This is a genomic window from Nostoc sphaeroides, from assembly GCF_003443655.1.
In the GTDB taxonomy this organism is placed as follows: Bacteria; Cyanobacteriota; Cyanobacteriia; order Cyanobacteriales; family Nostocaceae; genus Nostoc; species Nostoc sphaeroides.
The window spans coordinates 980,243-1,037,913 of the sequence record NZ_CP031941.1 but is presented as its reverse complement, the minus strand read 5'-3'; the positions used below and the strand labels follow the sequence as shown (position 1 = coordinate 1,037,913).

The window sequence follows — 57,671 nt, the reverse complement described above, 5'->3', positions numbered from 1 at the left end:
TGCATAAATTCCTGATATTCAGCTTCGGTACAAAAACCCATCACCCGTTCAACTCCGGCTCGATTGTACCAACTGCGATCGAAAAGAACAATTTCGCCTGCTGTCGGCAGATGTTGCACGTAACGCTGAAAATACCACTGAGTTTTCTCGCGATCTGAGGGGGTTCCCAGAGCAACTACACGACAGCCACGAGGATTGAGTGGATCGGCAATGCGTTTAATTACTCCTCCTTTGCCGGCTGCATCGCGTCCTTCAAAGATAACGACAACCCGATAACCAGTGTGCTTAATCCAGTATTGCATTTTGACTAGCTCAATCTGGAGTTGCTCTAGTTCAGTTTCAAAAGTCTTTTTGGGAATTTTCTTGGCAAAAGCTTCTGTGCTACCATCAAAAATCCGTTTTGATTTTTTAGATTTTTTCTTGTCTTTTGCCTTTACTAAGTTTTCTACTAAGTCTGTAGGGGGTCGAACTAGACCATTATTTTGTTGGTTTTCAACTTCATCAATTGACATTGCAGTGACTCCATGCCATTGAATCGGCATAATTAAAGTTTATGTATAAAGTATATATTTTAACGCCGACTGAGTGTAAATATACACCTTTGGAAGTATGGCAATACCAAAGATGTAAAATTTTTATTTTTTAGTTTAATCGCAGAACGCAGCAAGACCTATCGAAAAGCGATGGCAGACAAACCTTTTAGCTATTTATTTTGTTGTAGTTGTTTAATTTTTTCTATCAACAGACGAACTTGAACAGGTTTGTTACGAAACCAATCTGTTGACCAAATGCGGTGAATTCTCCAGCCTAGCCTTTCAAGCACCTGTTGTCTGAGGCGATCGCGATCTCTGGCAGTAGGTGAACTATGGTAAGATGCACCATCACATTCAATCCCTAATAAAAACTCACCAGGGCGATCGCTATTGACTACACCAAGGTCAATTCGGTATCCTGAGCATCCAACTTGGGTGCGGATAGTGTATCCCTGCTGGACTAAAGTATGGTAAACATCTTCTTCAAATGGCGAGTCAAAGTGAAGCTTATCTGTGTAAGAGTTGCCTTGCAGTCTTTCTCCACCACTCGCTGCGTATTCCAGATAATCATGCAGTAATTTTACACCTTTGCTTTGGGCGCGTGTTTTGTCGATGTCACCAGCCACAATGGAAGAAACAAGCGTAATTTTACTTTTTGCCCGCGTGACAGCTACATTGAGCCGTCGTTCTCCACCTTGCCGATTTAGGGGGCCAAAGTTGAGAGAAAGCTTACCTTGATCATCACGAGCATACCCAACGCTGAGTATGATTGCATCTCGCTCATCACCTTGAACGTTTTCTAGTGCTTTGAGAAAAAACTGCGGTGAGTTATCACTGCAAAATGTCTCCAGATTGGGGTGATCTTTCCCCAAAATCTCAATTTGCTCCCGAATCGCCTCGCCTTGGGCTTCGCTAAAGGCAATAATGCCAAGGGATTGTTCGGGAAATCGTTGAAAATGCTCTAACGCCAACTGAGCAACCACTTCAGCCTCACGTCGATTATCTCTGCGTTTACCGCGATCGTAAACGCCATCAGGAACGTGCTTAAACCACACTCCTAAATCTGGGTTTTGAACTGGGTTTGGAAATGTAACTAATTCGTCACCATAAAAATGATGGTTGGAGAAAGCAATCAAACGCTCATCCTGACTGCGGTAGTGCCATTTCAGCATGTGTTCAAACATAAATGAACATTCTTTCAAAACGCTTTCATAGCTTGCATCCTCCTTATCATCCTCATCTTCTTCACTGTCTCCAGTTGAAAAGAATGATGTGGGAGGAAGCTGTTGTTCGTCGCCAATCACAATAACTTGATTAGAACGGATAATTGAAGGAACAACATCCTCAGTCCGAAGCTGAGATGCTTCATCAAAGATGAGAACATCAAAATGAATTACATCTGGATTTATATATTGACTAACAGAAAGTGGACTCATCATCCAGCAAGGCTTTAAGGCTTTGACAAGATTGGGCATCCCCTTTTGTGTGTCGTTGAGTAGTTTACGAATAGGCAAATGTCGGTTTTTCTTATTCGCTTCTCTTTTCAAGTTTGGCAATTCAGCTAGAGCAAGTGAAGTCTTTTCCCAGTTTTGCCAGCGTTGCACATGAAGCTGTTTTACACGTTTTCTAGCAGTATCTAATTGGTTATAATCTAGTTTGGAAAACTCTTTTATTTGCCGCTCGTGTACTTCCAGATTAAAATTCTTCAGTTCAGGCTTTCTAGCAAGAATAGCATCAAGACAGATTTGATAAATTCGCTTTTCTAAAACTGGAAACCATTGCTCTGGTTGAACTTTATTTTCACGTAAAGCATCTAAAAACTTATTATTACCCAGATTTTCGAGTTTCTGGTAAGTTTCTTTATAAGTCAGCCATTCTTGAAAATAAGACAGTTCCGATTGAGCCAAGTTTAAGAACCTTTCTAGTTCAACAAAAGTAATTTGATTGCGAGGTAAGTAAGAATCTGTGATGTCACTTTCATCAAAGTGTGATATTAGAAAATCTAATCCTTGCCTAATACGGTGATGGACTGATTCATATTTCTTAACTAATTCAGCAAGTTCGCGCCGTTTAGAAGGGGAATTTAGAATGCACTGGACGGAATTAGCAGAAAGCGAATACTTTTGTAAGCCAGTCAACCAACTTAAAGCTTGTTCGATTTCTTTTAACTCTGCTTCACTAGAAACTTCCGGCTTAAATAAAGATCCAAAAACCTGACGAGGCTGGTAGTCAATATGACGTAGCCTATTTTGTACAGACTCAATAGGATTAGGTTTGTTATCGCGCAAAGCATCTAAGAAATCTTGAACTCCTAACCTTTCTAGTTGCCCATAGATTTCTTTATAAGTCAACCATTTGCGGAAGTCGGGTAAGTCGGATTGAGCTATGTTTAAAAAAGTTGCCAGTTCGGTAAATAAAATTTGATTATGAGGCCGATATTGACCAATAATATCATTCTCATTAAAGTATAAAAATAAGAAATCTATACCCTGGCTAATATCTTCAGGAAGGGATTCAATTTTCTTAACTAATGTAAGCAGTTCGTGCCGTCCAGAGGGAGAATTCAGAAGTTGTTGAACTGAATCAACAGGAAGAGAGTACTTCTGTAAGTCAATCAACCAATTTAAGGCTTGTTCAATTTCTTTTAGCTCTACTTCACTAGAGATTTCTGGATTAAATAAAGCTCCAAAAACCTGACGAGGCTGGTACTCAATTTGACGTAATTTATTTCTTACAGACTCAATAGGATTAGGTTTGTTATCGCGCAATGCATCTAAGAAATTTTGGACTCCTAAACTTTCTAGTTGCCTATAGATTTCTTTATAAGTCAACCATTGGTGGAAATTGGGTAAGTCGGATTGAGCTAGGTTTAAAAAAGTTGCTAGTTCGGTAAATGAAATTTGGTTATGAGGCTGATATTGCCCAATAACATCATTCTCATTAAAGTATGAAAATAAGAAATCCATACCCTGGCTAATATCTTCAGGAAGGGATTCAAGCCTCTTAACTAATTCAGCTAATTCGCGTCGTGCAGAGGGAGAATTTAGAAGCTGCTGGACTGAATCTGTAGGAAGCGAATATTTCTGTAAGCCAGTCAACCAATTTAAAGCTTGTTCGATTTCTTTTAACTCTGCTTCACTAGAAACCTCCGGGTTAAATAAAGAGCCAAAAACTTGACGTGCTGGGTAATTGCTTTGATATAGTTCGTTCCGTGCAGCTTGTATTTGAACCGCTTGCGCCAAATCACGTTTTAATTCGTTGTGAGAAACTTGCCCTTTTTTAGTACTTAGTTTCTTCAAAAGCTTGACATCACGCCTGTATCTGGAGTTAAAAATTCTAATCAGCCAAAAGCGACTATATTTCTGATATCTATTAGCTAAAGCAGGTAATTCTGAAGAGAATAATTCAGGATGATATTTTTGTTTTAAAAGTGGCTCCTTGTCTCCCAGAATTTTAATATCTGCTTTCATTTTGTTGAAGGCACTTTGAGCCATAGAAATATCTAATTCAGTCCAATTATTGGGTAAATTAGATGGAGCTTGCAATATATGTTTAAGAGCAGGAATGCAAACTTCGATATCTCCCAGATTCAATAAAGGCTTAATATTAAGAATTCTTTGAAGCTGCTGGCTAGCTGTCTGAATCCAAGAAATTGCTTGTTTAAATTTATTAATTTTATTATTTATTTCTAATTCCAGCGTATCAGAGCAGGAACTTAAAGTACTTTGTGCCCAAATAGTTGTTTTTTCTCCTCTTAAAAATGGAAGAAATGAAGAAAGCCGAGCCAGCAAATTTTGTGCTTCTTGCGAAAGCTTATTTTTTTCAATCTCTTGAATGTCTGTTTTTAGAATACTGAAAGCATACTGAGCAATTGCTATATCTACTCCAGCCCAGTTATCAGGTAAATTAGGTGGAGCTTTCAATATATGCTGAATAGTAGGAAAGTAAGTTTCTACATTTTCCAAATTCAATAAAGGTTTAATCTTTAAAATAATTGAAATCTGTTGGCTAGCTGTCTGAATCCAAGAAATTGCTTGTTTAAATTTATTAATTTTATTATTTAATTCTAACTCCAGCATTTCAGAGCAAGAATTTAAAGTACTTTGTGCCCAAATTGGTGTTTTTTCTCCTCTTAAAAATGGAAGAAATGAAGAAAGACGACTCAGCAAATTTTCGGCTTCTTGCGAAAGCTTATTTTTTTCAATCTCTTGAACGTCTGTTTGCAGAATAGTGAAAGCATTCTGAGCAACTGATATATCTACTCCAGTCCAGTTTTCTGGAAGATTGGATGGGGCTTTTCGTATGTAGTCTATGGCTGGATAGCACTTATCTAAAGACTCTAAATTCAATAAAGGTTGAACTTGGAGAGTCTCTTGTAATTCTTGATTAATGTTTTGGACTGAAAAAATTGCTTGCTGAAATTCCTCTAGTTTCTGTATAATTTGCAATTCCATTTCATAGGAGTAAGAATTTAGAGAACTTTTTTCCCAAATAGTTGTTTTTTCCCTTTTAAAGAAAGGAAGAAATTTTGCTAATTGATTTAATAAGTCTTCCGCCTGGTGTAATCTACTCTCATTCCATTGGCTAAAGTTGGAAAATATGACATTAATATTGGGAACTGCTTCGCGTTCTTTTTTCAAAAGCTCACCAAATATCTCAAAAGGTGATTTATCTAAAGGCTGTTCTTTAACGTGTAAACTTGTCAGATATAATTTTAGCGATTGACGATTAGAAACAAGCTGCTCAAACAAACCGTGATAATTTTCTGCACCGTCAATTTGTTTGATATCTTCAATAGTTTGTGATAAATTCTTTACAAGCTCCCGCTTATCTGTTGTTCCACTATGGTGGAGATTAAGACATATATGGTCTAAACCACATTCAGCCATACGCTTATAAACCACACTTAGCGCTGTTTCTTTTTCTGCAACTAATAAAACTGATTTGCCATTGCCAACTAGTTCAGCAATTATATTTACAATAGTTTGACTTTTACCTGTTCCTGGTGGCCCTTGGACAACAAAGCTAGAACCAGATTTTGCTGCTTCAATCACGACTTGCTGGCTAGAGTCAGCATCAAGAATTTGAAATATTAGTTCAGGTTTAACTTGTGAATCTAGAGCAGATGCAGGTAGAGGTTCTCTATAGTTAGACTGATAATTAGTTAAATCACCACTAATTGCTTGTAAGATTGGGTGTTCAAAAATTAGAGCTTCATTTTCGATTATATCCCGAACCATTGCAGCTTTGGCATAAGAGAACAGCGAGAGAAATACATTCTCTTTAATTTGCCATGTCTTTTGTTTTGCTAATAACTCTTCAATTTCAGCAATAATTTCGTCATAAGTTAGTGTTTGTATAGCTTCTCCCTCTGGAAGCTCAATCCCAAAAGTTTGCTTTAACTTTTGTGTCAGCGTTGGATTTAATACAACATCTTCATCTAATAGAGATATTTTATAAACATCTCGTCTAGGTTCTTTAATTAACTCTACAGGTACTAAAATTAGTGGTGATACCAAAACATCTTCTGGCTTATCCTTATCCTTGTCATACCAAGTCAACGTTCCAAGGGCCAAGAATAGGCTGTTTACCCCTCGTTCTTCAAATGAGCGTCGTGATTCAAGACGCAATTTATTCAGTCGTTTCAGTTGCTCACTGCCTCTTTGACGAGTAATTAATTCAAGAGGATTTCTTTGTGCTGATAATATCTTGGTATTTCTGGACTGAATAATATCTTGATCTTCGCCATCAAGTATTTGAAAATAAAGCGATTTCTTATCTTCTGTCAGATTTTGGAAGAGAAAATCTGGTTCTTCTGTCAGAATTTCTAATATTCGAGGACTATCTTGCCGAAACTTGATGAGAGGATTTCGTCGTCCTAAGTCAGCCAGCCCAGCTTTCCACTTTTCAATTTTTTGAGTAAGGTTTTGTTGAGAGTCTGAAGCTGACTGTCGCATACTCGCTTTTCTCGTAAATAGGCTTACTGTTATTATACTAGCTTTTTCGTGTGTGAGTATTTACCCTGATCGCTACTAATTCATCCGAATCAAGTCTGTAAAAATACTATCCAAGCTGTCGTTAACTTGAATTCGATCAATCTTCTCTGCAATCCGCTCTAAATTTAGCATGAAGGGATTGGGCATGGGGAAAAGGACAAAGAGAAAGACTCGTTGCAAGTTCTCACTCAAGTCCCCTTCTTTCCTCATCCCTCTTTGATTGGAAGGGTAATCACAAACTCAGTACCCCCACCTAAAGTTGAATTGACAGCGATCACTCCACCATGTTTTTCGACTACAATCTGATGAGCGATCGCTAATCCTAATCCTGTTCCCTTACCAACAGCTTTTGTAGTATACAAATGCTCAAAAATCTTCTGTTTGACATCATCTCTCATGCCGATGCCGTTGTCTTGAATGCAGATGCTGACGAATTGGCTATCATTTAACAGTTCAGTTTTCACTGTAATTCGGTTTGGCTTTACTTGAATATCTGTGAAACTTGAGAGTCTTACAATCAAGAGGAATTACTTGTGCGCCAACTGTTTCAACATTAGATGCACTTACCCTGTGCATTAAGTACTTAATAAAATAATAGCAACAAAGGCAAAAAATAGCCCGACCAAATGAGTAGCCGTCAAAATTTCATGAAAATAAAATCTCCCGACTAGAACAGTTCCCATAACAATCAGAAGATTGACTAATAATGAGCCAGCAAGCCCTAGTTCAATTTTTGGATTCAATAATCCAAAAAACAAATAAGTAATTGGCGAAAGTATACAAACAATTACCAAACTTTTCCAATTTCCTGTTTTTCCCCAGTTGGCGCTTAATAAATCGCAATTACTGATAATAAAATCTATCAATGTAGGTTGGATTGTAGCTTGCTTCCCCGTAGGAGTAGGGCAGTGAAACCCAACATTTTATCTTTGTTCATGTTGGGTTTCGTTCCTCAACCCAACCTACAAATATTATAAGTGTTAATAAGCAAAGTCTATGATAACGTACCTCACCAGGTCGGAAATCGCTATATTTGCCAAGGAAGTTTGAGCAATCATTCGTAAGGATTCAGTCTGGGAAAGCCAAACCAGTCATCGGGTCAAGAATATATAATCCTAACGTGAGACTACGGATCGCTTCATCCCAAACGGGTATTAGTTGTTCTGCTTGATCTACCCAATAATCAAATGTAATCAAGCACTGAATATTCGACCCCAAAGCAATGCAAGTCCGCGAAAAAGCTTCCCGTGGTTCTTCCTGAGTGTCAATGAACTTCATCTCTGTCCAGACAATTTTGGCGGTTTGGCGCTTGACGGTAATAATTTCTCCCTTAGCAATGATGTTGCGACTGTCGTTCTCTAGGACTTTCTTCAAGGTAGATTTTAGCGGAAACTTGCTCCAATCATTGGGTGGCAGAGGATTGAAAGATACTTCCAGACAGCAATCATCGTTGGGGGGTTTTTTATCGAGGAACTTGAAAGATTTTTCTTGTGGCTCAAAAACCCAATCCTGGGGAACATTGAAGCGAACAGCCCCACGATTCGCTACAAATATTTTATAGCCTGATGGAGATTCCCAATGATGGTCAGGCTTTAGTTCAAGGGTTTGTTTAATCCACTGGAGATTGCTTTTTTTACGCTTTGCCATAGTGTTTTTGTGATCTCTGCTAAAAAGGGCATCACAGAATAGCCTGTCGTAGACATTGCCCTCTGTGTTAATGTTATCAAATTGCTAGGATTTTGAATAAATATTATATTAAATAAATAAAGTTCTAGGAATTTTATATTAAGGAATCCAAGGTAAAACTCAGCATTGTGATTAAAGTTTCAGCTTTCAGCATTAAAATCTTAGCCGCAGTGTTCATGGTTATGGATCATGTGTGCTATTTGCTAATGCCAAACTTCTTAATATTGCACTTTATTGGGCGATTGAGCTTTCCCCTGTTTGCATGGCTTCTGGCTAAAGGCGAAAGACACACCCAAAATGTGTACCGCTATGGAAGCAGGCTATTAATTACGGCAATTATATCTCAGCCAATCTATACTGTTGTTTTCCAAAGTTTCTCATTTAATATTCTCTTCACACTTCTTCTTGGACTTGTGATGTTGCGCTTAGTAAAGCATTGCCCGCAATTATGGCAGCAATTAATAGTTATTGGATTGTGTGCAGCAGTTTCTGAGGTCTTGGGCTTTGAGTATGGCGGATATGGGATTGGAGTAATTTTATTGATGTCTTTAATAGACAAACTCAATCCCAGAGTATGGTTACTCTACTGGTGCATCTTACATTTGATTTTAGTAATTCTATCTATAAATTATATATTTCAAATTTGGGCAGTTTTTGCAGGATTCATTGTTTTTCAATTCAATGGTAGACAAGGTTCACGGGCTAGATGGTTTTATCTTTTCTACCCGGCTCATTTAATAATTTTAGGTATCATCAATTATTTAATACAGTCTAGGTAGGATTTACGATTTGATAAACGATATTTCCGACGGGCTATGACGCTCGTGACGCTCGTTCGCCCTTAGCATCTCCCCTTGCGGGAGAAGACTTGCGTTAGCAACTCTTGGAGACGATCGCAAAAAATTTGCAAGTCGCATCTTACTAAATAAACGAACCAAGGGCTTGCATTAGTCTGCTGCAACACATACAGTAATTAAAAAAACTAATTTAAGCAATTACAAAATTCTATTTTATTGTCAAAAAAGTTAAAATCTTAGATATATCTACATAGATAGATGCTATATAGTAAAATATCTTCCTTTAGAAAGATATATTTTTTAATAAATTACTTTTATTAAACCATCAATTGAAAATAAATAGTATATATACATTTGATGCAATGATATTCATCAGATAAATCTTATAAATCTTAGTCTTTTGTTAACGTTTACCAGTTATGATGCCAGAGTAGCAAATGATAATAATTCAAATTTGGATATCTAGGGATAATTGTGTCATCCAGGAAAAATGCTCTAGATTTATCCCTAAATCTGCAAAATGTAGCCGAAAGCAACTACTGAATAGGTAAATCTTTAAGGTAATAAGCATGACTTATAGTATCGAATCTGCACGCAATATTTTCTCTAGCACTCAAGTGGCAGATGCTGTTCCAGCAACTACAGCAATGTTTGCTCAACTCAACATTGACGATCAACTGGCATTTCTCTGGTATGCCTACGCTGAACTAGGTCGGACAATTACTCCAGCTGCTCCCGGAAAAGCAAATCTCCAATTAATGGAAGGTATATTCAACGACATTAAGCAGATGTCTCATGAAGAACAAACACAATTAATGAGAGATTTAGCGAGTAATGCTGATACTCCCATCAGCCGTTCTTATGCATACTTTGGTGTCAACGCCAAATTGGGATTCTGGTGGCAGTTAGGAGAGTGGATGAAAGAGGGTATCGTCGCTCCTATGCCATCTGGCTATCAAATGTCAACTCAAGTCAAAGCAGTGCTAGAAGCTGTTCAGAAAATCGATCAGAGTCAGCAAATTACTGTACTACGCAATACTGTAGTAAATATGGGGTTCGATCCCTCTCTGGCTGATAATAAACAGGCAGAAGTCATAAACTTTAAGTTTCCACGTACATCCCTAAGTCCCCAATTTACTATTGAGGGAGTTACAGAGCCAACAGTGCTGAAATACATTGAAGCTATGAATGCAGATAACTTTGAAGCTGCTGTTGCTTTATTTGCTAACAATGGTGCGCTGCAACCACCTTTCCAAAAACCAATTGTTGGCCGAGAAGCAATCACTGCCTACCTAAGAGATGAAGGACAAGGGTTAGTGATGAAGCCAACCAAAGGCGTTTCGGAAACTATAGAAGATGGTTACACACAGCATAAAGTTACTGGTACGGTCGAAACTCCTTGGTTTGGAGGTAATGTTGGGATGAACATTGCTTGGCGATTTTTACTCGATCCTCAAGGTCAAATTTACTTTGTGGCTATTGACTTACTTGCTTCTCCCAAAGAACTGCTTAACTTAACTCGCAAGTAAAATTTATTTGCTTTCTTAAATTGCGCTTCTCTAAGATGATGTTTTAAAAGAGCTTTTTACTCTCATGGTTAGCAAAGCATTGCATTTTAGTACATAGCTTAAATTTAATTTGGCGTTGTACTTAACTTAGTGCAAAACTGCAAAATTATAACTTTTGGGACTTTTAAAACATCCTCTAAGCGCCATGATGAGCGCCAAATAAAATCTCAATCGATGCTCGGTTCACCTAGAACCGAGCTTTAGTTAAATGTAGGTAAACTATCAATAGGGTTTGGTTAAGAATATTTGTAGGTTGGGTTGAACAAACGCGAACAGCGTCCCGTAGGGAAGTGAAATAAATAAAGTCGAATTTAGTAAGCAAAATGGCATTTGACTTACTTAAAATGGCATTTGACTTACTCATTTTGGTGTTTTCCGCAAGCAAAAGCAGCTTTTACTTTCTCAAACCCCAGTTTGCTTTCTCATTTTGGTGTTTTCCGCAAGCAAAAGCAGCTTTTACTTTCTCAAACCCCAGTTTGCTTTCTCATTTTGGTGTTTTCCGCAAGCAAAAGCAGCTTTTACTTTCTCAAACCCCAGTTTGCTTTCTCATTTAAGTAGTTCGCGCAATCTGCTGTAATTATCCCTATGTAGCAAAAGGTATTGCAGATTTGCCAGAATTCTCTCAGGCTGATCTATACGGAATTCCTTTAAGGTAAAGAATATTAACCGTACTAGATTCCAAGGTGTAGATCATGGCTCGGAGAAAAAGAACTTCCGTAGTGTTAGAAAGAGCAGTGCGCCGCGCAGCCAGCATAAACTCAATTGATCCGAAGTTAGATTTAGGCAATGGACTCACCTTACCTGCCTTCTCAACTCTGATTGAGACGATGCGATCTAAAGAAAATGCCTACAACAGTGCCCTTTCCAGCTTAGATAAGTTGTATCGTGAAATGCTGGAAACAGAAGACGAGTTGGGAGATATGACAGAACACATGCTGATGGCTGTTGGGACTCGATATGGCAAAAGCAGTATAGAGTACGGCATGGCGGGAGGAGTTCCTAAAAACCAGCGTCGTAAGGGACTACGAGGCGAACCGCCAACTTCCGATACTGAGCAACCGTCATTTGTTGCCAGTGTGGAAGGCAAGAATGGAAAGAAAACGGTAGCGACAAATTAAGATGTACGCTAGTACTCAAGAATTTGTCAAACCCAAATAATTGCGACGCCGAGCAGCCCATCGTAGACATCGCTGTTTTATCAAAATATTTATCCGTTAGTATTGGCAAAGCGCAATGCGCCCTACAGCTTGACAAAAAAATCTAAATAAAGGTGAGTATGTGGGCATCTTGGGAACTATAGAAGTAAATCAAATTAGCATCAACTTCTAGTTTCCAATGAAAACTCACTATTCTAGCAAAGGAAAAGCGTTTCCATTACAGATTGTTCTTGTTGTTCCCTTCCTGATCCAAATTTTTGCAGCAGTAAGTTTAGTGGGTTATTTGTCTTTTAAAAATGGACAAAGAGCAGTTAACGACCTAGCCGAACATTTGATAGATCGCACTAGCGATGTAGTGGATGAACATTTGAAGTCTTATCTTTCCATTCCGCAAACCCTTAATCAGATCAACGCGGATGCTATTCGCAGGGGAATATTAGATGTGCGCGATCGCCAAACCCTTGGTAAGTATTTTTGGGATCAAATGCAGGCTTATGATCTGACTTATATTGGTATTGGATTAACAACGGGTGAGGGGCTGGGAGCCGCTCGTTATGATGGCAAGACGATTACTATAGATGATTGGACTGCCAAGCTTCGCAATAATACTTCCACTTATGCCACAGATAATCAAGGTAATCGAACTCAAATAAATACTCAATGGACTTGGAACAATTTCAGTCAGCCTTGGTATACCCAACCCATTGCCGCTGGTAAACCCATTTGGGCAAAGATTTTTGCTGTAAATTTTCCAACTGGCCCTTACATTTCCGCTTCTGCCAGTCGTCCGATTTATGATTCGCAAAATCGCTTATTAGGAATGATTGCAACAGATATTCACCTACTAAAACTCAGCGATTTTTTACGCAGTTTAGATATTAGTCAATCTGGGCGAGTGTTCCTTTTGGAGCGGGATGGCACATTAATTGCCAGTTCCGGTACAGAGAAGCCTTTTGTGGTGGTCAATCAAGAGATCCGGCGATTGCAGGCGATCGACAGTTCTGATCGAATCATACAGAACATTGCCAGACACCTCAAAACCTCCAACGCTTTTGAGTCCATTACCCAAGACAAATATTTTCAGCTAAATATACAAGGAAAACGGCATTTTATCAATGTTGTACCTTGGCACGACAAGTATGGCTTGAATTGGCTGATGGTAGTAAGTGTGCCAGAAAACGCATTTATGGCGCAAATTAACGCCAACACGCAAACCACGATCGCCCTTTGTTTTGGCGCATTGGTTATTGCCTCAGTGATGGGTGTGTTCACCTCTCATTGGATTGTACGCCCGATTCTGCGCCTAAATTGGGCAAGTGAGGCAATGGCATCTGGCAATTTAGATCAGACAGTAGAAACTAGCAACATTCAAGAACTTAATACCCTGTTCAACTCTTTCAACCACATGGCAGGGCAACTGCACGAATCGTTTACTGCTTTAGAGAAAAGCAAGGAAGAACTAGAAGAACGGGTAGAAGAACGCACTACTGAACTCAAAAATGCATTAAGGGAATTGCAGCGCACTCAATCTCAGGTGATTCAAAGTGAAAAAATGTCTAGTCTCGGACAACTAGTTGCTGGAGTCGCCCATGAAATTAATAACCCAGTCAACTTTATTCATGGCAACCTTACCCACGTGCAAGAATATAGTCAGGATTTATTAACACTTGTGCAGTTGTATCAGCAGTATAATCCTAACCCTGCTCCTGAAATTAAAATCGCTACGGAAGACATGGATCTAGAGTTTTTGCAGGGAGACTTGCCAAAAATGTTGTCTTCTATGAAAGTGGGCACCGATCGCATTCGCCAAATTGTCTTGTCGCTGCGGAATTTCTCCCGCATGGACGAAGCGGAATTTAAACGCGTCGATATTCATGAGGGCATCGACAGTACCCTAATGATTTTGCAACACCGCCTGAAAACTAAACCAGAGCAACCTGAAATTGAGGTGATCAAAGACTATGGCAATGTACCCCTAATAGAATGCTATGCTGGACAACTTAATCAGGTATTTATGAATATTTTAGTGAATGCAATTGATGCTTTAGAAGAAAGTAATGCCTTGCGTACTTATCAGGAGATTCAAGACAATCCCAGTCGAATTAAAATTCGCACATCGGTAGTTAACTCAATGTGGTTAGAAGTGGCGATCGCTGATAACGGAGTCGGTATTTCTAAAGAATTTCAGCAAAGAATATTCGATCCCTTTTTCACCACTAAGCCCATTGGCAAAGGAACTGGAATGGGTATGTCTATTAGCTACCAAATCGTCACAGAAAAACATGGTGGCAAACTGGAGTGTTTCTCAACTTCAGGAGTTGGAACTGAGTTTATCATTCAAGTTCCTCTTCGGTCAAATGTTCATGGAGTGGTTTAACTTAATACTGGAATTGCCATGTTATCTAGCTATTATTACGGTAGTAAATTTTAAATTAGTTTTATTTTATATATAAAAGCTGATATTTAAAATCAGTAGTTATTTTTGTTAAAAGTTTAAAGGCAACAGTATCGCAGTCTTGTAATGTTGTTTTGTGGTGAGGACTAAAGTCCTCACTACGAGACGCTATACGAACAAAATCAGGACTAAAGTCCCGACTACGAACATTTTTAAAGGAAAATTGATTAGCTTGTAACCATATCACAAATTATTTTTAAACAGTTCTAGAACATGTTGCCAAGCATCAGGAGCCGCTTCTGGGTTGTAACTTGGGTGCTGCTCTAAAAATGGGTACTTATCTTTGAAAAATCCGGCAAAGAATCCATGCCCTGCATCGTATCGGAATATCCGATGATTTATTTGATGTTTCTTTAATTCTGCCTCAATTTGCTCGTTTTCTTCTTGGGAAACTAATTCATCTCTTGTACCAAAAAAGGTATAAATAGTACCTTTAATTTCTGAGGTGCGATTAATGGTTGGAGTGTCTTCACCATAACTAGAAGTGGTAATTCCACCACCGTAAAACGAAGCTGTTGCTTTGATATCGGGTAAAGTTGCAGCTATGTAAGCAACATGACCGCCAAAACAAAAACCAATGACACCGAGCGCATTATCTTTGACATTGGGTAAAGTTTTTAGGTAGGTAATGTTAGCTTGAATATCACTTAAGATATCTTGATACTTTACTTGTTGATAATATTCCAAGCCCAATCGATAAGCTTCTGGACTATAGCCAACATCTTCAGGACTAAAGTCAGCCTCAAAACCGGCAGCAATACGTTGATACATGGCTGGAGCGATCGCTACATAACCTTGTTTAGCGATTAGCTCGGTGATATCTCGAATATTACGATTGATTCCAAAAATTTCTGGAAAAACTATAACTGCGCCAAAGGTTCCATTTTGTGCTGGTTGAGCTAAGTAAGCGTCGATTTCTAAGCCATTGTTAGGAACTTTGATATATGAAGTGTGAATTTCGATGTTTGTTGTTTCTAGCATCGTTGTTTCGGCTACTGTTATACTAACTCATCTATTTTGACTGTTTTTTAATACCAATGGGCGATGTCTACAACGAGCAAAAACACCAAGAGTATTGCTCTACTCAATAGATATGATGTTTCCAGAAATTAAATATGTGTTAGCCAGAACCTTTTTAGAGGGGTAGTTCTATTACCTATATCCATGCAAATCAGATGAATTTCTAACTTTTGAATAAATGGCATCTCAAACTTCTGGATGATACTAAGGGTTTTAAATTTGTGCGACCTTACATAAGGTAAGCATAAAGACTCAAAATTAATAACCAGAAGAAAAAACAATGCCCGATCAAAGTTTTAGAACAAATATTCCAGAAATTGACCCAACAGAGATTGAAGATAATCGAACTGCGATCGCTGATGAACATCACTCATTTCTTGAAAAAGTCATGGTTAGAAGCGGATTTGCAGATTTGTATGACGCAAGAGACTTTACCGAAGTTGTATATCGTGTTATGCGTGACTTAATGACTACAGACACAATCGATCGGGTCGAGTCAGAACTGCATACACAGGCTATACCTACAGATGAAAAAGCACTCCAATTTGAAGTGGCTGAACTCTGGAAAGACACCAATCCGTTTGTGAGATTTTTAAGTCGCATCCGTCAACCTTTAAAAGGCCCGGCTCCTATTGGAATTGATTCCAAGCTATTTCTAACGCGGGTTGCGAATGAAGGAGGCGTTCCAGGATCAGTTGACGCAGAACAGGCAGTTAAAGCGGTATTTTCTGCCACCAAAGACGAACTTTCCGAAGAGCGGATTCAGGAAATTGCTGGCGCACTGCCTGATTATGTACGTCAACTTTGGGAGCAAGCTTAATTAGAAGTATAAAAAAGTCAAGTCTGTTTGTGGGTAGCGATCGCAAACAGACTTTTTAAATCAATACAGTTCAGTTAAGGATAATCGTAGGTTGGGTTGAACTTTAGTGTTACCCAACAAATTCTGATAAATGTTGGGTTTCGTTCCTCAACCCAACCTACGCAGTTTAAGGTTTTTGGCTCTAAACCAATATAAGTAAGTCTGCATTGAGTTCCTGAGCTAGCAGGATAGCCTCAGATTCACCGGGATCGAGCAAATTTGCGTAGGCGTAGCCCGTTGTAGACATCGCATCCGTACTTTGGCTAACGGTTTGAATTTTTAGCCAGTTGGGTGGTGTTGCAATCCAACTTCAATGATACTTTCAGAAACAGGCTTTCCCTCAGCATGAATTAGTCGTCGCTCAGTTAATGGCTCGTAAGCAGAATTCAATCATCACCAATATATGTTCTAATTTTAATGCTTTCCATAACTGACCTCCTAGCTTATTATATTATCAGTATTTGGGCAAGTTTAACTTTGTTTATAAACCATTTCCATCCTTAACTTCTCAATCTCCAATCTTAACTTGTCATTCTCCATCCTCAACTTTGCATTTTCCTCTCTAATCAACTCAACTTCATTTCTTTTACTTAAAGCCTGATTAATCGCCAACTTCCGCATATCTAGTGAAAACCAACGCTGATAAGTTTGGGTGTGAACCTGCACACTATGACCCAAATTATCAGCCGCCGCTTTAATTGGTATCCCCAAAATATGCGCCCGAATTGCCCAAGCGTGACGTAAATCATAAGGTTTAAAATCTAATCCTATCTTGCGAAACCACCAACTAACTCGCTGTGTTAATGCCGTTATTTCAGCATGATTTGTGTTATCTTTTTTAGCGATCGCACCCCTTAACATCTCTACATATTTAGGATTCCTCAAATCAAAATCCTCAATCCATTGTCGATATAATGGTAATGCTTCTCTCTCACCAGTTTTGCAATCTTTATCAACTTTCCATGTCAAATCTGTATTTTCTTGACTCAACCACCAATCAATATCAGGATTAATAAAAAGTTCCCGTGGACGTAAACCAAAAACTGCTAACATTCCATACGTCCAGCGCCAAAGTTGCCAGCTATCTTGAAGGTTTTGATTAACTTGATTACCTCTATTATGTTGGTAATCTTCAAACTTGAGAATTCCATTATATATTTCCGCATCGGTCGGTATATTGCGGGAATTATTCTCCGGCATTTTGGAATATTTCGATAAATCAATTTCGATATTGAATGTCACACAAAATGCTGCGATCGCTCTAGCTGCATTATATTTAGCCCATTCTTGATCAATTTGTTCAATTGAACTTATCAAATTTTCCGCAGTTGCCAAATCTTGAGGATTGGTAAATCTCTTAGTACGGGAAAAGTAATAAAAAAAAGTATGTTCGCTTTTAGTTGTGCGTTTGTGATTTTTAAAATACTCTTCTTCAAATTTTTCAAGTAATTTCCCTATAGTTTGAAAATCTTTTTTAATTGCCTCATTTCCTAAATATTTATCATTCCATTCAAAAGTTTTACGAGCGATTAACTTGCCTAACTCATAAGCTTCTTCCTCAGCCGTCTTGAGTCCATCCAAGTTAGCGGGAATATTCAAGCTGAGATTGTATTGCTTTCTCCCAGTTCCATTACTGTCCTTGTCTCCCGGTTTAATTGGTAACGTCGCCCGTAATTGCAGACTTCCATTCGATTCTCTAATTGTTACCTTTGCCTTTGCAGACTTCAAACGCAGATTAACTTTCTCTAACTCTAGTAGTACTTTCGTTCTCATGTGTTCTTTTTGCTGCTGTGTTTGCAGAGATGAGCAAAAAAACGGGCGATTGTTTAATCGCCTTGGCTCAGGACAACATTTAGATGATGCGTGAGTCCTGAGCCTAGTTATGCTGTGTTTTTAGCCTATATTTAGGCTAAAAATAAATGTGTTATCAGCAAACAATGCTTATCGCTGACACTGTTTACTGCAAACATTAGACAGTTGAAAAGAATTAAACCACAAAAAGGATTACTCCGGCCCTTATCACGGTTATGACGGCTTTGCCATCTTCGCTCGTGATATGGACTTGGCACTCAACAGCCCAACTTGGTCATTAATTGGCGCTCCTTGGAATGAAAAAGCTCAGGCTAAGAAGGCTGAAGCTAAGGCTAAGGCTGCCGTTTAGGGAAATGGGAGAGTGAGATAAGTAAGGATAACCTGGGGTTTTAGCCCCAGGTGGGAGTTGGGAATACAAAATTCAAAATTGAAAGATTAAAAATTTATTTTGATTTTTGCATTTTGAATTTTGAATCATATTCCCACTCCCTTGTAGAGACGCGATTCATCGCGTCTGTACCGGATTAATCGCGTCTCTATCCTACTCCCACCTCGATTAGTAAAGAATTCAGTAACCTTGGAGATCCAGAAATGCCTCAGAATCCAGAAAAAATTCAAGATCACGTCGAGTTATTCCACCAACCTGAGTACCAACAGCTATTTGAAAACAAAAAGCAGTTTGAAAACGGTCACGAACCCGAAGAAGTACAACGGGTTGCAGAGTGGACAAAGGGTTGGGATTATCGTGAAAAGAACTTCGCTCGTGAAGCTTTAACCGTTAACCCTGCTAAAGGTTGTCAACCACTAGGAGCAATTTTTGCTGCTGTTGGTTTTGAAGGTACTCTACCTTTCGTTCAAGGTTCTCAAGGTTGCGTTGCTTACTTCCGCACCCACTTAACCCGTCACTACAAAGAGCCATTCTCTGGTGTATCTTCTTCAATGACTGAAGATGCAGCCGTGTTTGGTGGTCTGCAAAACATGATCGACGGGTTGGCGAACTCTTACCAACTGTACAAGCCCAAGATGATTGCTGTCTGCACCACCTGTATGGCAGAAGTAATTGGTGATGACTTACAAGCCTTCATCAACAACTCTAAGCAAGCTGGTTCAGTCCCTCAAGATTTCCCAGTACCTTACGCTCATACCCCTAGCTTTGTCGGTTCCCACATCACTGGTTACGACAACATGATGAAGGGAATTCTTTCTAACTTGACCGCAGGTCATAAGAAAGAAACCAGCAATGGTAAAATCAACTTCATCCCAGGTTTTGACACCTACGTAGGTAACAACCGCGAAATCAAGCGGATTGCTTCTTTGTTCGGCTTTGACTACACAATTCTAGCTGACAACAGCGACTACTTGGATTCACCCAACACAGGTGAATTCGATATGTACCCAGGTGGAACAAAGTTAGAAGATGCAGCAGATTCAATCAATGCGAAAGCTACGATCGCTCTGCAAGCACACTCTACACCCAAAACCCGCGAGTACATCGAAAAAGAATGGCAGCAACCAACTTCAGTTTCCCGTCCTTGGGGCATTAAGGGTACTGATGAGTTCTTGATGAAACTCAGCGAATTGAGTGGTATCCCCATTCCTGAAGAATTGGAAATCGAACGCGGTCGTGCAGTTGATGCCATGACTGACTCCCACTCATGGATTCACGGCAAGCGCTTCGCTATCTACGGCGAACCAGATTTAGTATATAGCGTAGTTGGCTTTATGCTAGAAATGGGTGCTGAACCTGTGCATATCTTGGTTCACAACAGCAACGAAGTATTTGAAGCAGAAATCAAAGAATTGCTTGCTTCTAGCCCCTTCGGTCAACATGCAACTGTTTGGCCTGGTAAGGACTTGTGGCACATGCGATCGCTGTTGTTCACCGAACCAGTAGACTTCTTAGTTGGTAACACCTACGGTAAGTACCTGTGGCGCGACACCAAGATTCCCCTCGTGAGAATCGGCTACCCCATCATGGATCGCCACCACCTACACCGCTATGCCACCATTGGTTATCAAGGTGTGATCAACCTCCTCAACTGGACTGTAAACACCCTGTTTGAAGAAATCGATCGCAACACCAACATTCCTTCTAAGACAGATATTTCCTACGACTTGATTCGTTAGAAATTGCGTAGAAACACAACGTGTTAATTAAAGGGTAAAGAAGGGGAGTAGGGAATAGGGAATAGGGAATGGGGAAATATTCAAACCCAATGCCCAATGCCCAATTCCCATCCCCAACTCCCCTTTTTCTTGATAGCATTTACCCAAGGAATTGAGAAATGGAAACCATCAATCACACTCACGAACATACTCACACTCATCCTCATCCTAATTACCATCCACCTAACCAGAAAAAACCAGGATGGTTCCATAATCTTCTTAATCCGTTGCGGCGTGTAGTGGATGGAATTCAGGTTAAAAATAATCGCTTCGCTCATCTAATTTGTCAAACAATTCCTTGTTGTTGTCCCTTTGAGCGACAAATTAAATTATTTGGGAAGACTATTGATATTCCACCACTATGTAAACTCAATCCTTTATATGACGAATTTGTAGGATTGCGTTTCCGCGCTCTATCCTACCTCGCCGATGTATGTGGAGAGGATGTCACAAAATACATTTGCTAATTATTGGGCATTGGGCATGGGGCATGGGGCATTGGTCATTAGTCATTGGTAGAGACGCGATTAATCGCGTCTGTACAATAGTCAATTCAAATGACAAATGACAAAGGACAATTAACAATTAAGAGAAGAGAGATGAAAAGCACCCAAGGCAAAATCAACGAGCTGCTGACTGAGACAGGATGCGAACATAATCAGCACAAACAAGCGGAAAAGAAAAACAAATCATGCGCTCAACAGGCACAACCTGGCGCGGCTCAAGGGGGCTGTGCCTTTGATGGTGCAATGATTGCTCTAGTGCCGATCGCAGATGCTGCTCATTTAGTCCACGGGCCGATCGCCTGTGCTGGTAATTCCTGGGGCAGTCGTGGTAGTCTGTCGTCTGGCCCTCAACTCTACAAAATGGGCTTTACCACTGACTTGGGTGAAAATGATGTCATCTTCGGCGGCGAAAAGAAGCTTTACAAAGCGATTCTGGAACTCAAAGAGCGCTACCAACCAGCAGCAGTATTCGTCTACGCCACTTGCGTTACAGCCCTAATTGGCGATGATATGGATGCTGTCTGCAAAGCTGCGGCTGAGAAAATTGGTATTCCTGTTGTTCCCGTCATTGCACCAGGATTCATTGGCAGTAAAAATCTCGGCAACCGTTTTGGTGGTGAAGCTTTATTAGAATATGTTGTCGGAACAGCAGAACCGGAACATACAACGCCCTATGATATTAACTTAATCGGTGAATATAACATTGCCGGTGAAATGTGGGGAGTAACACCACTGTTAGAAAAATTAGGCATCCGTATTTTGTCTAAAATTACGGGCGATGCTCGCTACAATGAAATTCGCTACGCCCACCGCGCCAAGCTCAACGTCATGATCTGCTCACGAGCGCTGCTGAATATGGCGAGAAAGATGGAGGAGCGTTACAACATCCCTTACATTGAAGAGTCTTTCTACGGCATCGATGATATGAATCGCTGTCTGCGAAACATCGCCGCTAAATTAGGCGACGCTGATTTACAAGAGCGGACAGAAAAACTAATTGCAGAAGAAACGGCTGCTTTAGATTTGGCATTAGCTCCTTATCGCGCTCGACTCAAAGGTAAGCGAGTTGTGTTGTATACAGGTGGTGTCAAGAGTTGGTCGATTATTTCGGCTGCTAGAGACTTAGGCATTGAAGTTGTTGCTACCAGTACTCGGAAAAGTACTGAAGAAGATAAAGCCAAAATCAAGAAGTTGATTGGCAACGATGGCATCATGCTGGAGAAAGGCAACGCTCAAGAATTGCTACAACTGGTTAAAGACACTCGCGCAGATATGCTGATTGCTGGTGGACGTAACCAATACACAGCTTTGAAAGCTCGAATTCCTTTCCTTGATATCAACCAAGAACGCCATCATCCTTATGCAGGTTATGTGGGAATGATTGAAATGGCGCGGGAACTGTACGAAGCGCTGTATAGCCCAATTTGGGAACAAATACGCAAACCCGCTCCTTGGGAAGAAGAGGAGGAAGTTTAAATGGCGATCGTTACTGTTTCCAATAAATCACTGACAGTCAATCCCCTCAAGCAAAGTCAAGCTTTGGGCGCAACCTTAGCCTTTCTGGGATTGAAAGGGACAATGCCCTTATTCCACGGTTCTCAAGGTTGTACTGCTTTCGCCAAAGTTGTCTTAGTGCGGCATTTCCGGGAAGCGATTCCTTTAGCTACCACAGCGATGACGGAAGTCACTACTATTTTGGGTGGTGAAGAGAATGTGGAGCAAGCAATTCTGACTCTGGTGGAAAAAGCTAACCCAGAAATTATAGGTTTATGTAGTACTGGGTTAACGGAAACTAGAGGCGATGACATTGAGGGTTTTCTGAAAGAAATCCGCGATCGCCATCCCGAATTGAATGATTTAGCGATCGTTTTTGCACCTACCCCAGATTTTAAAGGTGCGTTGCAAGATGGCTTTGCGGTTGCTGTAGAAAGCATAGTTAAGGAAATTCCTCGCGCAGGTGGACTCAGAACTGAACAAGTCACAATTTTGGCGGGTTCTGCCTTCACACCTGGGGATGTACAGGAAATCAAAGAGATAGTCACATCTTTTGGATTAGTGCCGATCTTTGTACCTGACCTTGGCGCTTCTCTAGATGGTCATTTAGAGGATAATTATAGTGCAGTTACAGTCAGTGGGACTACTTTAAAACAGCTACGAGAAGTAGGTAGTTCTGCCTTTACCCTGGCATTAGGTGAAAGTATGCGGGGGGCTGCAAAGATTCTGGAAGAACGCTTTGGCACACCTTACGAAGTGTTTGGCGAACTGACGGGATTAGAACCAGTAGATGAGTTTATCCAAGCATTGGCGATTCTGAGCGGTAACAGCGTACCGGAAAAATACCGCCGCCAACGTCGTCAGTTGCAAGATGCGATGCTGGACACTCACTTTTATTTTGGTGCAAAACGAGTTTCTTTAGCACTGGAACCAGATTTGTTGTGGTCAACCGTGCATTTCTTGCAATCGATGGGAGCGCAAATTCATGCGGTGGTGACAACCACGCGATCGCACCTCTTAGAAAAACTCCCGGTTAAAAGCATCACCATCGGCGACTTAGAAGACTTTGAGAGTCTAGCAGTTGGTTCAGATTTGCTGATTGGTAACTCGAATGTGGGTGCGATCGCAAAACGCCTCTCAATTCCTCTTTATCGTCTAGGATTGCCCATTTATGATCGCTTAGGTAATGGTCAATTTACCAAAGTTGGCTATCGAGGCACGATGGAACTTTTGTTTGGCATAGGCAACCTGTTTTTAGAGGCAGAAGAAGCAAGAGTTAAACAGTTCCAAGAGTTCGGAATTGTGAGCGCAGAGTTTTGAATTCTTCTTCAAGAATTCAGAAGTCAGAATCCAGAATTCAGAATGCTTTTCAGAAAGAGTAAAACCTGCCATTGATTGTTTCCTCTTGGCATTTCCATAGGGAAAAACACTAAATATGCAGATTTAGTTATTACTCCTGAATTCTGACTCCTGACTCCTGAATTCTTTCTTATCAATTCAAAATTCAAAACTTTAGAGAGGAGAATTACAATGAAAATAGCCTTCACGACGAGCGACCGAGTTCATATTAACGCCCACTTCGGATGGGCAAAAATGATTGATGTTTACGAAATTTCCGATGAGGGATATCACTTCGTAGAAACCCTCACTTTTGAAGGCGAACTCAAAGAAGATGGGAATGAAGACAAAATCACCCCAAAACTTGAAGCAATAGGCGACTGTACGATTGTTTACGTAACAGCAATTGGTGGTAGTGCCGCCGCTCGGTTAATCAAGAAAGGTGTCACCCCAGTGAAGGCGCGATCGGAAGAAGAAGAAATTAGCGAAGTGCTAAATAAGCTAGTGAAAACCCTCAAAGGTAATCCTCCACCTTGGTTGCGTAAAGCTTTGCAGCCAAAAACCACAAACTTTGCTGATGAAATTGAAGACGAAGCAACAGTATGACCGCAAATAATAGTGTGAACGGAACCGCTACAACTGAAGTCTTGAACTCACCTTTTCTTAAGGTATTAATCAAACAAATCCGTGGTCAAGACAGTTATGGAGTTTATCGTACTTGGTCGGATGAGTTGATTCTCAAACCCTTTATTGTTACCAAACAAAAGAAACGGGAAATATCCGTTGAGGGCGAAGTTGATGCGGTAACTCAAGCCCGGATTATGGCATTTTTTCGAGCTGTAGCGGCTGGGATTGAACAAGAAACAGGTTTGATATCCCAGGTTGTAGTTGATTTGAGCCATGAAGGATTTGGCTGGGCGCTAGTTTTTTCTGGTCGTCTTTTGCTAGCTGTAAAAACCTTGCGAGATGCTCATCGCTTTGGCTTTGACTCGCTAGAGAAATTGGCAGAAGAAGGAGAAAACTACGTCAAAAAAGGTCTTGATTTGGCAAAGCGCTTTCCTGAAGTTGGCAAAATTTAAGGAGTGAGGAGTTAGGAGTTAAGAGTGAGCAGTTAAGTTAACTATTAACTGATAATTAATGATTTAAAGTTCTTAATTTATAACTCATAACTCATAACTCCTAACTTTTAGAAAAGGAGTGGTCGATTGTGCAAGCAGAAGAAACGAGCATTGAGGAACTACAAGCAAAAATCAGACGGCTCAACAGCAAAGCAGGTCAAATGAAGATGGATCTGCATGATTTAGCTGAAGGTCTGCCAACAGATTACAAACAACTTATGGATGTTGCCGCCGCAACTTATGAAATCTATCGCCAGTTAGATGAACTTAAGCAACATCTAAAACAATTGGAGAATGCCAAATGACTGGAACTATTGATGAATTCAAGAAGCTCGTAGATGCAGAAGAATTTTTTCACTTCTTTAACCTGTCCTACGATTTAGAAGTTGTAAATGTACATCGTCTACATATTCTGAAAAAGTTTTCTCAATATATGCAGGAAATTGATGATAATTCTCCTGACTTGAGTCAAGAAGAGAAATTAAATCAATATTCTTTGGCTTTGCAAAAAGCTTATCAGGTATTTATCGAATCGACAGCTTATGAACAAAAGCTGTTCAAAGTGTTTAACGACAAGCCGAAAAATGTAGTCACACTGACAGAAATCACTTCTGATTAGGAGGTATAAATTGGTTAACCTAACGCCTACCGAATTAGAACGCTATCGTCGCCAAATGATGCTTCCGAACTTTGGCGAAACAGCACAGAAACGCCTAAAGTCAGCGACGGTTTTGGTTACAGGTGTGGGGGGATTAGGCGGTACGGCGGCGCTTTACTTAGCAGTAGCGGGCGTTGGGCGGCTAATCCTAGTCCGGGGTGGTGACTTGCGGCTAGATGATATGAATCGTCAGGTTCTTATGACTGATGATTGGGTAGGTAAGCCAAGGGTATTCAAAGCTAAAGAAACTCTGGATGCGATTAATCCTGATGTCCAAGTGGAAGCTGTTCATGATTACATCACCCCGGAAAATGTAGACTCGTTAGTGCAATCTGCTGATATGGCTCTTGATTGCGCCCACAACTTTACAGAGCGCAATTTGTTAAATGAAGCCTGTGTGCGATCGCGTAAGCCAATGGTGGAAGCCGCAATGAATGGGATGGAGGCTTACCTGACGACGATTATTCCTGGTGTGACTCCTTGTTTATCTTGTCTGTTTCCAGAAAAGCCTGATTGGGATCAGCGCGGCTTTTCAGTTATAGGCGCTGTTTCTGGAACCCTAGCTTGTTTAACAGCTTTGGAAGCTATCAAGCTGATCACTGGGTTTAGTCAGCCTCTATTGTCGCAATTGCTGACAATCGACCTAAATCGGATGGAATTTGCTAAACGCCGTTCTCACCGCGATCGCTCTTGTCCAGTATGCGGTAATAGTGCGCCTTGGAGACACGCGCAATCTAATTCGATGGAACCTACAGCCACAGGTATTGCACAAAATACTTAATTTAGTCATTTGTCATTAGTCATTGGTCACTTGTACTGAGCGTAGTCGAAGTATTAGTGAATAACAAAAGACAACTGACAAATGACGAAGGACAACTGACAAAGGACAATCCCCACCTGAAATCAGAACAACTAATCGCTACAAATCAGGAGAACTGATGGCCGTTATCTTATCAGAAAAAGCAGAATTCCATCTGCGAGCATTCCTCAAAGGTTCAGCACCCGACGCTGATGGCGCAACTAAAGGTGTCCGCATCTCGGTAAAAGATGGTGGTTGCAGTGGCTATGAATATGCGATCGATATCACCAGCAAACCCCAACCAGATGATTTGGTAAGTCACCAAGGCAAAGTGGTAGTTTACGTTGATGCCAAAAGTGCGCCGTTATTAGACGGAGTTATCGTTGACTTCGTTGAGGGAGTGATGGAAAGCGGTTTTAAATTCATCAACCCCAATGCAACTGATACCTGCGGTTGTGGAAAGTCCTTCAAAACAGACGATGGTACGCCTACTGGTGTACCTTGCAGCTAACATCATTCCGTTAGCGCCAAGTTTGATTGTAGAAGCTTTCCATAGATGCAATCGCTTCAGGTAGCTTCTCGTTCGCATTGCATCCCTTACCTCTATAGAGAAGCCAACTAAACTTTGCATCTCCGTAAGAAAGAGGGGAGCAAAAAGTAGGATAGGTTGCTCAAAAACTTCGGAAATTAAACCAACTGTATAACGTTTGAGGAGAATCGGAAAATGGCTTCCTACCAAGTTAGATTAATCAACAAAAAAGAAGACCTCGACACTACAATTGAAGTTGAAGAAGACACCACCATCTTAGAAGCAGCAGAAGAAAATGGTATTGAATTGCCCTTTTCATGTCATGCAGGCTCTTGCTCTAGCTGTGTTGGTAAAGTTGTCGAAGGTGAAGTTAATCAAGACGATCAAAACTTCCTGGATGACGATCAGGTTTCTAAAGGATACGCTCTACTTTGTGTAACTTATCCTCGTTCTAATTGCACAATCAAAACACATCAAGAAGCGTACCTCGTATAAAGTATTATTTTGGTTGCTGTCTTTGGCAACCAAATAAAGCATGAAGGATGAAGGATGAAAATATACTTCATTCTTCCCTTCACAATTCCTAATTTATAATTCAAATGTTTACCCCCTTTAGTGTGACTGGCTGTTCATTAAAATTATTGAGAACAGGAGAGCGAGGAATCGTCACCTTCTGTAAAAGTCAGGATGAAAGAATCTTAAACGAACTGATATCAATAGGGGTAACACCAGGAACCACGATTACTTTAGAACAAAACTTTCCATTATTCCTTATTAAAATAGAAAATACTTCTTTAGCACTAGATACAGAAAGCATCCAAGCTATTTATGTTCGCATTATTCATCATTGAACTAATTAAAATATATAATAAATAATATTTTCTTGAACAAAAATTTTTGACTCCTAATTAAGATCATACATCAATACGGTTCAGTGAAGGCTAAAAACTAAAACTAGCGTAGGTTGGGTTGAGGAACGAAACCCAACCTTTTCAAGGCTTTGTTGGGTTTTGCTGCCGCTCAACCCGACCTACTATTCTTCTTAAGGGACTTCCAAGTAAAAAAATATTCCATTGCTATTGTTCACCGTTGACCGTTGACGGTTCACGAGTTTTCAGTCAATAGTCAACAGCCAACAGTCAACGACTTTAATGTGGAATAATTTGTTTTTTGGAGTTCCCTAACTGAACCGTATTGAATCATACATAGCAATTAATAATTACGAACTTGTGCCGAGCGTCTTGCCCTGAGCGAAGCCGAAGGGAGCCGAGGTAAGCCGAAGGGAGCCGAGGTATTACGAATTACGAATTAAATTGACCTCACTCCTATATTAATTCAAGGAGTGAGGTCATTAAATTGAGAGATATAAATGCAATTCGATATTAGTGATCAAACCGCTTGCAATAAAAGGCAACTTGCCTATTTTTACTCAACAGCAACTATCACATCTGATGATTTAATCACGGCATAAGCTTCCTTGCCTTCTGCAAGTCTGAGCTTTTCTGCTGATGATTTTGTGATTATTGACACTAACTCTACTCCTGGTGCAATTTCTAAAGTTACTTCAGTGTTAACTGTACCAGCCACAACTTTTTTTACAATACCTTTGAGAGAATTACGAGCGCTAATTTCCATGTTTTGTGTGTGTTTTGCTTATTTATACTTAAATAAGCTAGCAAATTTAGCTTTAAAAAAGAAAATGTTTTAAATTTCTTAATAAGTCTTAGATGTATCAAGTAAATCTCAACATCATAATTCAGTTTTATTAAGTACAAGATTTAATGTAAAAGTGGCATCAAATACTAACAAGATAATGGGCTTAAAATCATTGTTAAAGCTAGGGAAACTTACGCAATAATCTACTGTTTAGGCAAAAATTCTATCTGCTATTAGTCTAGATAATGAAATTAGATTGTAAAAAATACTGCATTTTAATTATTTTTAAATATTTTTTTCTAGATAGATATAGGGATCTTTATAAATGATTCATAATTTAAAATTATCAGAGTGATAATATATAACTAAGCTAAATTGTTGCTAGTTAACTTAGTACAAAAGCAAACCAAAATAAAATTGCTGGGTGAGGCCGGAAAATAGTGAGTGGGGAAAGATTTTTTGGGTTTACCAAACTTTTAAATACCTAGCAAAGTTGCTTGGGCAAACAACTAGACTTTAGCTACTCGTATAAAATTTTAAAATAATGGTGGGTAATGCCCACCATTAAGTTTTCCAAGCATAAAATTGCTTAGAAAATACTTAATTTTGTGACCTTGAAAGAATAATTATGAGTCAATTAAGCAGCCAAGATTTGAGTGAAGCAACAACCCAATGGCTAATAGCAAAAGGCTACAATCCTGGGGATTTAAATCAGCCAGGGGAAAATGGCGATACAGCTTTGATGAAAGCCACAAGAGAGGGAGTGTATGCAGTCGTTAAAGAACTGATTGATGCAGGTGCGGATATCAACGCTCGAAATAGCGATCGCAACAATGCTTTGTGGTTTGCTTGTTTTGGTAATCACTACGATTTAATTAATTTACTCTTGGCTCATAACATTGACATTAATAACCAAAATGATAACGGTGCAACTGTTTTAATGTACGCAGCATCAGCCGGAAAGACAGAAGTAGTCAAGTTACTTTTACAACATCATCCTAATTTATCTTTAAAAAACTTGGACGATTATAAAGCGATAGATTTTGCTAGCAATATAGAAGTTTTAAGGATACTTAAAAATGCCATCAAATCAGATATCGGGCAAAACTTATCATGACGCTACCAAGCATTCTTACTTATCGGTACAACTCGATCCAAATTATGTAGATGCTTCAACACAGCCATCTGCATTTAAAGTTTATCCAAAGTTTTATCGGAGAGTGAAATTAAATCTCAATAATCCTGTTCACTCTTTTATCTCATTAACCAGTGCGATAACACTGGAAAAAGTATATAAAGATGGCCCTTATAAACTGCGGGTGAATCCATCAGCAGGCGCTCTGTATCCTACAGAAGTTTACGTACAGCTTCGTGGGATTGAGGGAATGGTAGATGGTATATACCATCTAGAAGTTGAGAATAATTGTCTAACTCTCATCTATGAATTAATCGATGATGGGTTAGAGAATTATATTATACCGGGTAAAAGTATCAACGGATTCATCTTTTTAATTAGTTGTGTTTATTATAGGTCTAGCTGGAAATATCAAAATAGAAGCATAAGATATTGCTTCTTAGATAGTGGACACCATTTAGGTGCAGTTGCAGCTTCAGCTTTTCTCCACAACCGAGATATACAACTAATTTTTGACTTTGATAAACTTACGCTCAATTCAGATTTGGGATTTGAGAATAAAGAGTTTATTACTGCTTGTGCGGTGTCAGGAGAAATACAAGATAAGAAAATCAGACACTTAAGGCTGAAAGTTCCTTTTGTTTCTGGTACTGATTATTTTGAATCCAATCAATTTATTGAAGATGCTTATCAAGCAACTACTCTACAAAAGAGTCGCCAGCAGAAATTAGAGTATCCTCAATTTGATTTCGATCAGGATAAATTTTATCAAATAGTTTGGGATAGACGTTCTATTAGACGTTTCCGGAAAGAGGCTATTTCTCAAGAAGATTATTTATATGTAGTGCAACAACTTCAGCAGTCAATACCGACAGAAAATTATGAGCAAATAGAAATTTACTCAGTGGTGCATCGAGTAGAGGGAATGACACCTGGGTTATATAAAGGTACGTATTTGATTAAAGCGGGTAACTTTAGTGAAAAGACAGGTTACTTATGTATTAATCAGGCTATTGCTAAAGATAGCGCTGTAACTTTATTTTTTGTGTCAGATTATTTAAACTATCAAACTGCTATGCAAATAGCTGGTTTTCTGGGACATAGGCTTTATTTAACTAGTAATTATTTGGGGATTCAATGTAGTGGAATTGGTGCTTATTATGATGATGAAACCCAAGAATTATTAGAAACAAATAAAGATGTACTTTATGGAATGGTGATTGGAATATAAGTAGGAAGCTAAAGAGAGATGGCTAGAAATATGTATTACTTTAATAGTGATGACTCACATCCTATGCAACCGACATCGGCAGATATTATACTGCGGCAGCAATTAGAGGATTCTATTAGTAGATACTTTTATGAAGCTTGCGATCGCACTATTCAAAATCTTCTATCTGATTGTCGGTGGTATGTTACAACCCATGCTAATGCTTTGACATTGGTAATTGAATGCCCCGATCAAGTTACTAATTGGCGTGTTTTACAAAAAATTGTGCCAATGGGGACATTACTACATGGAATTGTTAGCAGTGCTAAAATTCGTGTTTGTCCGCCGGAAAGTCAAGGTATACCTTTTGAAATGAGGGTAGATGAACTCTCCGTTTATCGGGATTGGGCATAAAGAAGAGAGACGCGATGAATCGCGTCTGTACAAGAGTTAGGAATTTTTACTTATTATTCTGTTTGATAAGTGCAGCTACCTCTTCAAAAACCAAATTGGCAGAATGTTTGACGACAGGACTTAATTCAAGTCCCAAAGCAAGATTTGCCGCCTCAATTAAATAAACTGTGACATCTTCGGGAAAGTCATTTTGAAAGATTTTCCGTCCGGCGGCTAAAGCATTATCCCAACGAAAATCGTGCAAGTTATAACTAGGTTCGGGCATTGCTTCCAGTTCTTTTCCTGGAACTTTAAACACAGCACCCGGTTCAGAACCAGTTGAACTTGCATCAATAATTACTAATTGTTTACTACCTCTAGCTTGAAACATTACTTCCATCCCTGCGGTGCCACAGTCATATACTCGCACATGAGGATGAGGGTTTTCAGCTAGATATTTTTGTAAGCGTTGGGCAATGATTACGCCTACTGCGTCGTCATTGCGATTGAGATTTCCGCAACCGATAATAGTTAGCATTTTTTGTACGCCAATGTCTTCATCTGTCACCAGCGCGATCGCATAAAGTACAATAAGTCAAAGCAATTCTTTCCTTTTGTCAAGCGTATGGATACTTTGACTACAAATAGACAGACATTAATTGAGGCAATTAATGCTCTCCCAGATGAAAAATTAATTGAGCTAGCAAGCTTTGTTGAATATCTTCAATATAAATCAACAAGGCAAAAAGAAGTAAACAATCATGGGTCTTCTTTTCTAATGTCTATTGCAGGATTAGGAGCTTCTGCGGAAACTGATGTCTCAGAACAAGATGAAGATATATTAAAAAACGAGATTGATTCTGTACGTGGTTGGGGTCTTAAAGCAGATGATCGTACATGACAGCAATCCTGGATACAAGTTTCTTATTTGCACTTACTAACAAGAGCGACCGCAATCACTCTCGTGTTTTTAATGTCGCAAAGACTTTGAGTGAACAATTAATTTTACCAACCTCTGTCCTTCCTGAAGTTTGTTACCTAATTTCGTCTAGACTGGGACATCAAGTAATGCGTCATTTTTTGGTTGAACTTGCAGCTAGCGATATTCGACTGGAATCAATTCATTTTGAAGATTTAGAGCGAGTTAATGAAATTCTCGAAGAGTACGCTGATAGTCAGCTTGATTTTACAGATGCAACGATTATTGCACTTGCAGAGAGAGACAACATCATTCGGATCTTGACGCTTGACCGTCGTGACTTTGGTTTTGTCCGTCCTAGACACTGTGATTACTTCGAGTTATTGTCATAATTTGGAAAATACGAGGCTTTGACTTATGAAACAGACAAAGCCTCTGAGAATAATTTATCAGCAGGAAACTATAAAGCTACACCATGTTTCTTGGCAATTTCAGTAAGTTTATCACACTGATCTTGTGACACTTTAGTTAATATCTCTTCAGCCTGTTCTTTTGTACTTCCTTCTTTAGGAATTAAATACTTGACATAAAGAGATACAAAATCAGCAGCGATCGCTAAACCAGATAAAGCGTGTTTGTCCGCTTCCTTACCAGCGATCGCAGCTACCAAACCGGCTTTGATTGGGTCTGGTTTAACTTTCATGAACTGCTCGACAAGTTTAGGAACGTAGTCTTCTGGTGGCAAATTATCTAACTTACTTCTATCAGGAGTAAAGTTACATTCTGCGGCTTTTGCCTGTTCTAAAACACACCATTCTATGTATTCTTGCAATGCTGCATCGGGAACGCGAGGGAGATAATTATGTAGCGCTAAATCAGACACAAGCTTACCGTGTAAATTGCTGTTTTATGCAAGTGCATTAACGCAAGCCTAACGCACTGTTTCTATAAGTTTTAGTGTGGTACGCTACGAGTTTTGAATATCAGACATTGGGAATAGGACATTGGGAATAGGGCATTAAAAAATCTTTGCTTGCTTATCTTGCTCACTCCCGATTCTTCGGTTAAGGCAAGAGACGCGATGAATCGCCGTCTCTACAATCATCAGTTGTTTCGTATTGACGGCGATTTTTCGCATTTTCGTGATCTAAAATTTTCATCAAAAAACCTTAACCAAATCGTATTGCCCCGCTTTCTATTCCCTAATAACTCGCTTTAGATGTTCTTGTCCCCAGTCGCAAAGAGCTTTTAAGACAGGTATAAGAGTTCTGCCATAATCTGTAAAAGAATATTGTACTTTTAAAGGTACATCTGAGTACACTTTTCGGTTAACAATTCCATCATTTTCTAGTTCACGAAGTTGTTGAATCAACATTTTTTCAGTAATTTCAGGCATCAAGTGTTTCAATTGGCTGTATCGTTTGGCTTCATCCTTCAAGTGCCAGAGAATCAAAATCTTCCATTTCCCACCTAAAATTTTTAGCGTTGTTTGCACAAATGATGTGCCTTCAGTTTGCTTTTCTGACATATATTATGCGAACTTACAAAAAAGTAAGTACTTCCCAAAAAGCAAGTATAAGTATATTTTTGGATTAGAGTAATTCTTATTTCGACGGTATAAAGGAAAAGCATGGAAGTTTTAGGTGCAACTGCCCTGGTAACTGGCGCAAATGGAGGTTTAGGTAAGTACTTCGTAGAAGGATTGAGAGCGCAAGGTGTAGCCAAAATTTATGCTGGCGCTCGCAAGCTGGATGCTTTAGCTGAACTGGTTGCAACTGATCCGCAGCGAATTATCCCGATTCAGTTAGAAATTACTGATGAAGAATCTGTTCGCCAAGCTGCACTAAAATGTCAAGATGTCAACTTGTTGATTAACAATGCTGGTGTGGGCTTGAACCAGGGATTGATTGCTGCACCTGATTTGTCCTCCGCTAGGGCAGAAATGGAAGTTAATTATTTTGGGACGTTGATTATGTGCCGTGCTTTTGCTCCCATTTTGAAACAAAATGGAGGTGGAGCGATCGCTAATATGGTGTCAATGGTGGCGCGGGTAAATCTTCCTTTTAATGGCAGCTATGGCGCTTCTAAAGCAGCAGTTTTGTCATTGACTCAGGCGGTTCGGGCAGAGTTGGCGGCTCAAAAAACGCTGGTGGTAGCAGTGTTACCAGGAGCTATTGATATTGGTATGGGTAAGTCTTTCCCTGATCCAAAAGTACCTCCAGAAGAAGTAGTTCGGGATGCACTGCAAGCTGTGGTTGATGGCATAGAAGAAGTTTACCCAGGTGAGCAGGCCAAGCAACTCAATGAGCAACTGATGCAAGACCCTAAAGGAGTTGAAAAGTTTATTGCCACATTTCTACCAGGTTAAAGAGGTGGTGGAGCGATCGCTGAAATAGTAAATGCGATCGCCAAAATAGCAAATGCGAACTCCGAAATAGTAAATGCGTAGGCGTAGCCAGCCGTAGGCATTAAGATTTGGCTGCCCAAAGTAGGGAAATGTCGTACTTATAAAACATCGAATCGGCACTCACAAGCGTCATTTCTTCTATCTGAGCCTGTGCAATGAACATTCTGTCAAAAGGATCTCGGTGGTGCAAAGGTAAAGCAGCCGCTTGTAAAGCATGAGAAGCTGTAATTTCTAGCGAGCGCATTGCCAACACCGTCATCCGACTAGAAATATAACTGTCTAAGGGGTCTGGCAATGGTAACTTGCCGATCGCAACTTTTATCCCTATTTCCCAAATACTGGCAACTGAGAGCCACAATTCATTCGTTTCATCGGCAATATGGGCGATCGCTGCTTCATTCAAAAGCTCTGGTTGGGTAAACCACCATAACCAACACTGCGTATCTAGCAAAAGTTTCACTCCTCACCACCCTCAAATGCTGCCAAAATTTCTTCTGGTAAAGGGGCATTGAAATCATCTGGTACTACAAAACGCCCTTTATCCTGCCCTAAACTATTGAGTCGATTTGATGAGTTGTGAAACGGAACCAACTTGGCAACAGGAATACCTCGGTTGGAAATAATGATTTCTTCGCCAAGTTCTACGCGCGACAACAGCTTTGAGAGATTCGTTTTAGCTTGATGAATATTTACAGTTTCCATAAGATTAAACTAAGTCTGTAAACTAAGTTTAATTTTTTTGTCGTAGTGGTGCAAGAGCGATGTTTACGACAGGCTACGCCTATGCTCAGTTAGATGACCGATCCAGTAAGCTGTAAGTGAGCGTTGTCCATGATTGTGATATGAAAACTTTTACTGCGATCGCTAAAAGAGATCCTGACACTAAGTTCTATGTTGGCTATGTCTCTGGCTTTTCTGGAGCGCATTCTCAAGGTGAAACCTTGGATGAATTGCAGGAAAATTTGCGTGAAGTTATTGAGATGCTTCTAGAGGACGAGGATCTGGTATTCGAGACAGAGATTTATAGGTATACAACAGATTGTGTTTCAGTAAATCATGAGTAATATTCCTATTCTTCAACCCCAACAAGTTGTACGAATATTGGAGAGCCTTTTAAGGTGGTGGATGACGACCCAGTAATTCTTCTTCTGCCCGAATCGCTAGCATAATCGCACGATTCATGCTGAGTGCATTAATGGTTGCTCGTCCTGTAGCTGTTAATCCAACAACTTCTACAGTATTCCATTGAAAATGTTCTTTCCATACTTGTTGACGAGGGTTGAAGATTAGTACTTTTTTCCCTGTTTCTGGATCTTCAACCATTTGTCGTGCAGCTTTACGTAGTGAACAGGACACGCAAGCAAGTGCCAAATTATTTGCTGTTGTTGTACCACCTGCTACCACAGGAGTGATGTGATCAATATGAAATGTAGCTGCTTGACCTGCTTGGGATAAACTGCAATATTCACAGCGATCGCTTGCTCTTTGGATAACCAATCGACGTGAAGCGGCTGAAATCTTACCATTTATCCCTGATGCATCACACGTTGAGAGCGCAAGTGCAACAGAGATAAAAATTCTGCTAACTCAACCAGCCCTTCTGCTTCTCGTCGTTCTGCAAGGGGGAGCGCTTCGCCTGCATCTTGGCGATCTAGCAAAAATTGAAGACGCTCGTGAACAGCTTCAGGAAGTTGAAAGTGAGTCAACTCAACAGGTATCTCAATAATTTCAACCATACAAAGTATGTCTAGCAAAATTGCAACCACTTGTAGAGTCAGTGTAACTCAATATGCATTGTGCTAGACGATCTGAATATTTGAAAATTAAGCAGTCCGAAAACGTGCCAACTCTTCACCAGTCTTAGCATCATGGGCGTGGACTGTACACACCAAACATGAATCAAACGATCGCGCCACATGACCAACTTCCACTGGATCGCTAGAATCGTAAATGGGTGTGCCAATTAACGCTTCTTCAATGGGGCCGCGGATTCCTTCACCGTCACGAGGGCCAATATTCCATGTACCTGGGGCAATAACTTGGTAGTTCTTAATCTTACCGCCCTCTATTTCCACCCAGTGAGATAAGGAACCCCGCGCTGCTTCCGTTGCACCCCAACCGCGTCCATCTTTTTCTTTGGGTTTGATATACCAAGGGTCGTTTAATTTGAATTCGCGTAAACAGTGTTCAGCTTGCCGATATAACTTGACAAGTTCGTGAACTCGTGCTAGCTGACGCACATGAATACTAGCACCACCCATTCGTTTGAAGACATCGAGGATGAAGGGGTCGTAGTGTTGCCAAGATTCGCCATGTTGACCACCAGCTACTAATTGCCGCGCTAAGGGGCCAGTTTCTAAGCGTCCGAAGTCTTTGTGAAGGACTGCACTCGACCAAGAGTAGGCGTTATCGAAGTCTTTGGTATTGATTGCAGTGGGTTTAGTGGTGCGATCGCTAGGGTGAATATCCTCTGTCCCCTCATCGTACCAGGAGTGAGTTGTATTCTCGCGGGTAAATGACTGATCCATTAAAACGTGAGTGTCTGCGAAGCTGTCGTACACTCCACTTTTCATGATCATTGCCGCATTTCGTCCTTCAATAGTCGGCTTTTGGTATTTATCTTCATGGGCTAAATATCCCCAAGTGACATATTTACCAACACCAGCGCCATATCTATCTAAACCGATATCTAAACCCATCCGCCAATAAAAACCTAAGTCGGAATCTCGATGATTTCGGTCTTCATCTAACCAATCTCTAAAGTCATCATAAGTTTGGATTTGTTCGTAGCGTTCTAAAGAACAACCCAACCACACTGGTTCTAACCAATTGGTGCGGAAATATTCTAGAATCGCCCAAGCGCGGGTAATGTCTGTAAGGGTGGGGGCGCACATCACACCACCAGGCACCATATAACTGCTGTGGCAACTGGTGATATGCTAAAAATGTTCCTGAGTAACTTATTGCACAAAGTGATTTTGCTCGGCAATAACATTTTATTTTTACCATTTCAGCTTATAAATAAGGGAATATTTAGGGAATGAGCGGACAAAATCAGGGTAATTGCGAGGAGACATATTCCACATCTACACATGAATATGCAAATGCAGACTCAACCGACTTTTTCGCCGATATTTTTGCAGATTTTGAGCCGCAGAACACCACAGACGGTAGCTACAAAGGAACAATGGCGAAAATTAAAGCAACAGAACTACAGTATCAAGCAGTTTTTGAGCAGAAGTTAGTCGAAGCTAATACTAATTTAAAGAGGGATAGAATTAGAGTTAGCATTAAACAAACTGGGAATTCTCTCCAGTTACGAGCTACCCTACCGTTAAAACCAGGCGATCGCAGCTTAGGTAAGGAAAAAAAGCAGTATGACTTGTCTCTAGGGATACCAGCAAATTTAGAGGGACTGAAAACTGCGATCGAGGAAAGTTACGAGTTGGGTAAATTAATCGCTCGCCATACTTTCGAGTGGAATGAGAAGTATTTAGGAATAAAATCTAGAGAAAAGCAAGAAATAAAAAGCATTGGAGAATTATTAGATACATTTGAGGAAAAATATTATAAAACCCGTCAGCAAACTATAACCAGTCAAAATACTTTTGCTAACTATATATCTGTTCTTAAAAGAAATTTTCCTTTAAACACTTTGGCAACAAAAAATAATTGTGAGGAAATTATTAATTCATTTCAGGGAAATAAAAAAAATGAAGTGATTGCGGTAACTTCTGTTTTTATTAAAACCTTTGAGTTGGGATTTTCACTTGACGTGACACGGGATAATGTCACCCCTGCCCATCGAGAAATCCCCGACGATGATAAAATAGTGGCTTCTTTTGACCTATTTGAAAAATTCGCCCTCAACCGCAAAAATACAAACATCAGTGATGAAATAGACACTTGGGAAATGTGGCGTTGGGTATATGGAATGTTGGCAACCTTTGGGTTAAGACCAAGGGAACTATTTGTGCAACCAGATATTGATTGGTGGATATCTCCCCAAAATATCGACCATACTTGGAAAGTCAATAAAAATACAAAAACTGGATATCGAGAAGTTATCCCTTTTGTGCCAGAATGGATAGAATTATTTGATTTACATAATCCCAAACCATTAAAGATTTTAGAAAAAAAGGTGACAAAAATCGCATCTGTGCAAAATATTAATTGGATGCGGAGAGATATATCCAGATGGTTTAGAAAAGTGGGAATTGAGTTTCAACCCTACGATTTGCGTCATGCTTGCGCCATTCGAGCGCATCTTCAGGGAATACCCATCAAAGCCGCAGCAGATAATTTAGGTCATACTGTTGATGAACATACAAAAACCTATCAAAGATGGTTTGGCATTGAAAACCGGAAAAAAGCCTTTGGTGAGGTAATTAGTCAAAAGTCGTTAATTGAGTTGCAGAAGAATGAAATATTGGCGCTCAGGATAGAGAATGAAAGGTTAAGGTTGGAAGTTGAGAGATTTAGGAAAATTCTGGATATCAGTGATAAATAAGCTCAAATTACTGTGGTTGCGTACAAACTCAGATGAATAGCCCGAAAGATTCTGTATAATACCTGGATATTGACGATATCCAGAATTTTTTTTGCTATTACCTAGATGTTATGGTACGGTGCAATGAGTCGTGATATTTTTATTACCTGAGTTAAGCTCAACATGAGCAGTGTAAAATTTGGGTATGTTAGATGGAAATTTTCCGTCTAATAACCAGTTGGGCATCATAAGAAACAAGGATGAGTAGACAAAGGGTTCCAAAAGGGCAGGTCTTTCTGAAGAAAGAAGAAAAGATAGCGGCAGCCCTTGAGCGTCTGCCGCCGGATCATTCCGATGCGGAGTTCATCGCAAAATTCAGAGAGCAGCATGAAAGTGACTGGCAAAAAATTGTCGCCAGATACGAAGCGCACGAGCGACTCACCAAGCCAGGAAAGTCACATCCAATGCCGCCACCAGAGAAGTATCTGCTAAATGCAGCGCGAACTCAGAGGCTCTATTACAAAAAATTCGGCAGCTTGCAAGCATTTCAGCCAGAGGGTTAGTGCGATCGCCGATCTTGTAGGGTGCGTTAACGGAGTGTAACGCACCATATTTGTGATTATTTACTGATTTTCGGTGCGTTACGCTGTCGCTAACGCACCCTACTAATCGTCCCAATATCCTTGAGGTTTTTCCTTTCTGTCATCTTTACCCCAATCGGTTGGATAAATTCCCTCAGCGATAAACCGATGAATACTGGAATACTGCCAATCTTGGGGATTTTCACACAATCCATGTCGAGCCGGATTATCATGAATATAATCACAATGGAGCGCAAAATCCCGTTCATCCCGAATTAAATGCTCCCAAAACCGACGTTGCCAAAGATTACTTTCTCCTCGCTTTTGTCGTGATTGAGAAACCTCCCGATTAACTCCTAATGCTTGTCCATAATGTTTGGTAACATAAGTTTTAATTAAGCGTAATCTAACCGACAAATATTTATCATCAGGGGGTAAAGTCCACAAACAATGAAAATGATCAGGTAATAAAACAAAAGCATCAATACAAAAAGTATATTTTTCCCTTACTTTTTCTATTGCTTCTCGGAGAGATTTTCTCCCTATATCAGTACAGAGCCAAGATTCTCTTTGATAAGTGACTTGTGTGATGAAATATGTACCTCCAGAAACATTAGGTCTTCTATAATTAGGCATAGGAAGTTAGTATGGGTGAAATTAAATTATTTTTTATTTATTGTATTATTGTATTGTCATATTGGTTGGGCAAGAACATTTTTGGCTAAACTATAATCAGGGAAACAGCAAGATGAGATTATGAACTTAGATAAAATTCAACAAGATATTGCGTCTCTTCCTCCCGATGCACAACAAATCATAGTTCAACTCGTAGAATTCCTGAAAAAACGCTACCTTCTGAATCAACAGGAATCTTCAGAAAATTCCTTGCAAGACTGGTCAGACTTTATCGGTTGCATAGAAGCTGAAACAGACCTCTCAAAAAACTATAAAAACTACTTAGACCGTGAACTTAACCAAAAATATGATCATAGTTGATACAGGCTTTTGGTTAGCTCTTGCCAATAAAAGAGATGCAGTTCATATATCCGCAAAAAAACGATTTCAAGATTTAGTTAATCAGCAATTTATTACGACCTGGTGTGTCGTTACGGAAACGTGCTATCTATTACAAAAAAGAGTAGGAGTAGATGCTCCAAAAATCTTTATTCATAAAATTTCTACAGGAAAGCTACAAATCTTTGATCTCAAACAACATCATTGCCAGCGTATTGAAGAACTGATGGAAAAATATAAAGACTTACCGATGGATTTAGCCGATGCCTCTCTCGTGATCCTTGCAGAAGAATTAGGTCATGGTCAAATTTTATCGGTTGATTATCGAGACTTCAACACCTATCGCTGGAAAAATACAGAACCGTTCGATAACCTCTTTCAGGAATTTTTATGACGTAGTGCGATCGCGAAGCGCTCCGTAGGAATCGCCGATCCTGTAGGGTGCGTTAATGCAATGTAACGCACCTTATTACGTTTTCATCAAACAGTAATTTCATGCTGATAAGGTCGAAATCATAAGCCGGCGTTCACGGTCAGGCGCATAAGCAATACAAGCTTTTAAAGCTTCTCGCCTTAGATCGGGAAAATCATCAAGAATTTCTGCTTCGGTCATCTCGGAAGCTAGGTATTCAAGCACCTCATAAACTGTAATTCGCAACCCACGTACACAAGGCTTACCACCGCGTTTATTGGGTTCAATTGTAATATAGTTTCTGTAATTCATTATGTGGCGAGTGCATTTTTGCCAACTTGTCTGACGATACCATGTATTTCTGCTCAAAATTCGATAATTTCACCGTTAAATATCTTTGAGAAAAGCGATCGCTCAATTTTTAAACAAAGAAATCAATACTTCTATACTTAGACCAAATTATAATTATTTAAACCCTGATATGACTATTTGCGTATTTATATTGAGGAAAAGCCGGATTTATACTTTAACAGCAAGACAATAATTATACTTAACTACTTGCCTTGGACTTCCTTAACTGCGTAGACGCAAAGCGGCTTGTCGCTAGACATCGCTAATCTAGGGTTAGGGAAAAATTAGGTAATACCTGGGAAAAGCAAATAACTTTTAAAGTAATTCGTAATTCGTAATTCGTAATTCGTAATTAAGTTTTGTAATGGGGATTTAACCCCAACACAAAACTTGCCGGTTTTAGAACCGGGGGACTTAAACCCACGGAACTAGTTAACAGAGAAAAATAAATGGATTTACTGCTTGCTATCTTTGCTTATGGTGTAGCTGACTGTGGGTTTATCGCCTAATTTAAGGAAAAACCAGGGAATCATTACACATATCCTGCCAAATCCTTACTATATAAGCAATTCCCCAATTTCTTTCCATATAACTGCTGTGGGGCCATTGTCCGCCCAATAGTGCATAAATTTCTACGGGTTTAGCGGAAATTGTTATGCCTAGTTCGTAAGATTTGCCAGTGAAGGCAGCAAAACGTTTAACAGCTTCCTCATAAAAGCGACTATGGCGGTATTTTTTATTGGTTAAATCAATGGCAAACAGTCCATAAAAATAGCGGGGGATGCTTTGAATTGTCTCGACAATTTGACCAAGATTTCTGGCTAAAATTGCATTGCGGGGAACTTCTGTTTCCCAAGCTGTATCTAATGCCCAAGATGCACAAGTTAGGTGAGAACCGCCGCAAATTCCGCAAATGCGAGGTGTGACAATTAATCCAGCTTGGGGGTCTTTACCGCGTAGGATAACTTCAAATCCGCGAAATAATTCAGCGTGTGTCCAGGCGTTGACTACTCTACCGTGTTCAATATCAACTCGAACATCTAAATCGCCTTCAACTCTACCGACGGGCGATATATCTAATGATTGAATTGTCATTTGTCATTTGTCCTTTGTCATTTGCTATTTGTCATTTGTCATTGGTCATTGGTCATTTATCATTGGTAATTATTCACTCGCCTCTCCTGCAAAATGGTCGAAACCCTTGATTTATCGTTGATGGGAGTGTGAAAGGTTATAGTCTAATACGCTTGGGTTTTCAAGACGCGATAAATCGCCGTCTCTACAAGTGTTTTGTTGCTCATTCTGAACTGTATTAGGTTATAGTCATTGGTCAAATCACAAATGACTAATGACTAAACTGTAAAAAAGTCTTCTTCTGCCCAAGCTGGCGCTGCATCTTTTGCAACCATTGTGAGTAAGGCGTAGTCTTTTTTGTTGAATCCTGGCGGTAATTCTTTGGGAACTCCCATTACTGTTTGGGTTTTAAATACTGTTCCTGGTTTGAGGTCAAAGAAGGGAAATTCTGGTTCTGTGCAACCTAAACAAGGCATTCCGGCGCGAGTTTTGGAAGAGACGCGGTTCCATAAGATGCGGTTGCAGGAGGAATGAGTCATGGGGCCGCGACAACCCAAGTCATAAAATAGACAGCCTTTGCGCTGACCAAATTCGCTGGTTGATGCTTTGTAGGCAAAGTGAACGTTGCGGGTACAACCAGTTTGGGTATAGGTGTTGAAGAAGGTTTGAGGACGATTTAGTTCATCGAAAGCAATGTCTGCTATGCGTCCAGTAGCGATCGCAACTAATATCTGCGTAATCCAGTCGGGATGGGCAGGACATCCAGGTATATTAATTACAGGTAATCCCGCTTGTGATACGAAATCTTTCCCTAAAAAGCCGCCTTCTTGGCGCTTGAGAAATTGTAAACCTTCCGATTCGCTAGGATTAGGTGACATGGCGGGAATTCCTCCCCAGGTGGCACAGTCTCCCACAGCGACGATAAATTTAGCAACTTTAGCAAGGTCTAATAACCAATCTTTCATGGCGCGATCGGCAAACCGATTCCATTCGCCAGTACCGTTGGGGGCATTAACAACGCTGCCTTCAAATACCAAGATATCTAAAGGAATTGTGCCAGAAATACAATTCCGTAGCAGTGTTTGCAAATCGTTGCCTAGTTCCAGCCCCAAGGAAGGATGCCAAAGTATATTGATACCAAAGTCGGCAATTAAATCGCAGACTGTCGGTTCTTCAGCGTTGAGAAATGACATGGTGTTGCCTGAACAAGCACCACCTTGTAGCCATAGTACGTTAGTCATCGGCTAGGTGTTTTTGTATTGTTTCCCATGCATGATGTAGGTGATAATGCTTGTAAAGTCTCACCTGCTTATCAATATTTGTTTTTCAATACTAAGATATTTTTTGATTTAATTCTCTTTCATTAAAAAAGAATTAATCATTAACAATAGTCAAAAGTTGGACGAGATTATTTTAAATTATTATGTTTGTTATACTCGTAACAGATTTAACAAATAAAAAACAGTAAAAACAAAATTATTATTTTTTACTTACTGGCGTTAAATAACCTCGCGTACTGAATTCATTCCTGCTAGCTGTTAATTCGTGCGAAAGGATGAGTATTTTAAGCAGTCAGATTTTAACTAGTTCCGTGGGTTTAAGTCCCCCGGTTCTAAAACCGGCAAGTTTTGTGTTGGGGTTAAATCCCCATTACAAAACTTAATTACGAATTACGAATTACGAATTACGAATTACTTTAACTGTCTCTATACCGATTGATGATGCTTCAATTGAGCTTAATTCGTCAAGATAGACGCGAGTCACTCGTTGTGAGTTGAGTAATTCTGTATATCTTTCGCTATCTCCAGTATCAACGCTGCGGTTGGGGTAGATGACAACACCACGCCAATTATTGATTAATTCGGTTTTGTCGAGATAGTTAAAGATTTCGGTAAATAAACGTGAGTAGAACTTTTTGTCTGGTTGAAATTGCACTTCGGCAAAATAGATGGGTAGTTCTGCTGCATTTGGCAGGAAAACGCCATCGATTCTAAAGGCTAGTTGTTTGACTTCTACTGAAGAAAATTGGTAAACACTGGCTAGTTGTGGTGGTTGGTTAATCAGTTCAAAGAAAGTAGTGGGGATACTCTGAAAGATCCGATAGAAGATACTGTCTGTTTTCAAGGTAGCTTGTTTTACAGTCGTTGATGAATATATTTTACACTTTGACGATTCCGTGGCGAATCTTTGGAATATACAAAAATTAGCTGGTAAGATAGTGCATATATGTATGTCAACAATTCCATAAATAATATTTGAATTGTGTCGAGTGATGATACAAAAAGTATTTTAAAAAAATTAGGTGTTTAAAGCTGACATTAATATTAGCAATTTCCCCCTAGAATTTTATAAATAGGGTGTTTTATATTTTAGAGATTGGGGACTAGGTATTGGGGATTGGGAAACTCTTCCCTAATTCCCAGTCTCTAGTCACCAGTCACTAATCCCTCGTCTCAGACAAAAAGGGGAATTCCGCCTAAAGGACTCGAAGCCTGCGTAAATCAGTATTGCCCGTGATTAGATGCAAATGCGTATCTCAATCATTCATGGGTGTTGGACTCAATTCCCAATTGGCTAGAGTACGGCAGAGTTATGAACCCCAGCATTACAGATTCGGCGGTGAAGGCTGCGGTAGCAGCTGTTGCTTCAGAGTCAGCTTCAGCAGAAGAAAAAATCCAAATGCTGATTGAGATAGCACAGGGTTTTCAAAAAAAGCCCAAAGTTGCCCAAGACTTGCGAAATGCAGTTGGTTTATATTACCGGGCCTATGAAATGTGTGGTGAGGAGTATCCCCTACTGAAAGCCAGGGCCAAAGTGGGTATGGCAGGGACATTACAGGCAATACCGGATGCTGATTACGAACTGCTGCTGCAAGCTAAAGTCGGTTATGAAGAGGCGTTACCGATTTTACAACAATTAGCTTCTCCAGAGGAAGTAGCAGAGACGCAAATGAATTTTGGGCTAGTGTTGCAGTCGCTTGTACCGTTCAATTTGGCGCGGATAACCGACAGCATCCAGGCTTATCATGAGGCTTTGCGGGTGTTTACTTGGGAAGATTACCCCCAAGAATACGCGATTTTGTATAACAATATTGCGATCGCTTACCTTTCTATGCCCCTAGCATCGGAACGGGAATACTTGCGTCAAGGGTTAGCTGTGCAATCATTTGAGGTAGCACTAAAGCATATTAATCTAATCGATCATCCTAGAGAATATGCCATGTTGCAAAACAACTTAGGTAACGCTTTGCAATATTTAGTGAGTTCCCATCCTGTCGAGAATAACTTACGTGCGATCGCAGCTTATGACGAAGCGCTAAAAGTGCGTAACGCTAAAGATACACCTTTAGAGTACGCTAACACAATTTCCAACAAAGCCAACGCCCTATTCAACTTACCAGACGATCCTGAAAAACCAGAAGCTGGTAATCCTCAAAATCTTTTGCAAGCCCGTATCTACTATCAAAGTGCTTTAGAAATATTTACAGAATACCAACAAATTGCCCAAGCAGAGGTAGTAGTCCAAGCATTACAAGATGTAGAAGTAGAAATGAAGGGTTAGAAGTTATAGACCAAAACCCTTGTAGAGACGGCGATTTATCGCGTCTCAAAAACCCACGATTTATCGCGTCTCAAAAACCCACGATTTATCGCGTCTCAAAAACCCACGATTTATCGCGTCTCAAAAACCCACGATTTATCGCGTCTCAAAAACCCACGCGTATTGGTTATGAATCTAAATTGATTCTTAACTCTTTACTTAAACAATGAGGAAAAACAGCATGAGAGACATTTTAACAACGCCAAATGTGATAAATTTTCTCACAAGTTTAGCAGATGGCGATCTTAACATAGCAACAGAATTGGTGTGGCTAATTATAGCAACAGCCTTGGCTATGGTTGGCGGTGCAATTGGTGGAATGATATTAGCTGGGAAAGATATAGGATATCAACTTTCAGCAATGCTTGGTGCATTATTTGCCCCTGCGGGTGTAATTCCTGCCATCTTCTTAGGACTTGTTGCTTTAAATTTCTTGACAAATTATTAGGATAAAATATGTTAGAGCTAGGATGGTTATCTGCCAAGTTGTTTTTTAAAGGAAAGCTAATACGCAATCCAAGATTTTTTCTCAAGCAAACTACTATTGGTATTGCCGTAGGTTTTTTACTGCTAGTGTTACTTGCACAAGCCCCCATTCCCTTCTACATACCAATCATCTTATCTAGTTTAGTGACGGGCATGATTATGCCGTTTCTCTTCAAGGATTTTAAAACGAAGTGATACCAATCCTCTAAAATCAGGTAACACATTCCAACTCCGAAACCCAAACAATATCTGACTTTCTTAATTACGAATTGGTATGAATTGTCATTGATAAACAACCAATACCCAATGCCCCATGCCCAATGCCCAATGCCCAATGACAAATGACAAATCTTGAAGAATTAATTCAGGAAATTAATCGTTTCGAGGCAATTATATCCGAGTGGGATGAAAGCCAACGGTGTGTAGCAGTAGGTCTAAAAAGAGCAATTGAAGCTTTGCATAAAGCTGCGTTGACTAATTTGATTAAAAGCCTAAAACAAGAATCACTGCCGGCTTTGCGCCATGCTGTTGCAGATGAATTAGTATATGCAGTGCTACTCTATCACGAACTAGTCAAACCACCAAAGCCTCCACTTTCACAACGCATTCAGGCAGCCCTTGAAGAAGTTCGCCCAGGTTTAAAAAGCCATGATGGTGATGTAGAATTAGTGGCAATTAAGCCCCCAGATACAGTAGAAGTTAAATTAATCGGAACTTGCAGCAGTTGTCCAGCTTCTACTTTGACTTTATCTCAGGGAGTAGAACAGGCAATAAAAAACCATTGTCCTGAAATTACCAAAGTTGTTGCAGTCAATAATAGCCCTGCTGTTAAGAACGCGAATTCTGGTTTAATCAGTCCATTCTCTTCAAAAATAACTTGTACTTGGATCAAAGTAGCAACTATTGATGAAGTTCCTGAGTTTAACGTCATCGCAGTACAACTTGCTGGTACTTCGCTAATTTTACATCGTCAAGGCGTTACAGTAAAATGTTACCGTAATGCCTGTACCCATCTAGGATCTCCCTTAGAAAAGGGTAAAGTTGAAAATGGTATTATTACCTGTCCTGCCCACGGATTCCAGTACAAATTAGAGACAGGTAAATGCTTAACCGTGCCTGATGTTTCGCTTCAGTCGTATCCAGTCAAGGTTAAAGACGATAAGGTTTTTGTGAAACTACAAAAATGATCATGCGAAGGTAAGATTTCAGCAAATATACTTGGCAATTAGTCAATCACGGCTAATTTACTTTTTCATTTCAGTAGTTCGCGCATTCATTTTAGTGTTTTGTGCAAGCAAAATGCCCGAATGCTTTCTCATTTGTATAATTCAGGTATTGATTTTAGTGTTTTGAGAAAGTAAAAAGGCATATTACTTTCTCAAAAGGTCATTTGACTTATTCAAACCCCAGTTTGCTTATTCATTTTAGTGTTTTCCGCAAGCAAAATGAGATTTTACTTATTCAAACTCCAGTTTGCTTACTCATTTTGGTGTTTTCCGCAAGTAAAAGGTCATTTGACTTACTCATTTTAGTGTTTTCCGCAAGTAAAATAAGCTTTTACTTTCTCAAACCCCAGTTTGCTTTCTCATTTCAGTAAATCGCGCACTCATGCGAAAAACTTGCCATGTAGCAAAAATTACTAAAAGCCATATTAATTTTTTTAGCTTGATTAATACAGAACTTAATTAGAGGTTTTAAGTAAATACGATTCAGTTAAGGAAAATTGTAGGTTGGGTTAAGCAAAGCGCAACCCAACAAAGCCCCGAAAATGTTGGGTTTAGTTCCTCAACCCAACCTACACATTTCAAGGTTTTTGGCACTAACTAAACCGTATTGAGTTTTAACTGAATTTGAAAAAGCATAATGCAAAACCGTTACTGTTGTTACATGCTAATCACCATTAATGTTTTTAAATAATTATCAGCATCTATCTGCGGTTCATGGATATCCCAATCATAATTAATCCCATATCACAATTACCGCTAGAAGCAACAGAAAATCCTCAATATTTACCTCTATCACCTCATGGTGCAGAGGTAATTTTAGGTAACATTATTGAACCCGAACAATTAGTTATACCTGTAACACCCAATGCCACAACAATGTTTGGGCCTCGTGGTGCTTGCTTGTTATCAGAAACTGGCCCATTATGGGTATCAGATACAGGACATCATCGATTATTAGGATGGCAAAATTTACCCACGAGAGATAGTCAACCGGCTGATTGGGTAATTGGACAACCTGACTTTTATCATGAAGGACAAAATGCTAAAATTACACCGGGAAGGACAACTTTAAGTGTACCAACAGGCATTTCTGCTTGCGGCGAAGGGTTAGCTGTCGCCGATGCTTGGAATCATCGAGTTTTGATTTGGAAAAACCTACCAGAAGATAACAATGTTCCAGCAGATTTGGTGTTAGGGCAAGTTAATTTTACAGAGAATGAACCAAATCGAGGCAATCAGCAAGCATCTGCTAGTACAATGCACTGGCCTTATGGTGTTTACTATCATCAAGGACGGCTATTTATTGCTGACACTGGTAATCGAAGACTATTAATTTGGCATCAGTTACCAACAGAAAATGGTCAACCGGCTGATTTAGTTTTGGGACAACCGGATATGATATCTCGCAATGAAAACGGCGGTGATTCTCCAACCGCAGCTAGTATGCGTTGGTGTCACGACATCGCTTTTTGGGGAGAAAATTTGGTTGTCAGCGATGCAGGTAATCACCGAGTGATGATTTGGCAAGGAATGCCAACAGAAAATAATACTCCTTGTGCTGTGGTTTTAGGACAAAAAAGCTTTGATTTTGTGGAAATGAATCAAGGAGTTTATTTGCCTAGCGCTAGTAGTTTGAGTATGCCTTATGGTGTGGCGGTGGCTGGCGATTGGTTAGTAGTTGCGGATACTGCTAATTCTCGTTTGTTAGGATGGAGAAAGCCAGAATCAATTTTATCATTGCAAGGTGTGATGGCAGATGGGTTGGCAGGACAAATAAATTTTCAAAGTAAAGGTGAAAATCGTAATTTCGGATTGCCTAAACGAGATAGTTTAAATTGGTGTTATGGGATAAAAATTTGTGGCAATAGGTTGGTAATAGCTGATTCTGGAAATAACCGAATTTTGCTGTGGCAGTTTAATTATGGGATTTCTAAGAAATAAATTAGCTAAATAAACGAACCACAGAGACACAGAGAACACAGAGAAATGAGGAGAAGAGAGTTTTTTGGGTATTTTTTTATTTGGAAGTCTCTATGCCGATTGAAGAAATTAGAGTTCGCGGTACTGTTCAGGGAGTAGGATTTCGACCTACTGTATATCGTCTTGCTAAAGCTTGCGGTTTGTATGGAGATGTTTGTAATGATGGGCAAGGTGTATTAATTCGGGTATCTGGTAGTGAGGAAGCATTAACAGAATTTGTTGCCAGATTGCAAACAGAATGTCCACCATTAGCGAAAATTAATCAGCTAACTAGAATTCCTTATAAAGGTGAATTTAACTTTAACAATTTTGTGATTTCTAGTAGTGTCAATAATGCTATTAAAACAGAAATTGTCCCTGATGCAGCTACTTGTCCACAGTGTCAACAAGAAATATTTGATCCCTTTAGCCGCTTTTATCGTTACCCTTTTACTAATTGCACTCATTGCGGCCCTCGCCTGAGTATTATTCGTGCAATTCCTTATGACAGATGCAATACCAGTATGTCTGCGTTTGCTATATGTCCCGAATGTGCAAAGGAATACCACGATGTCGAGAACCGCCGTTTTCACGCCCAACCTGTAGCTTGTCATGTTTGTGGCCCCACAGCTTGGTTAGAACGCGCTGATGGTAAATCGGTTACTGCTTCCATGTTTTCTATGCTAGATGATGTGGATGCTGTTTGTACTTTGTTGCAAAAGGGTGAGATTGTCGCAATTAAAGGCTTAAGTGGTATTCATTTAGCTTGCGATGCAACTCAGGAAACCGTTGTACAAAAACTGCGTCAGCGCAAAAGGCGCTATCACAAACCATTTGCTTTAATGGCGCGAGATATTGCAATAATTGAACAATATTGTACTGTCAATGCCAAAGAAAAAGAACTATTGACAAGTTCTGCTGCACCAATTGTTTTACTACAAGCGACAGGTAAAAAACTTGTAGCAGCATCAGTAGCATCGGGGCAAAATACCCTTGGTTTCATGCTACCTTATACGCCTTTGCATCATTTAATTTTGCGGCGGATGAATTGCCCAATTGTTTTAACAAGTGGTAATCTTGCCGATGAACCACAATGTATTGATAATGACGAAGCAAGAGAAAAATTAGGGACAATCGCTGATTATTTTCTCTTTCACAACCGAGAGATTATTAATCGGGTAGATGATTCGGTGGTAAGAGTTATTAGAGATAAAGTCCAAATAATTCGCCGTGCTAGAGGATATGCACCAGCATCGATTAGCTTACCACCAGGATTTGACAATGTGCCGCAAATTTTAGCAATGGGTAGTGAGTTAAAAAATACCTTTTGCTTATTGCGTGAAGGAGAAGCGATTCTATCTCAACACTTGGGAGATTTAGAAAATGCTGCGGCTTTCAATGCTTACCAAGAGACTTTAAACTTATACTTGAATTTCTTTGAACATACACCAGAAATAATCGCCATTGATAAACATCCTGAATATCTTTCCAGCAAACTTGGTAAAGAACTAGCAGATACAAATCAAATTCCAATTCATCAAATTCAACATCATCACGCCCATATTGCTGCTTGTATGGCAGAAAATGGGATTCCTTTAAATTCGCCTCCGGTATTAGGGATTGCTTTAGATGGTTTAGGTTACGGTGATGATGGTACACTTTGGGGCGGAGAATTTCTTTTAGCAGATTATCGGAAATTTGAGCGACTAGCAACATTTAAACCAGTCACAATGATTGGTGGTGAACAAGCAATTTATCAGCCTTGGCGTAATACCTACGCCCAATTAATAGCTGCTAACCTTTGGGATGATTGCCAACAACAGTATGCTGATTTAGAAATCGTAAAATTGCTGAATAAAAAACCACTAAAGCTACTAAATCAACTTATAGAGAAAAAAATTAACTCTCCTCCAGCTTCTTCAGTGGGGCGGTTGTTCGATGCAGTAGCGGCGGCTATCGGTATTTGCCCTGAAGAATGTAGTTATGAAGGACAAGCTGCGATCGCAATGGAAGCTATAGTAGATGTTAGTAGCTTAAATAATGATAAAGAAACGCTAATATATCCTTTTAGTTTTAGCTTTTCAGATAGTATTTACTGTATAGACTCACGCCCAATGTGGCAAGCCTTACTCTCTGACTTGCAACAGCAGATTCCCCAACCAGTTATAGCTGCCAAATTTCACAAAGGTTTAGCTAACGCGATTGTGGAAATGGTTAAGCATATTTGTGAAGAAAATCTGATTAATCAGGTAGCTTTAACAGGAGGAGTCTTTCAAAATTGTATATTGTTACAGCAAGTTAGCAAACAATTAGAAACATTGGGGATAAAAGTACTAACTCATAGCTTAGTTCCAGCTAATGACGGCGGATTATCTCTAGGACAAGCAGTGATTGCAGCCGCACAATTAATACACAAGTATTGATATTTGACAACCGTTTTATGACAAAAAATTCTCTCTGTGTTCTCCGCGCCTCTGCGGTTAGTTTATCTTAAAAAATAAAAAAATGTGTTTAGGAATCCCCGGACAAATTATAGAAATAACCAACGTTAACCATAAACTAGCCCTAGTTAACATTGGTGGTGTGAAGCGCGAAGTAAATATTGCCTGCATCGTTGATGAACAACATCCTCCCGAAGCTTGTATTGGTGATTGGGTGTTAGTCCATGTTGGCTTTGCTATGAATCGAATTAACGAACAAGAAGCGGCAGAAACATTACAACTTTTCCAAGAATTAGCAGCAGCACAAGCAGGAATTAGTACTTATACCAATTCTGTATGAAGATGTGCTTATAGTGTAAGAAATAAAGAACGAACCGCCAAGTACGCCAAGTACGCCAAGAAATAAGAAATTAAGAGATTTAGCGCAGCTTCACAAAGAAATAGTATTAAATAATAGACTTTTCTTGTCTCATGTAAAGAAAGGGTTTAAAACACACCTCTTTCTTCCTTGGCGTTCTTGGCGTCTTGGCGGTTCGTAAAAACTCCCTACCACAAAAGCGAAATTAACTATTCCCCAATCCCTATGAAATATGTTGACGAATTCCGCGAACCTGAAAAAGCTGAAGCCATACTCCGCGAAATCACCAAATTAAGCCACCAGCTAGAAAAACCCATCAAAATCATGGAAGTATGCGGCGGACATACCCATTCCATATTTAAATACGGTATCGAAGAAATATTACCTCAAACCATCGAACTAATTCATGGGCCTGGTTGTCCAGTATGCGTGATGCCAAAAGGGAGATTAGATGATGCGATCGCAATCTCCCAAAATCATAACGTCATTTTTGCCACCTTTGGCGACGCAATGCGAGTTCCCGGTTCCAAAACCAGTTTACTGCAAGCCAGGGCACAAGGTGCAGACATCCGTATGGTGTACTCTCCCCTAGACAGCCTGCAAATTGCCAGAGATAACCCCGACAAAGAAGTAGTCTTCTTCGCATTAGGTTTTGAAACCACAGCCCCCAGCACCGCCTTCACCATTCTGCAAGCAGCAGGCGAAAAAATTCATAACTTTAGTATGTTTTCCAATCACGTCCTCGTGATTCCCGCCCTGAAAGCATTATTAGATAATCCCGACTTGCAACTAGATGGATTTGTTGGGCCAGGCCATGTCAGTATGGTAATAGGCAGTGACCCATATCAATTTATTTCCCAACAATATAATAAGCCAATAGTCGTTTCAGGATTTGAACCCTTAGATATTCTCCAATCGATTTGGATGCTATTGCAACAGCTAGTAGAAAATCGTTGTGAAGTCGAAAACCAATATAACCGAATTGTCCAAAAATCTGGAAATACAGTAGCCCTGCAAGCCATAAATAAAGTTTTCGCAGTGCGAGATAGTTTTGATTGGCGCGGCTTAGGTGACATCCCCTATTCAGGATTAAAAATTCAACCTGAATATGCCCAATTTGATGCCGAACTTAAATTTATCATTCCTAACCTCAAAGTAGCCGACCATAAAGCTTGTAAATGTGGAGAAATTCTCAAAGGAGTCTTAAAGCCTTGGGAATGCAAAGTATTCGGTACAGCCTGCACCCCAGAAACCCCCATTGGTACTTGTATGGTATCTTCCGAAGGTGCTTGTGCAGCCTATTACAAATACGGACGACTCTCCACAATTGCCAAAAGAACAATCACCCAAAAACCAAAAATAACTCAAGAACCCCTCCCCGCCTGCGGCTTCTCCTCAGACTAAAAACTCCGCGTACCTCCGCGCTTCCCTCTGCGTCCCTTTGCGTTTAAAAAAATTTTAATATGAACATTTCCCCCACAAACCCAATCCAAAAAATAGAAAAAATCCGCCGCCGCCAAACTAAAGTACAAGACACTCATATAACTCTCGCACATGGTAGCGGTGGTAAAGCCATGCGTGATTTAATAGATGATATCTTTGTCAGCAATTTTGATAACCCCATTCTCTCACAACTAGAAGACCAAGCCAGCTTCAACCTAGCCCCTCTCCTCCAACAAGGAGACAGACTCGCATTTACAACAGATTCATACGTTGTAGACCCATTATTTTTCCCCGGTAGTGATATAGGAGAATTAGCCGTAAACGGTACAGTTAATGATTTAGCTGTCAGTGGTGCTAAACCTTTATATCTAACTTGTAGCGTAATTTTAGAAGAAGGATTACCCGTAGAAACCTTGCGGCGTGTTGCAGCCAGCATGAAAATAGCCGCAGAAAAAGCTGGTATTCAAATTGTCACTGGTGACACAAAAGTTGTACATCGTGGTGCTGCCGATAAACTCTTTATTAATACTGCTGGTATTGGTATCATTCCACGAGGAGTTAACATTTCCGCTCACAATATTAAACCTGGAGATGCCGTAATAATTAATGGTGAAATAGGCAATCATGGGACAGCAATTTTAATTGCCCGTGGCGAGTTAGCCTTAGAGACTAATATTGAAAGTGATTGTCAGCCATTACATAGTTTAGTAGAAACTATTCTCCATACATGTCCCCAAATTCATGCTATGCGAGATGCTACCCGCGGTGGTTTAGCTACAGTACTAAATGAATTCGCCCTCAGTTCCGATGTGGGAATTCGTCTCTTTGAAGAATCTATTCCAGTGCGGGAAGAAGTCAACGGAGTTTGCGAAATTCTCGGTTTAGACCCTTTATATTTAGCTAATGAAGGTAAGTTAGTTGTAGTGGTTCCAAAAAAGAATGCTGAAACTGTTTTATCAGCTATGAAATTACACCCAGCAGGCAAAGATGCTTGTATTATTGGCGAAGTTATTCCTTCACCCGCAGGTATCGTATTATTAAAAACTGCTTTTGGTGCTGAAAGAATTGTTGATATGTTAGTAGGCGACCAATTACCGCGAATTTGTTAATAAATTTTATAGTATGCACGAACTTGGAATAACCCAAAATATTGTGGCAATTGTGACTGAACATGCCAAAGGTGCAAAAGTACAGCGAGTTTTATTAGAAATCGGCAAACTTTCAGCCATCATGCCCGATGCTATCCGATTTTGTTTTGATATTTGCACTCAAGGCACAGTTTTAGAAGGGGCGATGTTAGAAATTTTGGAAATTCCTGGATTAGGGCGATGTCGCCAATGTGGTGCAGAAATTTTTTTAGATAAACCTTTTGGAATCTGTAACTGTGGTAGCGTGCGATTAGATTTAATTACTGGTGAAGAACTGAAAATTAAAGAAATAGAAATCGAGGAATTATGTGTGTAACCTGCGGTTGTTCTGATGATGGCGAAATAAAAATCACAAATTTAGAAACAGATGAAGCTGAACATCATCATACTCACACTTTACCAGATGGAACTGTTATTACTCACTCCCACAGTCATGACACTCATATAGAAGCGCCTCAAATTCATGCCAAAATACACAACACAACAATATCTTTAGAACAGGATATATTAGCAAAAAATAACCTACTAGCTGCCCAAAATCGGGGATGGTTTAAAGGTCGAAATATTCTCGCCTTAAATTTGATGAGTTCTCCTGGTGCAGGGAAAACAACTCTTTTAACGCGAACTATCAATGATTTAAAGCATCAATTATCTATTAGTGTCATTGAAGGCGACCAAGAAACTGCTAACGATGCCAAAAAAATTAAAGAAACAGGTTCTAAAGTCATCCAAATAAACACCGGAACAGGTTGTCATTTAGATGCCTCAATGATAGAAAGAGGTTTACAACAACTGAATCCGCCTCTAAATTCTGTTGTGATGATTGAAAATGTCGGAAATTTGGTTTGTCCAGCCTTATTTGATTTGGGAGAACAGGCAAAAGTGGTAATTCTCTCCGTCACAGAGGGAGAAGATAAGCCGCTAAAATACCCGCATATATTCCGTGCTAGTGATATCATGATTCTCACGAAAATCGATTTGCTACCTTATGTAGATTTTGATGTTCAAAAGTGCATAGATTATGCTAGACAAATAAATCCCCAAATTCAGATTTTTCAGGTTTCTGCAACTTCTAATACTGGCTTAGAAAAATGGTATGCGTGGCTAATTGAAAACTTAAAAAATTGTCAGCATTAATCTCTTACCGCTTGAAGGATACGTAATTTTTTTTTAACGAACCGCAAAGGATGATCTTTATCAACAAGTTGCTCATGCTGTCGGAGTGCAATTAACTACACCAGAAATTCCTGCTATTCTGGAACAGAACAAGCTTTTGATGGCAATGAAGGTTATCACGATAACAGCATAGAAGGTGGCAGGTTTGCCGAAGATAGATATATCAAAGAAGCAATGTTTGGCGGTGCTTTTGGCGCATTTCAAACAGCAGACTGTGATTTCTTCGATAGTTTTTGGCCTTAACCTAAGCGTATTGTGGTATGAATCGCTAAGTGAAAAAATCACAAGTTTTTTTACCAGTAAATCAATCACAAACTCGCTGTAATTCCTCAACTGTATTTAGGGTTTTGATAGCCTGTTGAATCACTTTTAATCGCTGTAAATCTGTGATTTGGTAAATGATTGGCATTAAATCTAAGCCAGGAGTCCCAAATTTAATCTCCAGTGCCAATTCAATACCTGAATATAATTCCTCTCGTCGTCCGCGTGCTTCTCCGCGTGCTTCTCCGCGTGCTTCCCCGCGTGCCTCCCCGCGTGCTTCTCCTTCACGTAAAATTTCTTGATACCAAGGCGACTCACGCAACACAGCCATATCCCACCTCATAATTTCTTGGACTAGGGCACTCTCTATTACAAACGTAGCAAAAAAAGCCAAAACTGTTTCAAGTTGATTTAATTGTTCATCCTGACGCAGAATTTGCAAGGCTTCTCGAATTACAACCTCGTTTTCACCGCCTTTGAGGATGGGTACAAATGGAATTAAGGATGGTAATGGTGTCTCAAAGACAGTATTTACATCAACTTCCCATAGGTTAATCACCCGATAATCTTGAGTTGCTCTTAAACCTACAACATTTGATGTAAATGTTGTAGGTATTTCTGTGTTACTTCCTTTAAGAATATTGATTAATACTGGATAGGTAGGTAAATTATATTTTTCTTCAGCTAGAGCTGCATAAGCACGCATCCGTCGTGGCATTTTCGGTTTATAGCGCAGTTGTAATTCATTGACAACTAAAAATTTTCCATACTGCGGATTCTCGAAACGGATAAGTACATCACTTTGTCTACTAACCCACTGAAATTCTGAGTTGAGAATTTCACCTACAATAACATCGGGAATTTGTGTTACCCATTTTACCCAGTTATCGGGTGCAAGACTGATTAGGCGTTTAGTGCTGATATCAGCAGGTTTGGACATAAGTAAGTAGATAGGTTTAGATAATCGCTACTGCACTTTTAATTAGACTACCACTGAGTGTAGACATAGCGATCGCCTAAATATTTCCGTCTCAAAATACAAAAATCAACCAAAATTACAGTAGTTTTTTCTACTTCAATAACTAACTACATCCAATTTAAAAAATGAATTATACCTCTCATAAAATACAACACCCTGCACTTTAAAAGTACAGGGTGTTAGACAGCGATAAGGATGATTCCCAGTTTCTATTTACCTCAAAGCCAATCTCGATAAGCTGATATTTCATTTACGCTGATTTCAAACGGCATCCCCTTACCAAATGGCGGATAAACGCGGATTTTACCGTTGCTAGCAAACCGCTCTAATCTATTACCTAACTGGGCAATATTGCTGACTATATGCCAGTAAGATACTAAGTCAGGACAGTCAACAATTAATGTTAAGATGCTAGCATTTGTTGTGACATACCACTGACAATTAGATAATAGGACTCGCGTA

59 protein-coding genes and 5 pseudogenes (2 of these 64 running past the window's edge) are annotated in these 57,671 nt (G+C 39.7%); 40 read left to right on the top strand and 24 right to left on the bottom strand.

All coding sequences use genetic code 11. The features are described from left to right. The 6 genes from ppk2 to D1367_RS04820 all read right to left on the bottom strand — a co-directional run. A protein-coding gene (gene ppk2, locus D1367_RS04840; RefSeq protein ID WP_118163796.1) for a polyphosphate kinase 2 crosses the window boundary here: on the bottom strand, positions 1–512 show its 5' portion. 412 nt of this gene lie to the left of the window's left edge; only the first 512 of its 924 coding nucleotides appear in the window; the start codon lies at positions 510–512; the stop codon falls past the left edge of the window. 191 nt (positions 513–703) lie between these two features. Next, on the bottom strand, positions 704–6,490 hold the full coding sequence (locus tag D1367_RS04835; RefSeq protein ID WP_118163791.1) for a DUF4011 domain-containing protein: 5,787 nt from the start codon (positions 6,488–6,490) through the stop codon (positions 704–706). A 75-nt stretch (positions 6,491–6,565) separates the two neighbouring features. Continuing rightward, complete coding sequence (locus D1367_RS30450) at positions 6,566–6,739, bottom strand: hypothetical protein (RefSeq protein WP_181985232.1); 174 nt, start codon at positions 6,737–6,739, stop codon at positions 6,566–6,568. Further along, entirely contained in the window at positions 6,736–6,993 is a 258-nt protein-coding gene (locus D1367_RS04830) for a sensor histidine kinase (protein WP_267313648.1), read from the bottom strand. The genes D1367_RS30450 and D1367_RS04830 overlap by 4 nt, the downstream gene beginning before the upstream one ends. Before the next feature lie 111 nt (positions 6,994–7,104). Then, positions 7,105–7,395, bottom strand: a complete 291-nt coding sequence (locus D1367_RS04825) for a hypothetical protein (protein ID WP_118163784.1) — start codon at positions 7,393–7,395, stop codon at positions 7,105–7,107. 202 nt (positions 7,396–7,597) lie between these two features. Continuing rightward, positions 7,598–8,176: a hypothetical protein gene (locus tag D1367_RS04820; RefSeq protein ID WP_118163779.1), complete on the bottom strand. Its 579-nt coding sequence runs from the start codon at positions 8,174–8,176 to the stop codon at positions 7,598–7,600. 167 nt (positions 8,177–8,343) lie between these two features. Here D1367_RS04820 and D1367_RS04815 point away from each other — a divergent pair, with 167 nt between their 5' ends. The 4 genes from D1367_RS04815 to D1367_RS04795 all read left to right on the top strand — a co-directional run bounded on the left by D1367_RS04815 (position 8,344) and on the right by D1367_RS04795 (position 14,114). After that, on the top strand, positions 8,344–8,994 hold the full coding sequence (locus tag D1367_RS04815) for a TraX family protein (RefSeq protein WP_118163774.1): 651 nt from the start codon (positions 8,344–8,346) through the stop codon (positions 8,992–8,994). Between the two features lie 587 nt (positions 8,995–9,581). Further along, the gene (locus D1367_RS04810) at positions 9,582–10,541 is read left to right on the top strand and encodes an orange carotenoid protein N-terminal domain-containing protein (protein WP_118163770.1); all 960 of its coding nucleotides are present in this window, start codon (positions 9,582–9,584) and stop codon (positions 10,539–10,541) included. A gap of 731 nt (positions 10,542–11,272) precedes the next feature. Beyond that, positions 11,273–11,698, top strand: a complete 426-nt coding sequence (locus D1367_RS04800; protein ID WP_118163764.1) for a hypothetical protein — start codon at positions 11,273–11,275, stop codon at positions 11,696–11,698. A gap of 217 nt (positions 11,699–11,915) precedes the next feature. Continuing rightward, complete coding sequence (locus D1367_RS04795; RefSeq protein ID WP_118163759.1) at positions 11,916–14,114, top strand: ATP-binding protein; 2,199 nt, start codon at positions 11,916–11,918, stop codon at positions 14,112–14,114. Between the two features lie 261 nt (positions 14,115–14,375). Here the strand turns inward: D1367_RS04795 and D1367_RS04790 are convergent, their stop codons facing one another. Next, positions 14,376–15,173, bottom strand: a complete 798-nt coding sequence (locus tag D1367_RS04790; RefSeq protein WP_118163755.1) for a dienelactone hydrolase family protein — start codon at positions 15,171–15,173, stop codon at positions 14,376–14,378. 319 nt (positions 15,174–15,492) lie between these two features. On the opposite strand from D1367_RS04790, the gene D1367_RS04785 reads away from it, so the two are divergent. After that, the gene (locus D1367_RS04785; RefSeq protein ID WP_118163752.1) at positions 15,493–16,032 is read left to right on the top strand and encodes a DUF2267 domain-containing protein; all 540 of its coding nucleotides are present in this window, start codon (positions 15,493–15,495) and stop codon (positions 16,030–16,032) included. Positions 16,033–16,542: 510 nt separating this feature from the next. Here D1367_RS04785 and D1367_RS04780 read toward each other — a convergent pair. Next, positions 16,543–17,886: pseudogene (locus D1367_RS04780) on the bottom strand (site-specific integrase); the annotation flags it as partial. A 178-nt stretch (positions 17,887–18,064) separates the two neighbouring features. On the opposite strand from D1367_RS04780, the pseudogene D1367_RS33205 reads away from it, so the two are divergent. The 13 genes and pseudogenes from D1367_RS33205 to D1367_RS04715 all read left to right on the top strand — a co-directional run. Continuing rightward, positions 18,065–18,232 (top strand): annotated as a pseudogene (locus D1367_RS33205) (nitrogenase molybdenum-iron protein alpha chain); the annotation flags it as partial. A 242-nt stretch (positions 18,233–18,474) separates the two neighbouring features. Beyond that, entirely contained in the window at positions 18,475–20,010 is a 1,536-nt protein-coding gene (gene nifK, locus D1367_RS04770) for a nitrogenase molybdenum-iron protein subunit beta (RefSeq protein WP_118163743.1), read from the top strand. 158 nt (positions 20,011–20,168) lie between these two features. Beyond that, on the top strand, positions 20,169–20,516 hold the full coding sequence (locus tag D1367_RS04765; protein WP_118163738.1) for a Mo-dependent nitrogenase C-terminal domain-containing protein: 348 nt from the start codon (positions 20,169–20,171) through the stop codon (positions 20,514–20,516). Positions 20,517–20,648: 132 nt separating this feature from the next. Then, positions 20,649–22,031, top strand: a complete 1,383-nt coding sequence (nifE, locus tag D1367_RS04760; protein WP_118163733.1) for a nitrogenase iron-molybdenum cofactor biosynthesis protein NifE — start codon at positions 20,649–20,651, stop codon at positions 22,029–22,031. Then, a complete protein-coding gene (nifN, locus tag D1367_RS04755) occupies positions 22,032–23,369 on the top strand; it encodes a nitrogenase iron-molybdenum cofactor biosynthesis protein NifN (RefSeq protein WP_118163730.1) in 1,338 nt (445 codons plus the stop codon). Between the two features lie 210 nt (positions 23,370–23,579). After that, positions 23,580–23,993: a nitrogen fixation protein NifX gene (gene nifX, locus D1367_RS04750; protein ID WP_118163727.1), complete on the top strand. Its 414-nt coding sequence runs from the start codon at positions 23,580–23,582 to the stop codon at positions 23,991–23,993. Continuing rightward, entirely contained in the window at positions 23,990–24,466 is a 477-nt protein-coding gene (locus D1367_RS04745; protein ID WP_118163723.1) for a NifX-associated nitrogen fixation protein, read from the top strand. The genes nifX and D1367_RS04745 overlap by 4 nt, the downstream gene beginning before the upstream one ends. Positions 24,467–24,594: 128 nt before the next feature. After that, the gene (locus D1367_RS04740; protein ID WP_069069812.1) at positions 24,595–24,810 is read left to right on the top strand and encodes a CCE_0567 family metalloprotein; all 216 of its coding nucleotides are present in this window, start codon (positions 24,595–24,597) and stop codon (positions 24,808–24,810) included. Beyond that, positions 24,807–25,124, top strand: a complete 318-nt coding sequence (gene nifW / locus D1367_RS04735) for a nitrogenase-stabilizing/protective protein NifW (RefSeq protein WP_118163718.1) — start codon at positions 24,807–24,809, stop codon at positions 25,122–25,124. Before D1367_RS04740 ends, nifW begins: the two co-directional genes overlap by 4 nt. A gap of 10 nt (positions 25,125–25,134) precedes the next feature. Next, positions 25,135–25,944, top strand: a complete 810-nt coding sequence (locus D1367_RS04730) for a HesA/MoeB/ThiF family protein (RefSeq protein WP_118163715.1) — start codon at positions 25,135–25,137, stop codon at positions 25,942–25,944. A 157-nt stretch (positions 25,945–26,101) separates the two neighbouring features. Then, complete coding sequence (locus D1367_RS04725) at positions 26,102–26,473, top strand: HesB/IscA family protein (RefSeq protein ID WP_012407189.1); 372 nt, start codon at positions 26,102–26,104, stop codon at positions 26,471–26,473. 213 nt (positions 26,474–26,686) lie between these two features. Continuing rightward, on the top strand, positions 26,687–26,986 hold the full coding sequence (locus D1367_RS04720; protein WP_118163710.1) for a 2Fe-2S iron-sulfur cluster-binding protein: 300 nt from the start codon (positions 26,687–26,689) through the stop codon (positions 26,984–26,986). Between the two features lie 104 nt (positions 26,987–27,090). Further along, entirely contained in the window at positions 27,091–27,342 is a 252-nt protein-coding gene (locus tag D1367_RS04715; RefSeq protein WP_118163706.1) for a FeoA family protein, read from the top strand. 574 nt (positions 27,343–27,916) lie between these two features. Here the strand turns inward: D1367_RS04715 and D1367_RS04710 are convergent. Then, entirely contained in the window at positions 27,917–28,126 is a 210-nt protein-coding gene (locus D1367_RS04710; RefSeq protein ID WP_118163701.1) for a TOBE domain-containing protein, read from the bottom strand. Between the two features lie 649 nt (positions 28,127–28,775). On the opposite strand from D1367_RS04710, the gene D1367_RS04705 reads away from it, so the two are divergent. The 3 genes from D1367_RS04705 to D1367_RS04695 are packed head-to-tail and all read left to right on the top strand — an operon-like array spanning position 28,776 to position 30,906. Next, positions 28,776–29,264 carry an ankyrin repeat domain-containing protein gene (locus D1367_RS04705; RefSeq protein WP_118163697.1) on the top strand — a complete coding sequence of 163 codons (489 nt, stop codon included), beginning with the start codon at positions 28,776–28,778 and terminating at the stop codon, positions 29,262–29,264. Further along, the gene (locus D1367_RS04700) at positions 29,227–30,513 is read left to right on the top strand and encodes a nitroreductase family protein (protein WP_118163694.1); all 1,287 of its coding nucleotides are present in this window, start codon (positions 29,227–29,229) and stop codon (positions 30,511–30,513) included. The genes D1367_RS04705 and D1367_RS04700 overlap by 38 nt, the downstream gene beginning before the upstream one ends. Before the next feature lie 18 nt (positions 30,514–30,531). Next, on the top strand, positions 30,532–30,906 hold the full coding sequence (locus D1367_RS04695) for a hypothetical protein (protein ID WP_118163691.1): 375 nt from the start codon (positions 30,532–30,534) through the stop codon (positions 30,904–30,906). A 46-nt stretch (positions 30,907–30,952) separates the two neighbouring features. Here D1367_RS04695 and D1367_RS04690 read toward each other — a convergent pair whose 3' ends face one another. Further along, positions 30,953–31,423 carry a hydrogenase maturation protease gene (locus D1367_RS04690; RefSeq protein WP_118163687.1) on the bottom strand — a complete coding sequence of 157 codons (471 nt, stop codon included), beginning with the start codon at positions 31,421–31,423 and terminating at the stop codon, positions 30,953–30,955. Positions 31,424–31,510: 87 nt separating this feature from the next. Here D1367_RS04690 and D1367_RS04685 point away from each other — a divergent pair, with 87 nt between their 5' ends. Next, positions 31,511–31,786, top strand: a complete 276-nt coding sequence (locus D1367_RS04685) for a DUF2281 domain-containing protein (RefSeq protein WP_118163684.1) — start codon at positions 31,511–31,513, stop codon at positions 31,784–31,786. Then, positions 31,783–32,196: a type II toxin-antitoxin system VapC family toxin gene (locus D1367_RS04680; protein WP_118163680.1), complete on the top strand. Its 414-nt coding sequence runs from the start codon at positions 31,783–31,785 to the stop codon at positions 32,194–32,196. Before D1367_RS04685 ends, D1367_RS04680 begins: the two co-directional genes overlap by 4 nt. 68 nt (positions 32,197–32,264) lie before the next feature. Here the strand turns inward: D1367_RS04680 and D1367_RS04675 are convergent, their stop codons facing one another. Together D1367_RS04675 and D1367_RS04670 are read right to left on the bottom strand one after the other, a co-directional pair. Continuing rightward, positions 32,265–32,687: a hypothetical protein gene (locus D1367_RS04675; protein ID WP_118163676.1), complete on the bottom strand. Its 423-nt coding sequence runs from the start codon at positions 32,685–32,687 to the stop codon at positions 32,265–32,267. Between the two features lie 312 nt (positions 32,688–32,999). After that, positions 33,000–33,332 (bottom strand): winged helix-turn-helix transcriptional regulator, encoded by a 333-nt coding sequence (locus D1367_RS04670; protein WP_118163673.1) that lies wholly within the window; start codon positions 33,330–33,332, stop codon positions 33,000–33,002. A gap of 102 nt (positions 33,333–33,434) precedes the next feature. On the opposite strand from D1367_RS04670, the gene D1367_RS04665 reads away from it, so the two are divergent. After that, the gene (locus tag D1367_RS04665; RefSeq protein ID WP_118163669.1) at positions 33,435–34,172 is read left to right on the top strand and encodes an SDR family oxidoreductase; all 738 of its coding nucleotides are present in this window, start codon (positions 33,435–33,437) and stop codon (positions 34,170–34,172) included. A gap of 100 nt (positions 34,173–34,272) precedes the next feature. On the opposite strand, the gene D1367_RS04660 is transcribed toward D1367_RS04665, so the two are convergent. After that, positions 34,273–34,671 (bottom strand): type II toxin-antitoxin system VapC family toxin, encoded by a 399-nt coding sequence (locus D1367_RS04660; RefSeq protein ID WP_118163665.1) that lies wholly within the window; start codon positions 34,669–34,671, stop codon positions 34,273–34,275. Further along, on the bottom strand, positions 34,668–34,913 hold the full coding sequence (locus D1367_RS04655; RefSeq protein WP_118163661.1) for a type II toxin-antitoxin system Phd/YefM family antitoxin: 246 nt from the start codon (positions 34,911–34,913) through the stop codon (positions 34,668–34,670). The genes D1367_RS04660 and D1367_RS04655 overlap by 4 nt, the downstream gene beginning before the upstream one ends. Before the next feature lie 140 nt (positions 34,914–35,053). On the opposite strand from D1367_RS04655, the gene D1367_RS04650 reads away from it, so the two are divergent. Beyond that, positions 35,054–35,275, top strand: a complete 222-nt coding sequence (locus D1367_RS04650) for a type II toxin-antitoxin system HicB family antitoxin (RefSeq protein ID WP_225892343.1) — start codon at positions 35,054–35,056, stop codon at positions 35,273–35,275. Positions 35,276–35,324: 49 nt separating this feature from the next. Here D1367_RS04650 and D1367_RS04645 read toward each other — a convergent pair whose 3' ends face one another. The 3 genes and pseudogenes from D1367_RS04645 to D1367_RS04635 all read right to left on the bottom strand — a co-directional run. Beyond that, positions 35,325–35,708 carry an HNH endonuclease gene (locus D1367_RS04645; RefSeq protein WP_225892344.1) on the bottom strand — a complete coding sequence of 128 codons (384 nt, stop codon included), beginning with the start codon at positions 35,706–35,708 and terminating at the stop codon, positions 35,325–35,327. A gap of 29 nt (positions 35,709–35,737) precedes the next feature. Further along, complete coding sequence (locus D1367_RS04640) at positions 35,738–35,947, bottom strand: hypothetical protein (RefSeq protein WP_118163653.1); 210 nt, start codon at positions 35,945–35,947, stop codon at positions 35,738–35,740. 87 nt (positions 35,948–36,034) lie between these two features. Continuing rightward, positions 36,035–37,135 (bottom strand): annotated as a pseudogene (locus D1367_RS04635) (nickel-dependent hydrogenase large subunit); the annotation flags it as partial. A gap of 116 nt (positions 37,136–37,251) precedes the next feature. On the opposite strand from D1367_RS04635, the gene D1367_RS04630 reads away from it, so the two are divergent. Then, on the top strand, positions 37,252–38,721 hold the full coding sequence (locus D1367_RS04630) for a site-specific integrase (protein WP_118163648.1): 1,470 nt from the start codon (positions 37,252–37,254) through the stop codon (positions 38,719–38,721). Between the two features lie 239 nt (positions 38,722–38,960). Then, positions 38,961–39,263: a hypothetical protein gene (locus D1367_RS04625; RefSeq protein ID WP_181985070.1), complete on the top strand. Its 303-nt coding sequence runs from the start codon at positions 38,961–38,963 to the stop codon at positions 39,261–39,263. Between the two features lie 102 nt (positions 39,264–39,365). On the opposite strand, the gene D1367_RS04620 is transcribed toward D1367_RS04625, so the two are convergent. Then, positions 39,366–39,917, bottom strand: a complete 552-nt coding sequence (locus tag D1367_RS04620; protein WP_118163645.1) for an REP-associated tyrosine transposase — start codon at positions 39,915–39,917, stop codon at positions 39,366–39,368. Positions 39,918–40,037: 120 nt separating this feature from the next. On the opposite strand from D1367_RS04620, the gene D1367_RS04615 reads away from it, so the two are divergent. Together D1367_RS04615 and D1367_RS04610 are read left to right on the top strand one after the other, a co-directional pair. Further along, positions 40,038–40,277 carry a hypothetical protein gene (locus D1367_RS04615; RefSeq protein WP_118163641.1) on the top strand — a complete coding sequence of 80 codons (240 nt, stop codon included), beginning with the start codon at positions 40,038–40,040 and terminating at the stop codon, positions 40,275–40,277. Further along, the gene (locus D1367_RS04610; RefSeq protein ID WP_118163638.1) at positions 40,264–40,689 is read left to right on the top strand and encodes a type II toxin-antitoxin system VapC family toxin; all 426 of its coding nucleotides are present in this window, start codon (positions 40,264–40,266) and stop codon (positions 40,687–40,689) included. Before D1367_RS04615 ends, D1367_RS04610 begins: the two co-directional genes overlap by 14 nt. 99 nt (positions 40,690–40,788) lie before the next feature. On the opposite strand, the gene D1367_RS04605 is transcribed toward D1367_RS04610, so the two are convergent. From D1367_RS04605 to D1367_RS04590, 4 genes and pseudogenes are all read right to left on the bottom strand, one after another. After that, complete coding sequence (locus D1367_RS04605) at positions 40,789–41,019, bottom strand: DUF433 domain-containing protein (protein WP_118163635.1); 231 nt, start codon at positions 41,017–41,019, stop codon at positions 40,789–40,791. 624 nt (positions 41,020–41,643) lie between these two features. Beyond that, positions 41,644–42,153 (bottom strand): annotated as a pseudogene (locus D1367_RS04600) (nickel-dependent hydrogenase large subunit); the annotation flags it as partial. 257 nt (positions 42,154–42,410) lie between these two features. Continuing rightward, positions 42,411–43,373: a hydrogenase small subunit gene (locus D1367_RS04595; protein WP_118163627.1), complete on the bottom strand. Its 963-nt coding sequence runs from the start codon at positions 43,371–43,373 to the stop codon at positions 42,411–42,413. Between the two features lie 448 nt (positions 43,374–43,821). Beyond that, positions 43,822–44,256 (bottom strand): annotated as a pseudogene (locus tag D1367_RS04590) (Rpn family recombination-promoting nuclease/putative transposase); the annotation flags it as partial. 468 nt (positions 44,257–44,724) lie between these two features. On the opposite strand from D1367_RS04590, the gene D1367_RS04585 reads away from it, so the two are divergent. From D1367_RS04585 to hypB, 11 genes are all read left to right on the top strand, one after another. Next, entirely contained in the window at positions 44,725–45,693 is a 969-nt protein-coding gene (locus tag D1367_RS04585) for a hypothetical protein (protein ID WP_118163622.1), read from the top strand. A gap of 220 nt (positions 45,694–45,913) precedes the next feature. Beyond that, entirely contained in the window at positions 45,914–46,180 is a 267-nt protein-coding gene (locus D1367_RS04580) for an asr0689 family protein (protein WP_118163618.1), read from the top strand. Positions 46,181–46,188: 8 nt separating this feature from the next. Further along, the gene (locus D1367_RS04575) at positions 46,189–46,413 is read left to right on the top strand and encodes a hypothetical protein (RefSeq protein WP_118163615.1); all 225 of its coding nucleotides are present in this window, start codon (positions 46,189–46,191) and stop codon (positions 46,411–46,413) included. 146 nt (positions 46,414–46,559) lie between these two features. Then, positions 46,560–47,405, top strand: coding sequence for a NifU family protein (locus D1367_RS04565; RefSeq protein WP_118163606.1), 846 nt, complete (start codon positions 46,560–46,562; stop codon positions 47,403–47,405). A 753-nt stretch (positions 47,406–48,158) separates the two neighbouring features. Beyond that, positions 48,159–49,385: an NHL repeat-containing protein gene (locus D1367_RS04560; RefSeq protein ID WP_220451005.1), complete on the top strand. Its 1,227-nt coding sequence runs from the start codon at positions 48,159–48,161 to the stop codon at positions 49,383–49,385. Positions 49,386–49,477: 92 nt separating this feature from the next. Then, the gene (gene hypF / locus D1367_RS04555) at positions 49,478–51,826 is read left to right on the top strand and encodes a carbamoyltransferase HypF (protein ID WP_118163601.1); all 2,349 of its coding nucleotides are present in this window, start codon (positions 49,478–49,480) and stop codon (positions 51,824–51,826) included. 82 nt (positions 51,827–51,908) lie between these two features. Further along, entirely contained in the window at positions 51,909–52,184 is a 276-nt protein-coding gene (locus D1367_RS04550; protein ID WP_118163596.1) for a HypC/HybG/HupF family hydrogenase formation chaperone, read from the top strand. Positions 52,185–52,427: 243 nt separating this feature from the next. Then, a complete protein-coding gene (hypD, locus tag D1367_RS04545; protein ID WP_118163593.1) occupies positions 52,428–53,606 on the top strand; it encodes a hydrogenase formation protein HypD in 1,179 nt (392 codons plus the stop codon). Between the two features lie 59 nt (positions 53,607–53,665). After that, positions 53,666–54,754, top strand: coding sequence for a hydrogenase expression/formation protein HypE (gene hypE, locus D1367_RS04540; RefSeq protein ID WP_118163590.1), 1,089 nt, complete (start codon positions 53,666–53,668; stop codon positions 54,752–54,754). 13 nt (positions 54,755–54,767) lie between these two features. Beyond that, positions 54,768–55,109 carry a hydrogenase maturation nickel metallochaperone HypA gene (gene hypA, locus D1367_RS04535; RefSeq protein ID WP_118163585.1) on the top strand — a complete coding sequence of 114 codons (342 nt, stop codon included), beginning with the start codon at positions 54,768–54,770 and terminating at the stop codon, positions 55,107–55,109. Beyond that, the gene (gene hypB / locus D1367_RS04530; protein ID WP_118163582.1) at positions 55,100–55,930 is read left to right on the top strand and encodes a hydrogenase nickel incorporation protein HypB; all 831 of its coding nucleotides are present in this window, start codon (positions 55,100–55,102) and stop codon (positions 55,928–55,930) included. The genes hypA and hypB overlap by 10 nt, the downstream gene beginning before the upstream one ends. 343 nt (positions 55,931–56,273) lie before the next feature. On the opposite strand, the gene D1367_RS04520 is transcribed toward hypB, so the two are convergent. Both D1367_RS04520 and D1367_RS04515 read right to left on the bottom strand, forming a co-directional pair. Next, the gene (locus tag D1367_RS04520; protein WP_118163577.1) at positions 56,274–57,170 is read right to left on the bottom strand and encodes an RpnC/YadD family protein; all 897 of its coding nucleotides are present in this window, start codon (positions 57,168–57,170) and stop codon (positions 56,274–56,276) included. A 257-nt stretch (positions 57,171–57,427) separates the two neighbouring features. Beyond that, positions 57,428–57,671, bottom strand: partial view of a hypothetical protein gene (locus tag D1367_RS04515; protein ID WP_118163573.1) — the 3' portion only. The gene runs 131 nt beyond the window's last position; only the last 244 of its 375 coding nucleotides appear in the window; its start codon lies beyond the right edge, outside the window; it ends in the stop codon at positions 57,428–57,430.

Bases quoted from the DNA above. Each gene is read 5' to 3' on its own strand.
- D1367_RS04700 (WP_118163694.1), top strand. From the start codon at position 29,227: ATGCCATCAAATCAGATATCGGGCAAAACTTATCATGACGCTACCAAG.
- D1367_RS04640 (WP_118163653.1), bottom strand. From the start codon at position 35,947: ATGGTTGAAATTATTGAGATACCTGTTGAGTTGACTCACTTTCAACTT.
- D1367_RS04810 (WP_118163770.1), top strand. From the start codon at position 9,582: ATGACTTATAGTATCGAATCTGCACGCAATATTTTCTCTAGCACTCAA.
- hypB (WP_118163582.1), top strand. From the start codon at position 55,100: ATGTGTGTAACCTGCGGTTGTTCTGATGATGGCGAAATAAAAATCACA.
- D1367_RS04690 (WP_118163687.1), bottom strand. From the start codon at position 31,423: ATGCTAACTATTATCGGTTGCGGAAATCTCAATCGCAATGACGACGCA.
- D1367_RS04580 (WP_118163618.1), top strand. From the start codon at position 45,914: ATGAGAGACATTTTAACAACGCCAAATGTGATAAATTTTCTCACAAGT.
- D1367_RS04795 (WP_118163759.1), top strand. From the start codon at position 11,916: ATGAAAACTCACTATTCTAGCAAAGGAAAAGCGTTTCCATTACAGATT.
- D1367_RS04715 (WP_118163706.1), top strand. From the start codon at position 27,091: ATGTTTACCCCCTTTAGTGTGACTGGCTGTTCATTAAAATTATTGAGA.
- nifW (WP_118163718.1), top strand. From the start codon at position 24,807: ATGACTGGAACTATTGATGAATTCAAGAAGCTCGTAGATGCAGAAGAA.
- nifK (WP_118163743.1), top strand. From the start codon at position 18,475: ATGCCTCAGAATCCAGAAAAAATTCAAGATCACGTCGAGTTATTCCAC.
- D1367_RS04615 (WP_118163641.1), top strand. From the start codon at position 40,038: ATGAACTTAGATAAAATTCAACAAGATATTGCGTCTCTTCCTCCCGAT.
- nifX (WP_118163727.1), top strand. From the start codon at position 23,580: ATGAAAATAGCCTTCACGACGAGCGACCGAGTTCATATTAACGCCCAC.
- nifE (WP_118163733.1), top strand. From the start codon at position 20,649: ATGAAAAGCACCCAAGGCAAAATCAACGAGCTGCTGACTGAGACAGGA.
- D1367_RS04685 (WP_118163684.1), top strand. From the start codon at position 31,511: ATGGATACTTTGACTACAAATAGACAGACATTAATTGAGGCAATTAAT.
- D1367_RS04765 (WP_118163738.1), top strand. From the start codon at position 20,169: ATGGAAACCATCAATCACACTCACGAACATACTCACACTCATCCTCAT.
- D1367_RS04790 (WP_118163755.1), bottom strand. From the start codon at position 15,173: ATGCTAGAAACAACAAACATCGAAATTCACACTTCATATATCAAAGTT.
- D1367_RS04695 (WP_118163691.1), top strand. From the start codon at position 30,532: ATGGCTAGAAATATGTATTACTTTAATAGTGATGACTCACATCCTATG.
- D1367_RS04560 (WP_220451005.1), top strand. From the start codon at position 48,159: ATGGATATCCCAATCATAATTAATCCCATATCACAATTACCGCTAGAA.
- D1367_RS04630 (WP_118163648.1), top strand. From the start codon at position 37,252: ATGAGCGGACAAAATCAGGGTAATTGCGAGGAGACATATTCCACATCT.
- D1367_RS04595 (WP_118163627.1), bottom strand. From the start codon at position 43,373: ATGACTAACGTACTATGGCTACAAGGTGGTGCTTGTTCAGGCAACACC.
- D1367_RS04550 (WP_118163596.1), top strand. From the start codon at position 51,909: ATGTGTTTAGGAATCCCCGGACAAATTATAGAAATAACCAACGTTAAC.
- D1367_RS04800 (WP_118163764.1), top strand. From the start codon at position 11,273: ATGGCTCGGAGAAAAAGAACTTCCGTAGTGTTAGAAAGAGCAGTGCGC.
- D1367_RS04720 (WP_118163710.1), top strand. From the start codon at position 26,687: ATGGCTTCCTACCAAGTTAGATTAATCAACAAAAAAGAAGACCTCGAC.
- D1367_RS04670 (WP_118163673.1), bottom strand. From the start codon at position 33,332: ATGTCAGAAAAGCAAACTGAAGGCACATCATTTGTGCAAACAACGCTA.
- D1367_RS04745 (WP_118163723.1), top strand. From the start codon at position 23,990: ATGACCGCAAATAATAGTGTGAACGGAACCGCTACAACTGAAGTCTTG.
- hypD (WP_118163593.1), top strand. From the start codon at position 52,428: ATGAAATATGTTGACGAATTCCGCGAACCTGAAAAAGCTGAAGCCATA.
- D1367_RS04680 (WP_118163680.1), top strand. From the start codon at position 31,783: ATGACAGCAATCCTGGATACAAGTTTCTTATTTGCACTTACTAACAAG.
- D1367_RS04710 (WP_118163701.1), bottom strand. From the start codon at position 28,126: ATGGAAATTAGCGCTCGTAATTCTCTCAAAGGTATTGTAAAAAAAGTT.
- D1367_RS04650 (WP_225892343.1), top strand. From the start codon at position 35,054: ATGAAAACTTTTACTGCGATCGCTAAAAGAGATCCTGACACTAAGTTC.
- D1367_RS04625 (WP_181985070.1), top strand. From the start codon at position 38,961: ATGAGTAGACAAAGGGTTCCAAAAGGGCAGGTCTTTCTGAAGAAAGAA.
- D1367_RS04585 (WP_118163622.1), top strand. From the start codon at position 44,725: ATGAACCCCAGCATTACAGATTCGGCGGTGAAGGCTGCGGTAGCAGCT.
- D1367_RS04655 (WP_118163661.1), bottom strand. From the start codon at position 34,913: ATGGAAACTGTAAATATTCATCAAGCTAAAACGAATCTCTCAAAGCTG.
- D1367_RS04665 (WP_118163669.1), top strand. From the start codon at position 33,435: ATGGAAGTTTTAGGTGCAACTGCCCTGGTAACTGGCGCAAATGGAGGT.
- hypF (WP_118163601.1), top strand. From the start codon at position 49,478: ATGCCGATTGAAGAAATTAGAGTTCGCGGTACTGTTCAGGGAGTAGGA.
- hypA (WP_118163585.1), top strand. From the start codon at position 54,768: ATGCACGAACTTGGAATAACCCAAAATATTGTGGCAATTGTGACTGAA.
- D1367_RS04520 (WP_118163577.1), bottom strand. From the start codon at position 57,170: ATGTCCAAACCTGCTGATATCAGCACTAAACGCCTAATCAGTCTTGCA.
- D1367_RS04610 (WP_118163638.1), top strand. From the start codon at position 40,264: ATGATCATAGTTGATACAGGCTTTTGGTTAGCTCTTGCCAATAAAAGA.
- D1367_RS30450 (WP_181985232.1), bottom strand. From the start codon at position 6,739: ATGAGGAAAGAAGGGGACTTGAGTGAGAACTTGCAACGAGTCTTTCTC.
- D1367_RS04785 (WP_118163752.1), top strand. From the start codon at position 15,493: ATGCCCGATCAAAGTTTTAGAACAAATATTCCAGAAATTGACCCAACA.
- D1367_RS04565 (WP_118163606.1), top strand. From the start codon at position 46,560: ATGACAAATCTTGAAGAATTAATTCAGGAAATTAATCGTTTCGAGGCA.
- D1367_RS04835 (WP_118163791.1), bottom strand. From the start codon at position 6,490: ATGCGACAGTCAGCTTCAGACTCTCAACAAAACCTTACTCAAAAAATT.
- D1367_RS04575 (WP_118163615.1), top strand. From the start codon at position 46,189: ATGTTAGAGCTAGGATGGTTATCTGCCAAGTTGTTTTTTAAAGGAAAG.
- nifN (WP_118163730.1), top strand. From the start codon at position 22,032: ATGGCGATCGTTACTGTTTCCAATAAATCACTGACAGTCAATCCCCTC.
- D1367_RS04705 (WP_118163697.1), top strand. From the start codon at position 28,776: ATGAGTCAATTAAGCAGCCAAGATTTGAGTGAAGCAACAACCCAATGG.
- D1367_RS04725 (WP_012407189.1), top strand. From the start codon at position 26,102: ATGGCCGTTATCTTATCAGAAAAAGCAGAATTCCATCTGCGAGCATTC.
- hypE (WP_118163590.1), top strand. From the start codon at position 53,666: ATGAACATTTCCCCCACAAACCCAATCCAAAAAATAGAAAAAATCCGC.
- D1367_RS04605 (WP_118163635.1), bottom strand. From the start codon at position 41,019: ATGAATTACAGAAACTATATTACAATTGAACCCAATAAACGCGGTGGT.
- D1367_RS04820 (WP_118163779.1), bottom strand. From the start codon at position 8,176: ATGGCAAAGCGTAAAAAAAGCAATCTCCAGTGGATTAAACAAACCCTT.
- D1367_RS04620 (WP_118163645.1), bottom strand. From the start codon at position 39,917: ATGCCTAATTATAGAAGACCTAATGTTTCTGGAGGTACATATTTCATC.